This is a genomic window from Paenibacillus sp. J22R160 (genome assembly GCF_059692135.1).
Map to the genome: position 1 here is coordinate 1 of NZ_JCAUAU010000022.1, position 57,671 is coordinate 57,671.

Sequence of the window (57,671 nt, forward strand, 5' to 3'; positions counted from 1 at the left end):
GAAGTGCTCCGCTCGACTTGCATGTATTAGGCACGCCGCCAGCGTTCGTCCTGAGCCAGGATCAAACTCTCCATAATAGTTGAACAATTGCTTGTCCGATATCTGAAAGCTGAATAGCTCATTGACTTGCTAACGAGATTAAAAATAATCTCTATTTTTGAACGATTTCTCGTTCGTGCTTACTCACTCGTTGTTCAGTTTTCAAAGATCAATTTCTTTCGCTCTCTGCCGTGTTACCGAAGCAGCGAAAAGTAATATACCATACTATTTTTCATTGTGCAACTCTTTTTTTATTTCTTTTTTCGAGCTGCTTTTACACGCTTATTTCCCGGCTTTCTTGCGGCCGGAATGACAATATAACATGTCCAACAAGTGGAATGCAACTATTTTTTTTCGTTTTTTAAACAAAGAACACCTGCCGCTTGAGCAAGTGTAAAAGTCATCTATTATCCATCATATACGGTATAGCTGTTGACGATCGCCGCGGCGAATGTTACGCGATTGTTTCGGAAGAAATGGAATAGAATCCGAGCTTCCGGAGATTCATCATCATACTTGGGAAAATTGAAGAAATCGTCATCTACCCATCCCTCCCGTCGCAAGCTTTCAATGGATTCGGCAATAACACCTGGGATGACTGGTCTCATAATCGTTGACATATCCTCACTCCTTAACGTTAATATTCCATAGTGATAATCGGTGTACCTGCTGTCAGGCGCCATTTGCCTGTCGTTGATTCCTGATGCAGTGCAAGCTGCAGATTCACCGTTTGATTGCCGCTTTGAATTGAAGTTTGAAACTCATCAGAAGCGAGAGACAAGCTAATCGTCTTGGAATCGCTGTAACTCTCTACCGTTTTGCCTTGAAAAGCTTGCGCTACCGCTTGAACCAGATCGTCGGCACTATTTTTCCCGGACAGCACCTGCTCGTTAACATAACCTTGCACCATCACATTCCATTGTCCTTGGATGCCTAGTTTCTTTAATTGATCGCCTGCTTGCTCCTGCCAATTCATAAGCTCAGATTGATCTGCTTGATCGGACGCATCTAATTTCAGGACGGTGTAGCAGCCGTTTGAGCCAGCAGGACTTGCAACTGTTAAGGTGGCGACCGTGCCGGGAGCAATCTCCGTGCTCGCTGTGTACACTGCATGAGAATTGGACTCGCTCAATTGATCTTCTTGTGGAATTTTGAAGGCTTGAGAAAGCTTCATGCCGGTTTGAAGTATTTTGAGATCGCTGCCAGCGCACGTTCCGTAATAGCCCGTATATTTGAAAGTTATATGCTGCTCATTCATCATGTACGGTTTCACAGTGTTCAAGAGTTGAAGCGCTTCTTGCCCGCTGCGAGCATCTGCATGACGAACCCAACCAAAAATTATGCCGATAATAGAAACTGCAAGAATGGCGTTAATCCAACTTTTCTGCATATAAAAAGGCACCTCTTCACTAGAATCTACAACTCTAGTAAAAGGATGCCCAAATCTATCAAATGCTAAACCGAGCAAGCAGGTCTATTCCAACTCTTTTTCCCGGCGCAAAATCTCCTCCATAGACTTATTAAGCGCAGCCTGCGGGCCAGGGAAGTGCTTGTTATAGTAGGATAAATCCATAATGACCAGGAGTATAAGCATTCCCGCTACGGCATAGCCGGCCATTTGGTTCGGAGGGATGACCATGATGACGCAGATAAAGATAATCCAGAGGAGAGCGACAACTGAAATCATATTGCTGTATTTTCCGAGATTCCAAGGACCGAGATGCTTATCTTGAAATCTTCCTTCGGCTTTGGCCCGGAGCTTCAAGTAAATGGGAATGCCATAGGCAACATAAAGACCTACAACGCTAACCGCCGTTAGGAACGCTATCGTCGTATACGTGGCATCCGGGTTCACCATTTTGATGAGATAGTCGATGAAAGCAAGCAGGAAGGAGAGGATGATGGCCAGCCAGATGGCTTTGGCCGGGGTACGGTATTTTTTGGAAATTTGCGCCCATTGTGTGCTCAGCGGCATCCCTTTATCCCTCGAGAAGGCATACATCATGCGTGAAAAAGAGGTGATGGACGCAAGTCCGCAGAACCACATCGCAGCGGTGACTAGCCACAAAATGACGGAACCGAATGTACCGCCAAGTGCTTGGCTGATGACATAGATGAACGCATTGCTGGAACCAGCAGCAGCGCTAGCATCCTTGATGGACAAGGTGACAAAGGCAAGCATAATGAAACCTATGACAAAGGAATAAGCGACGGATGTGAAAATTCCCCAAGGCGCGCGCACACGCGGATTAATCGTTTCTTCAATGGTATGCGCCGAAGCGTCATAGCCCGTAAACGTCCACTGTGCCTGCAAAAGACCGATCAAAAAGGCAAACATATAAGGTTTATCGGAAAAGGTTTCGCCTACTTGGAACAAGTACGAGACCGGGTTAAGGCTGCCTTTGGTGAAAAAGGCCAGAGACAGGACCAGCACCGCCACTACAGCAATGTGGTACCAGGCGGAGAAGTCGTTCAGCTTCGCAACGATCCGAATACCGATGTGATTGAGGATCCCATGCGTAAGCAAAATGACCGAGAAGCAAATCAACACCGTTGTATTGCTCGATTCATAACCGAAGACGCTCGCAATCAGAGGATCAGCGAACAGCGCGACGGAATAATCGATGCCGGCGACGATGCCGATTTGACCGATGAGGTTGATCCAGGCGGTGTACCAGCCCCAGCGTTTGTTTTTCAGGATCGCAGCCCAATGGTACAAAGCGCCAGCCGTCGGAATAGCCGATGCCAGTTCGGCCATGACTGCCGCAACACACATCACAAAAAACGCAACAATCGGCCAGCCGAAGCCCATCATGCCCGCTCCGCCATAGGTTAATCCGTGACCATACAAAGACACTGCGCCAGTCAGAATGGAAATGATGGAGAATGAGATCGCGAAGTTGGAAAATCCGCCCATACTGCGCAGCAGCTCCTGGGCATAACCGAACTTGTTCAAATCACTTTTGTCTTTGTCCTGATGATTGGAAGATAAGCTCATCTTTACTCCTCCTCATCCATTCCATCGATTTGTACAGCCAAGTCTCATTTCCCCAAGAAGCTTTCATGCTTGCTTTCATCGAACTCCCGAATGCTCTTGTTCGCGATGCTAACGATCCACCCCGCAAACAAACACGTGATCACAACAATTACGATGCCAATCGCCAGTCCCATTCCGCCCCCACCTCCTTCACCGAATGACTTGCTTGTTCAGATTCAGATTTCAAGGTTAACGCCGCTCGTCTTTTGTTCGAGCATTTTATGGACAATGGTGCCGATATGCGCGCCGCCTTCCAGAGGAGGTGTGCCCCCTCGATGAATATTGGATATAACCGTGCGATCGCTCTCTACCGTGCCTTTCCGCGGTTTGTAACAGATGTAGGCACTTAATGATTTGGACGAAACAAGCCCAGGCCGTTCTCCGATCAAAAGCACAAGCACCTCAGGCTGCAAGATTTCGCCGATGTGATCCATTACGGCAACCCGTCCGCCTCGCACGAAAAACGGAATACCTGTGGATAACTTGTAAGCACTCAGCGAGTCAAGAAGCGAAGGATACACATCAGCCAGATTGGCATCTACGGCATTGGCGCTAAGCCCATCAGACACTACGATCTGTACCTGTGGATGCATCTTGCACTTTTGCTGAATAAGGGCGATTCCCTCTTCGGTAACAATACGTCCCATATCGGGGCGTTTTAAGTAGTTTTCCGTATTCTCATAGCGCGTTTCCACGGCAAATAACCCAAATTGGTCCAAAAGCGCCTGACTTGCTTCGCCATAGATGGAATCGACAGCTGCTGCATGGTCACGGCGGAATTTCAGCACCTCTTTGGTCAGCGCTCTCGTTCCCGTCCGCCATACGCCGATTCGCGAAGGTGTGCTCGATAGCAGCTCGTTCATCCCTTCCTCCCATTTGGGACTCGGCACATACGACTGCGACTGCGGCTCTATGTCTGCCGGAATTGGGAGATCAGGAAGAACGGATGGCGGGGACTCCTCCCCTTTGGATACAGGAATGGACAGCTTCTTCTCAAGCTCTGCCATCACCATATCAACCAGCGCATCGATGGGGACAGCCTTGTTCATCGTTACACCTCTTTCACATAAATAGACTCGGGTCTCCTGCAAGCGGCGTTAGCCGGCCGTTTTCCATAATGCCCATTCGAACCAGCCATTGTTCAAAAGCCGGAGCTGGCCGCAGTCTCATTAATTCCCGCAAAGTGGCGATATCGTGATAGCTGGTCGACTGATAGTTAAGCATGCAGTCGTCAGCCATGGCTACTCCGATCAAATAGTTGACGCCTGCGGCGGAAAGCAGTACAGCCAAATTGTCCATATCATTCTGATCCGCCTTCATATGGTTGGTATAGCAAACATCCACTCCCATCGGCAGCCCTTGCAGCTTGCCCATGAAATGGTCCTCCAACCCGGCGCGAATGACCTGTTTGCTATCATATAAATACTCGGGCCCGATGAAGCCAACCACCGTATTGACGATAAACGGCTTATATTTTCGGGCTAGCCCATAACAGCGCGACTCCAGCGTGACCTGATCGATGCCGTGATGAGCTTCCGCGGACAGCTCGGAGCCCTGACCGGTTTCAAAATACCATAGATTCGGTCCCGTCCCGGTGCCCTCCCGCGTTATAAGTTCATCCGCTTCATCCAGAAGAGAGACATCGATGCCAAAAGCTTTATTGCCGTCTTCCGTTCCCGCCAAGCTTTGGAACACCATATCCGCAGGAGCGCCCTGACGAATCGCGCGCATCTGGGTTTTGATATGCGCCAAGACGCAATTCTGCGTAGGGATCTGCCATTTGTCCATGACCTCCTTGGTCATCTGCAAAATATGCTTCACGCTATCTGCCGAATCAATCACGGGATTGATGCCGATCACCGCATCGCCGATCCCATAGCTTAAAGCTTCAAAAAGCGCCGCTTTAATGCCCTGAATATTATCCGTAGGGTGATTGGGCTGAGCCCTTCCGGCGAGTACGCCCTTTTGGCCGATGGTGATGTTGCAATGGCTCGTGACTTCCATCTTGGAGGCGGCCTGCACCAGATCCAGATTCGTCATCATTTTGGCGGCAGCGGCTACTATCTCGCTCGTTAAGCCTCGGGAAAGCCGACGGATTTCTTGATTCCCTGTTTCCTGCCGCAGCAAATACTCCCGCAGCTCAGCTACCGTCCAATTCCGCACCTCGGCATAGATCTTCTCATTTAAAGCATCCTCAATGACTCGTGAAACTTCATCAGTTTCCGGAGGCAGCAGCGGATGGTTGCGGATATCCGCCAGCGTCAAATCGGCAAGCACCTCTTTGGCGGCGATTCTTTCCTTCGCATCCTGCGCGGAGATGCCGGCGAGCTGGTCGCCTGACTTCTCCTCGTTCGCCTTGGCCATCACTTCCTTCAAATCTTTGAATTGAAAAGTTGTGCCGAGCAGCGTCGTTTTCAAATTCATAGACGGCTCTCCTCCCCTCTGCCTTTGCCTTGGAAGGCCAACGTCTTGACCACTACGGGAATCATGATACCGGAAATCGGCTCGCCTAAGTCGATATAATCCCCGTGCTCTACGCGGATCTGATCGATGCAAATGACTTTCGGGCGCTGAGCGCAGCGCTTCGAGAGAGATTGGCCGAGCGCCTTGGCGATGTCCGTTTCACAAATGACGACCATAGCTTCGCTATGAGGAAAATGATGACTAAAACTCGCGTACAACTGATCAGCTATGTATTGAAGGGTTGGGTAAGTTAAGTGGTGCGTCCCTGACAATGCGAGTCCAAACGGAGGTGAACGATCTAGAGCGAATAAGCTTGCGCCATTTCTCATGAGGGTGTCAAACTGGTCTGCAAGCCCACCGCCTTGGACTAGCAGCTGCGGCGAAAGCTCAAGCTTGAGCACGGGCAGATTGCGAATCGGCAGCAGCGATGCATCCAAATGCACCGTAGCGCCGCTGATCTCCGTGCTCTGCATCCCAGCTCCGATGACGGTCGCTCTGACCGTCTGATCCGCTTGGATCAGGCGAGCGGGATACTCAGCGGCCAGCTCTTTCCAGGCGTGAGCGAGCAGCGGGCCGATATCTTGGTGTACGGCAGCGTCCACCAAGTTACGAGGCGGCATGTTCTCCGCCATCAGTTGACCAATACCACCGGATACCATCCATTCTTCTATAGAAGGAATGGCGGCTAGCGGTGGTCCGATCATTAAAGCCGCTAGCTCCGCGCATGAATTGCGGCCGCTTAAATAGTCCATGATGCAGCGGCACATGGCCGTGCAAATCTCGCTCAGCTGCGGCAGGCTCAGCCTGTCGCCTGGCTGAACGGTGTAGCCGGCGCTCTGCAGCCAAGAGCGTATCGACGGCGACACCTCAAGGATCGTGCCGGTCGCATCGATCCGGATGAGCCTGCCGCCGACATGAAAGGCCACCGTGCCGAGCAGCTTGCCTCTATGAAAGATCGCCGCATTGGCCGTCCCTCCGCCGATATCCATGTTGGCGACCGCGCCTCGAAGCTGCAGGGAGCGTTGCTCTGCGCCGGCGCCTTTGCCGGCGAGCAGCCCTTCGAGGTCAGCGCCGGCTGTCGCGACGACGAAATCGCCCGCTCGTTCGGCGAGCAGGTGGAGGATGTGCTGCGCGTTGGTTTTGTTCGCCGTCTCGCCTGTAATGATGACAGCGCCGGATTTGATATCCGCTGGCCGGATGCCGGCCTGCTCGTACTCCTGAGCGACGATGGCCCAAATGCGCTCCGCATGGATCTCATCGCTCCTGAGGAGCGGAGTACTGTAAATCGGGCTTGCGTACAGCAGCTCCCGCTCCGCAATCTGGAAGCGAGGCAAGCTGAGCACGCCTGAGGAGCGCACGATTTTCAGCCGGGAAATCACCATCTTCGTCGTACTTGTTCCGATATCGAGTCCGACACTCGTGATCCATTGGTCAGCCATGTGTCCGCTCACCTACTAAGGCCTCTGCTCCGTCCCGCAGGATGTCATCTGCCAGCTTCGCAAGCGGAATGCGGCTTGCCATGCTCACTTCGCGCATTTTGGCATAAGCCTTCTCTTCGTTCAAAGTGTACTTCTGCATGACGATTCCTTTCGCTTTTTCGATACTTTTGCGTTCCTCTATGGATTGTTTCAGAAGTTTGATATCCTGCTTCAGCGAGTCCATCTTCTCCTTCTGGCTCAAAGCAATCTCGACAGCCGGCAGCAAATCCTCCTCCGACACCGGTTTGACCAGAAAAGCGGCCACCCCCGCCTCGCGCGCATCCTTCACCAACTCCTTCTGACTGTAAGCTGTCAGGAGCAGCACCGATGTATCCTGCTGCAGCTTGCGGATAATATGAGACGCCTTGATGCCGTTCATGACGGGCATTTTAATATCCATAATGGCCAAATCTGGCTTCACGCGAGCGATAAGCTCAATTGCTTCCTCGCCATTCTTGGCCTCGCCTGCGACGAAGTAGCCGCCCTCCTCCAGCATTTCACGGATATCCATGCGGATGATTGGATCATCATCGACGACGACGATGGCATTGTTCATGGCATTTCGTCCTCCTTTGGCTGCGTTCTTGCTATCGGAAATGTAAGCTGCACTTCGGTCCCGCGCTCATCCGTCATGATATCGAGAACCCCGCCTAAATTTTCTTCCACTAATGTCTCTGTGATTTTCAACCCAAGATGTCCTTTCCGCTCCGAATGATTCGCCGCTTTGAAGCCGATGCCGTTATCCGACACTTGAACTCTAACGAAGTTGTTATGGTGCTGCAGAGAAACTTCAATATGCCCGGTACGTCTCTCTCCAAAAGCATGCAGCACACAGTTCTGCACAAGCTCATTAACAACAAGCGCAAGCGTCGTGGCGGCATCAGACTGCAGAATGAGCTCATCCCCGGTAATCGTCGGGACGATGGTCTGATCTGGTTTGGACGAGGAAGAAATAATGTTCTTGATAATACGGTCCACGACCTCGTTAAAATGGATCGTATCCAGTCCTTCAAACGCGAGCATTTCATGAATAACAGCTATCGAATTAATACGGTTGATGCTGTCGCGATACACCCGCTCAACCTCTTCATGTTTCGTTCTTCGCATCTGCAGGCGGAGCAAGCTGGATACGGTTTGCAGATTATTTTTCACGCGATGATGGATCTCCTTGATGACGGCGGATTTGATGATGAGCTGCTTTTCTTTCTCTTTCATATCCGAAATATCGCGCAGCAAAATGATCCCGCCTACCTCCCGCTGATCCCGGTAGATGGACATGGCTTTGAGTTCAAAGGTCACGTGTCCCATTTGCAGCTCCTGCTGGATGAGGCCTGAGCGGCCAAGCACCGTCAATTTCCCATAAAATAACTGGGTTATCGGGGAGCCGTTAGCAGCCTCAGTCGTGTGACCGATTTCCTTCAGCATGTCGAGTGCGCGTGGATTGGTGTAGGTGACCCGCTCCTTGTCATCAAAAACAATAACTCCTTCATGCATTAACGACTGCATGCTGCCCTGCGACATTGCCACATTAAGCAGCGTTTCACTCAGCTGTTCCGTAGTCTCCATTAATCGAGTCACATTCTTCTCCTGCTCTAGCTTCTCGGAAATGTCCTTCTCCATGATGAGCGCGCCGATAACTTGGCCGCTTCTAGACCGAATCGGCACTACATTTTGCTGGATGGCAATCTGCTCCTGCGAAATGCCCCGTGAGCCGATCACGGATTGACCGGAAAGCAGGCAGAACATGACGGCGGGTTCATTTTGCACAAAAGCGTATTGCCCAACGACCGATGTTTTGTACAAGGAGGAGCCTTTGGAGGGACGCGCCTCTGCCACGACTAGCGCCGTACCTTTGTCAGGAAGCGGACAGTCTATGAAGACGTCGGATTCCGATACATCGGCAAATAGTTGGAGATGATCCGCCATCTCTTGGATGGTTTGGGCCTCTTCCTTGCTCAAAAGCGTATACTTGCTGCACAATTCCATAATGGACGCCATGGTGCATCCCTCTTCACTTTAGGATCAAGAGCCTACGATTTGCATAAGCTTATTCTTCAGCTTGGCAATACCTTCGTTTGATGCAGCGGATGTCAGAAAGATTTCGCCTTCCGGCAGCGCCTGCCTCAGAAGTTCAATGGCACGGTCTATATCTGCCTGCAAGTGATCGATTTTGGTCACAGCCCCTAAAGCTGGTACAGCAAAGCCTTGTTCAAATCCAGGAGGAAAATAGTTCCTGTCCCGCGTTGCATCCTGAACCAGCAAAACGGCTGCGGCCCCGTGCGAGGTCGCCATTAACGAGCGGTAATACAGCGGGTTCTCGCTGTACTCGCCGGGAGTGTCGATGACCCAGTCTCGGTAGATGAGGCTTTGGGTTTTGGATGCGGGCTGAGACTCCCCAAATAAGGCTTTGATCAGCGTTGATTTGCCTGCGCCGACGGCACCGATGATCATCACTTTTTTCATAGGCTTATGACCTCGTAATCGGAGCCGTCGAAAATTTCAACTTCTCCAGCAAAAACACATTCACGGCGGCAATCGCCATCTCCACAGCAGCGACTTCTCCTGTGAGCACCAGCGAACCTGTGAAACGGTCCAAGTAGCCGATGCCTACGTCGGCTGCTTTGGTCGCAATGTCCGCTGCGATGATAGCCGTCTCAGTTGGGGTGAGCGTAAGAATCCCAATCGCACTGCGCTCCTCGATGCCGAGCTTCGTATACAAAACCGGATCCGGATTGGCAATGACATGAGCCAGTGTCAGCTGCTTGCCAGGGACATATTCCTGAATTACTCTCTGTTTCTGCTCTTCCATGCTTCCTCCTCGGCTTCCTTCGCGACCTCGAAGCTATCTACAATACCGACGATCATCGCATCGATGGGCACCATTTTATCCTTGAATAAGGTTCTGGCCGGACTGCCCCGGGATACGATCACATGTTCGCCAACACCTGCTCCAATGCGGTCTGCGGCGATAATCGGAGTGCCCGCTTCGCTGCCATTGAAGTCCATCGGCTGGATCACGAGCAGCTTTAAGTTGTCCATACCTGTTTCCTTTTGCGTAGCCCATACACTGCCAATGACTTTACCGTAAAACATAGGACCTCACCCTTCGGCCATATATTCGATTGTGACGCCTCTATCCTTCAGCATGTCGTGCGCTAGCGCGGAGATGATCGTTTTCTTGCCAATTTGCAGTGAACGGAACGAACGATTTCGGAGCTCCCGTGTGACCCATTCTGCGGAGACCAGTTTTCCTTCGAAGATGAAGGTTGATGTTGGCGGGTCAGAAAGCTCAGATGACGCAGGTAGGGCAGCCTCAAGTTCAGCTTTGGGATCATCTCCAAATTCAACCTCAACCTCGCCCCCAACCTCAGCTTTGGAAGCTTCAGGAATTTCCGGAATGTCAGGGCGGATTTTGCTCACGGCTTTTTCGGCCAGCAGCTTACCGGGGGCGAATTCGACGCCGTACATTTGGAGCTCCATTTTGTAATAATCAAAAAGATTGCGATACGGGGTGGGCAGCGTCAGCGTTTGGAGCGTCCGGCGGTCCGCCTTTCTCAATCCTGAGATATCCTCACCGATGAGGACGAATTTATGTTGAACCAGGGTAGAGAAAATGATCTCCGAGACGATCGTCCCTTTCATACCAAGGGCAGCTCTAGCTGCATTATCCAGATCAATCTCTGGAATCACGATGCCATCGTACGCAAGCGGCACCTCAATGGGGGCTGGAGCGAACTCGTCAGAGGCAATTGTACGGCCTCGGCCTCCGCATTCAATCTTGTGCTTGCCGAGCCAGCAGGAGGCTTCGCCGTCCAGGAACATCAGATCATGGTCAATGCCGTGAATATTTAATGTTATAAAATGATCGGTAAAAGCCTCATGCGACGTGCTGTCGTAAAACAGGTAAAGCACCTTCGGCCTTTTGACCTGCTGGCTCAAAATCTCACGAACGATCGCTTCGACCATTTGCTTGATCTCCACCTAGCGCAGCCTCCTTTCGGCATTCGCGGCATTCGTCCTATTATCGTTCCTATGAATGATTTGAACCGTGTCACCTGAATGCAAGCAGGCCGCATTCGCCTCATCCCGATCCATATGAAAATCCAGCGAAAACTCCGGGCTCACCCTCACGATCACATCGGCAAAAATAAGTGGCCGCTCCCCCATCGCTTGCACCAGAATGCGGTCCCCGTGGTTTAGTCGCAAGGACTGGGCCTCATCCGGCGATGCATGAACGTGATTTTTGGCGATAATCAGCCCCTGGGGTAAGTCGACAGTTCCCTTTGTGCTCATGAGAGTAACCCCTGGTGTGCCTGTAAGATCGCCAGATAGGCGAATCGGTGGATGAACGCCGAGCTCGAATCCGTCTGTGCGCGAGATTTCAACTTGGGTCTCACCACGTGAGGGCCCTAAGATGCGGACATTAGAAAGGCTGCCGAGCGGACCTTTGAGTGTCACTGTTTCATGGGCAGCAAACTGCCCCTTCTGAGACAGCTCCCGCAAAGGCGTCAGCTTGTAACCCTTGCCGAACAGCGCTTCAATATGATGAGGTGCGAGGTGCACGTGCCGGTTGGAGACGCCAACAGGAATGAAGTTCAAAGGCGGATGGCCAGATGGTTTGGGCGCCACGCGCAGTAAAGGAATTCCACGCTCCTTCAGGAAATCGGAAGCTGCCGGGGTCAGCTTATCCCCCTCTGTAACCGGAAAAGGGTTCGCCAAACCTTTGGTCAGCTGTGCGCGCAGATACGTTTCCGTAATGAGCGCCATCTTTTACCCTTCAAGCTTAGGAAGAATGAACTCAATGTCTGAGTGCGGACGGGGGATCACATGCACCGAAACCAGCTCCCCCACCTTCTCCGCAGCTGCTGCGCCAGCATCCGTGGCTGCTTTGACGGCGCCAACATCTCCCCTGACCATCACGGTCACTAGCCCGCCGCCTACATGTACTTTCCCAACCAATCTGACATTTGCCGCCTTCACCATCGCATCTGCCGCTTCAATTGAACCTACCAAACCTTTCGTTTCCACTAAACCTAATGCGGCCAATTCTCCTGCCATTGCGATCTCCTCCTTGGATTAAGACACTTGCATATCGGTAAGGACCCTTCTGATGATCTGAGCAACTTCCTCGCGCGTAATACCGAGCTGATTCGTCTTGATTAGGCTGTCCGCCACTTGGCTGGCGACTTGGTTAGGGTCGAGTTCCGAAGGCATTTCTTTGATACCAAAAGCAACCCGCTTAATGTTCAGCAAATGCTGCGGCCCAATATTATCCGATGTAATGTTATTACCAAAAGTTCCACAGCCGAGTGTCATAGAGGGAAAAATCCCTGTTGTGGCACCGATTCCGCCGAATGTTGTTCCCGTGTTAACGACAATGCGTGATGCCGGCTTTTCTAGCCCGAATGCTTCGATGATTGATGTGTCCTCGGCGTGAATGCCGAGTGTATGACCAAGGCCTCCGAGTGTTAACAGCTGAATGCACCTCTGGCAGCCCTCCTGCCAGTCGTTCACCGTGTATAAGGCAAGCACAGGGCAAAGCTTCTCCATGGAAAAAGGGTAGTTGTGCCCGACCTCCGACTCTTCCGCAATTAATATTTGTGCGCTATCCGGGACGCTGATACCTGCTTTGCCCGCAATGGCCTGCGGTGATTGGCCAACGATCTGCGGATTCATCCCCTTAGTTGCCATCAGGATCGAGGCGATCTTCTGCTTTTCGTGAGTGTTGAGGAAATAGGCTCCACGTCGTTGTAATTCTTGGATGAAGTGCGGTTTGATGGCTTGATCCACAACAAGCGCTTGTTCTGAGGCGCAGATCGTGCCGTAGTCGAATGTTTTACTCTGCATGATGTGGCTCACCGCGCTTGGGATGTTAGCACTCTGGTGGATATACACCGGCACATTGCCAGGCCCGACACCATAGGCGGGTTTGCCGGAGCTGTAGGCGGCCTTCACCATGGCGGTTCCGCCTGTGGCCAAGATGAGATCCGTCAGCTTGTGCCGCATGAGCTCCCCGCTAGCCTCCAAAGAAGGATGCGAGAGGCAATGTATGAGCCCCGGCGGTGCTCCCGCACTCTCTGCCGCAACCCGCATGACGGCGGCTGACTCTTGCGAGCTGCGAAGCGCTGACGGGTGCGGGGAGATCACGATCGCGTTGCGTGCTTTCAGCGCGATCAGGCATTTGAACAGCACCGTAGAAGTCGGGTTCGTTGAGGGAATGATTGCCGCAATGGTTCCTACGGGCTGGGCGATTTCCCAGACCTGCTTTGCGTTGTCCTTGCGAATGATACCAACCGTTTGCATGTCCTTTATCGCTGCATAAATGTCCTTTGCGACGAACAGGTTCTTCGCCTTTTTATCGGCGACCTTCCCGAAGCCGGTCTCTTCGACAGCCATAGCGCCGAGCCGCTCAGCTTGCAGCTCTGCCGCTTCAGCCATTGCGGATACGATCGCATCGATTTGTGGCTGCGTCATTTTTTCCAGGAGCTTCTGAGCAGCCTTCGCCTCTTGAAGGTGGCCCCGGACCTCCTGGATCGCTTGCAAATCGCTGTCCAGCTTCATGTCGGCTGCTCTCCTCCTTCAGCGGTCAGCTCCGTGAAAAGTCGGACTAGCTCCGCTTTGCTAACCAGCTGAATATCTCGTCCGGCCAGAGGGAACTTTGGCATGTTTTGGGCGAGCTCTCTGAGCTGGGCGACCGTCATTTTGCTCCAGTTCGTTGTTGTTGCAGGTGGCGCTTCTGGTACAGATACTTTGGGCTGCTCCTCATGCTGGACACTCCGCAGCATCTTGTAGACCGAAGGATCAGGACGCGGGATCACCTGTATGCCGAGCAGCTTACCCACCCGCTTCGCTTCTTCTGCCCCTGCATCTACAGCCGCTTTGACCGCTGCCACATCGCCCCAGATATATACCGTTACGATGCCGGCATCCACCTTCTCGTACATCGTAACCTTCACATCCGCCGTTTTCGCTGCAGCGTCGGCGGCGGCAATCAATGCCGGTAAGCCGTAGGTTTCGATCATGCCCAGGGCTAGCTTCTGTTCAATCATTTCAAACACCTGCCTCTTACTAGCCTATTTTCTTCGGTTCTCTAGCGATGCTTCGAACGGCCTCCGTGAATGCTTCTGCAGCCGCCATACAAGCCGATTGACTGCCTGTCAGTAATCCTCCTGCAAAATTCGTCTCCGTCGGCGGGCCGTAGAATTTGCACATGCGCACATCCGCTGCCTTTAGTGCAGCATCCAGCGCATAAACGGCTTCCAGCGGAGGAGCAATTAAGTAAGCAAGCGGTTCTCCCTCCCCAATACCCGCTTCTTTGGAGAGATACGAACCCGTGCGGGAGATCACATGTGCATAGTACGCGTGTGTGGCGTCGGCATTCAGCGCGTAGAAGCACGCGCCGCTCTCCATCACTTGGATAGCGGCATCCAGCCCGCTTCGCACTTCGTCCGGCGAGTCGCCGCCGATGATGCCGATAAATTCACCGGACAGCGGCCCCGACGCATGTCCGGATCCTGCATAGAACGAGCGGGCATACACCACCTCTACCGCTGCGTTCTTCGTTGCTTCATCGATTGCGGTGTAACCTACATCGTCGATGGATGAAGTAAGTAAGCCGAGGCTGCGGATGCCCGGCTTCAGTTCTAGCTGCTGCGCGAGCCCGGCGTCGACGTTCGGGATGATCCGGACGGCGAGCGGTACGGCGCGTATCGGTTGTGCGTATACGTGAGGGGTCACTCCTTTCACCTCTTCACCTCAGTGATGAAAGCAAAAAGGTGCCTCGGTTCGGAGAACGCTCGACGTTCTTGGACCTGAGGCACCTTTGCCTGTTTTATGCTTTTGTTAATGGATATGCGGTGAGGGGTGGGGATATGCTTAATCGAGTAGCCTGACTTCCCTGTTTTACTCTCATGAATCATTTCCATATAGAGTTTGGCAGGAGCTAGTGCGGAATCTACTTTTGTCATATGAAGAATAACGGCTAGAATAAGAAATACCGTCCAATTCACATTAGAGTGTGAAAAGACGGTATTTATAGAAGTTATATTTTTATCAACGGAATATATCATACACTCATGATTCAATATTACCCATACAAAACATTCACTTCTTTTTCCCACTCTTCCCCTTCGCCTTCTCTAAATTCCGAGCTACCCTATACTTTACGATCCGGCTGATCAATTCATAAGGTATCGGCTTTCCAAGTGGAAATTGCAAAGTTCCTTTTGATGCATGATACTCTGCTACTTCATCTTGGAATTCATTAATTCCGTCCGGTGCCGGATAAAATCCAATATGATTTTTAAAAGCTGCAAAATGCACCAAATTTCCATGCTGCTCAAAAGTAGGCATGGCATAGCTAATCTTTTCCTTGGCGTCCGGCGCGGATTCCTTAATCACTTCTCTTAGCTTTTGGAGGATCTCCTGAATCTCTGGCGAAAAGGCTGAGATGTACTCATCAATGGATGTGTACGTAATTTTCTCTTTCATGGGTTCTCCTCTTGTGGGTCACTTGACCGCACCAATATATCTTTGCAAACTCTCCTCCATGCACCCGGTTATAAATTGTACGAATGGTTGAAGATTATTGCTTATACTTGCTAATTCTAGTGTCTCATAGTATTTCAAACGAGCTTCATTTGCTGCTTTTACTAGGGCTGGCGGAAATCCGAATTTCATTAAAATCTTGCACATAATATATCGCTTCTGAATGGTTAACAACCTCAAAGTGCTCCCGTAACTTTTTACCGCCTATGGTTAATCCTTCTTCAAGAACAAGTTTAGTTTCCAGAAGAGTAAGTGTGTTACCTTCAATTGCACTAGAGTTATACGTCCATTCGATTCGGTAAACCTCATCCAAATTCTTCAAAGCAGCCGCAGGCAGAGGTCTGAGTTCATCTAATTCTTTTTTCAAACGATCAGTGTTATCGAAGTTCATAATCCCCCATCCTGCACCTCTATTATTACCATTATATCACAGTCCGCGGTGCTTAAGACGTTACCTGGTTGAGCCATCGTTCCTGTAAATCAACACCTGTAGCTTATTCCAATCAAAAAAACGACCAATCCCAAAGGATTGGCCGCTTTTCTCCTTATTGCTCCATCAGCTTAATCTGTGGCTCCCAGCCCAACAATCTTTTCGCCTTCGCGTTGGAAATGAGAGATGTTCTTCCCTCTAACGGGGAACGAATTTCTTTCACACCGGGAAGGTACTTCGCCACTAAATCCAGAGTTAACCGATTCGACGAGCTATCATCCGCTGCAATGATTAACGCTTCGGCGCCAAGCCCATCGACCTCAATCGCTTTGAGACAAGCAGATGCTACGTCCCTTGCGTCGATGTAGGACCACAGGATGCGCAAACGCGCGTCCGTATCATCGAAATTAGCTTTTAGCTGCTCATAGCTCTCCGGAACAAGAATGTTGCCTAAGCGGAAACTGATCACCTGCATGCCGGTGCGTCGATGGAACGCCTGCGCAGTTACTTCGTTCACTACCTTGGACAAGCCGTAACTGTCTTCCGGCAATTGTGGATGCTCTTCATCAATCGGAATATACTGAGGCTCGAAAAACTCGCTGGCAAAACAAATGCCATACGACGACTCGCTCGATGCAAGCACGACTTTCTTGACGCCCAAGTTGGCCGCCGCCTCCAAGATATTGTAAGTACTCATCACATTGTTACGGAAACACACATCATTCGTATGCGTGTAGGCTTGTGGGATAGCGGCAAAATGCACAATACCCGCCACCTCTTTCCGACTGCCAGTACTGAATTGCGACAGCGCATTATGTACCTGCCCCAAATCATTGAGATCCGTAATAATCGTTCGGCAGATCGGCTCTGCTGGAGCCTTCACATCCAAATTAATGACATCATAATTATTATCCACAAAATGTTTTAAAATCCACTGACCCGCTTTACCGCTGCCGCCAGTTACAATGATCCGCTTTTTCTCCATGAATCCTAAATCCTCCTTAGGTCTAATTAGCCTCTATAAAAATCCCGAACCCAGCGATACGGCTTCAATTTCTCAAGTTGTTCCTCGGTTAGTCCCTGCCCGTCACCAACACGCATATTTGACTCCACATTGCGCACGGTGCGCATACCCGGAATGACCGTTGATACTGCAGGATGGCTTAACACGTACCTCAGTGCAATTTCTGGCATTTGCTCAACCGAAACATTCAGATCAGAAGTGATCTTCTGAACGCGGTCATACACTTGCTTCTTGCGGTCGCCTCGGAAGTAGCTATTGCGGAAATCACCTTCGCTAAACGTCGTGTCAGGTGTAATGCGTCCCGTTAAACCGCCTTCATCCAACGAAACTCTGACAATGACACCAACGTTGTGCTCTGCACAGGCAGGGAGCAGTTGATCTTCAGGACTTTGATCGAAAATGTTATAAATAACCTGCACCGTATCAACGAGCCCCGTTTCAATTAGCTTGAGGGCGTTGTTCGGTTGGTGGTCGTTGATCGAAATGCCAAAATGTTGGATTTTACCCTGCTCTTTCAGCTTGCGGATCCCTTCCAGCCAGTCTCCTTGACCCACCCACTCGTCCGACCAGACGTGGAACTGCTGCACATCGATCGTCTCTAGGCCCAGATTGCGCAGGCTTTGCTCCGTACTCGCAACGACATGCTCCGCCGTAAAAGCCTCCTCCACAGGAACACCTTCGCGTGCCGGCCATTGTCTATTTTTCGGCGGGATTTTGGTAGCCACATAAATCGGCTTATCATGGGCTTTCACCACTTGCCCGACAAGTCGTTCACTGTGGCCGTCGCCATAACCCAAAGCCGTATCAATAAAGTTCAAGCCTAGCTCAATAGAGCGATTCAGTGCTTGAATGGATTCCTCGTCGGAAGCGCCGATCCAAGCCGTTTTACCGATTCCCCATGCGCCGTACCCGATTTCCGATATCTGCAGTCCCGTTTTCCCAAGAGTTCTAACGTTCATCTTCCGTCCTCCATCCACTGATTTGCTTACACTTGCTATTATACAGGCAAAGGAAAAGCTGCATAAGAACTGAAAAAGTTGTCAGTTAGTAACTTTGGCGTAAGTATGGGGTCGGGTGAAAAGTGACGAAGATAAAAGACACCCTCACAGGTGTCTTTTATCTGAGCAGTTCACTTTGCAAACTTTATCATGGCTTTTTCCCATTAAATATATTTGTAGAATCTATGAACTGGTGCATATAGATCCTGGGCAGACATAGGAATTATTTACATTCCAATTATTTCCGTACATAGTGCTAGAATCAAAGGTAAAAGTTGATGTTATGCTTGCTACTGTAGTCGCAATAGGAACCCCACCACTACTAAGAAAATTAAGAGTATAACTTCCTACTGTTGTGGCTGGGTCATAAGTAGCCTTCGAAGAAGTATCTTTTGCATCAGCACTTCCATTAATAATCACAGGCCAAATAGCAGATGTACCTGCTACACTTACACCATGGATCTGCACTTCACCAGTCGTCATCCATAAATTAGTATTTAACTTCATTACCGTACTTGGCCATCCAGCATGTATAACGTTAACCTGAAAAGAGTAGGTATATGCCCCATAAGGACTTGCATTTAAAATCCGAACTTCACCCTTCTTAGATTTATTCTCCTTTTGAGCGAGCTTCAATTCTTCTATTACTTCTACAATGCTACCATCATCCATCTGAATAAGATTTTCAACTTGTCCAATCCCGTTGGATAAATTTAATTTTTCTAATGGGGCAAGTTTATCAAATACTTTTTTCATGTCTAGAGCATCTAGATTCTCTATGTATCTCTTTGTTGCTGAGGGATAAAGATTTCGTCATTAGCTAGTTTCATTTCCGTGATTGGAATTTCACTATTGACCTCAATCTCGCTTGAAGCTGCGTTTATCGGCGCAGAGAGAACCGTAAACATCGTTGCAAAACTAGCTAAAACTAATACTGCTTTTTTAATAATTAAATCAATTCCTCCTAGTAATTGGAATATTATTACATTGGAAATTATATACTAATATGGTTTAATTGTATATAATGCTTTTAAATGTTCAATTCCTAAAAATTATTTGAGGTGGTGTTTTTTTGAAGCTGCGTATCCCCTTAATTATACTAGTACTATGTATCTTTGCGGGTTTAGCTCAACTATTTAAAAGTATCTTTTTTATTTTTCCGAGTAATGATACTCTTTCATCAATTCAGTATGTATTTCTAATAGGAATAGCTATTTTTACTATTGAAAAGACAAAGTTAAGTGAAAGAAAAGCAAACTTTTTTGTATGCTTTACCCTCATTCTTGTGGGAACAATATTTGCTTACTTTACGATCTAATAAAATAACGCTCAATCTTTCAAATCAATAAACCCCACCTGTTAGGATGGGGTTTTATTTTTAAGCTACTCCTCTTGTTACCCGAATTGCTTAAGGTTAGGGCCATATTGGTTATCATTAGGCTCACTGTCAAGGCAGTAAAAAACGATAAGAATAATAGCACCGATAAATGGGATTAAACCAATTAAAATCCACCAAGCACTTCTCCCCGTATCATGGAGTCTCCGAAATGCAACGGCTAGGGATGGCAATAAGACGGCCAAAGAATAGATGCCTGTTAAAACATTTGTAATCCCCAACAAGGATTCCAATATGGCAAGGATAATTGAGATAATCAGATTGAAGAGTACAAACATCCAGTACTCCTTGCGCTGGGCTCTGCCTGAAAATCCTACGTAGTTTTTCAACACCTTTACATACCATTCCATGTGTGTTCCTCCTTTATTTTCATAAACTTGGAGTGATAAAAACCTTTCCTTTTTTTCATCTCCTTCGCATTCGTATGTAAACAATTGACCATGTAAAGTCTCTGCCCTCTCTTTGGAATGTTTACTATTCTCCCACTCCACCTCCCTGAACAAAGCCACCGTCGAATTTGTCTGTGGGTCACGGGTATTCACATCTCCAAAAAATGTTATGCCCTTATATGTATTTAGGTGGGGGTTGTCTTGATGATTAAAAAATGGGGATTAATGGGTGGAATTATGTGATGACCGATTGCGGTGGCGCTAGAGACTCTCGCACAAATAAAAAAATCCCTACATCACAATGACGTAGGGATTTACTGTTTTGAGCACATGCAAAATGAGTATCGTCCTTATCATTTGGCTGTTTGAACCGGCAGATTTACCGCATCCCGTTATTGTTTAGCTCCCCCAAGCAGCGAATTCAGCTGTTCCAGCAGATTGTCTCTGCCGGTGAGCGAAATCGTCCCGATTTTCTCACAAATTTTCTCGAGAAATTCAAGCTCCTTCAAGCGGAATAGAGTCTGATTCTCATCCATCAACTTAGCTGTATTAAGCAGACTGCGGGTAGATGCCGTTTCCTCACGACGGGTAATCAAGTTTGCTTGGGCTTTCTTCTCTGCCAGCAACACTGTATTAAGGATCTCTTTTATATCCCCGGGCAGAATAATATCCTTTACACCGGCAGCAAAGAATTTGACCCCGTAATCCTCACTTTTTTCGTTCAGACGCGACAGTACGAATGCCGCTATCTCTTGCTTCATCCGCAATAGATCATCGAGCTTCAATGTCCCGACGTATTCACGCAGAATAAGCTGTAAAAGAATATAAACCTGATCTTCAAAAGCTTTGATTTCAAGTGCGCGCAGCGGATTGATAATCTTGTACTGACAGACGAAATTTAAGCGCAGCGTTACCTTATCCTCCGTCATCATTTCTTGACCGGTCATATCCAGTTGTTGCTGCCGTAAATCCACGGTTTTTATCGTTGCGATCACTGGCCCCTTCCAGAAGTAGCATTTACCTGGGGCAAGTTCCTTCTGCATGACGTTGTTATAAAAAAGCACCCCTGTCTCGTGGCTGGCCACTTCAGAAACATAAAGATAACCTGCAACTTTCGCAAATATAGCTCTATCTATTTCTACACCAACCTCTGGTTGGCGAATATCGACTCGCGTGAAGTCATGCCGTTTCATCACATCCCAGAAGGCGTATTTACCGGCCGTCATAAGCGATACGAACTTTCCATCCTCGTAATGAAGAACGTACTCATGATCCTGAACATTAATAACAGTAATCTCCTCAAGCAACCGTTCATCCTGAAGAAATAAGTTCAGATCCTTCCCCTGCACGACAAATGGTTTAGTGACATTCATCAACACAATTTCATCATCTGAAAATGGAGCAAGTCGATAAACACCTGGTTGCAAGTGCTTCACATAACTGCCTCTCTTGAACAGTAATCCTCTTTCGTCAGCTTTAACGATAATTTTCTTAAACATATATATCTCCTCATTTCATGGAAACTTACGTTGTGTTGTGACCTTTTATGGGGAAATCCCCCTGATTCGGAAGCGGAGCCAGCTTAAGGTTGAAAAATCGGTGCCTGCGCACGAAACTTTCCGATGGCGATGTCGGCTTCCATTCCAGCCCGCGCTCACTCATCTTGCCATTACGTGGTCTTGTACTTTTTTTCTCATCCGGTATCCACAGGCTGCAAAGCTGCTTCATCAGTGCCTTCTCGAAGGAGGCTGAGGATTCCCGCTAACAGGTCTAATTGAGTTTTCATCGCTCGATGGGAAGTCGAGTATTCTTCCAGAATCGCGCACAATGCGATTGGCGAATCGAACCCCAAATGGTGGTTTCTCTCCGAAACGATCGTACAGGATACCGTCACATACAATGCACGGCACTGCGGGATATCACGATATCCCCGCCTCGTTACGATCGTCCGGATAAGAAACTGTGTAAGCCTTACAGGTTCTATCTTCGCTTATTTTCCAAATAAGGAACATGGCGAAAGTATTACGAAGACGCATAAATTTTTCCAATTGCCCTAAATATATCTCCATGAGCCGAAAGCAGAATACCAAAAAACCCTACATCAATGATGTAGAGTTATTTAGTGTAAAACCTTATTTCACTTCGCTAATTTGTTTCAGCATACGTACAACAACGGTAGCCACCTGTGCCCGTGTGCTGTTTTGAGCAGGTGCAAAATGAGTATCGTCCATACCGTTCAGTAATCCGAGAGCTGTAGCAGCTGCTACATATTGCTTAGCCCAATCGCTGATGCTGCTTGCGTCAGCATAGGTGACCGGTTGAGCTGTAGCAAGATCGCCCAGTTCCTTACCCGTAGCGTTCAGGTACGCGCCCACCATCATGACTGCCAGCTGTTCACGCGTAACATTATCATCCGGAGCGAAGGTGCTATCGCTTGTACCACCTGCGATCTTCGCAGCATAAGCAGCGTATACAGCATCCTTATACCACGAATCATCAGCTACATCTGAGAACGGCTTAGTGGCTGTTTGATCTGGCAGATTCATGGCTTTCTTGAGAATTGTAACAAACTGTGCGCGGGTCATGTTGCTGTTCGGCTGGAAAGAGTCAGCATCCATGCCATCAACGATTTGCTTGCTGATCAGCTGCTCGATATCCGCTTGTGCCCAATGGCCTTGAATATCGGCGAACGTGGTCAATGCTTGTGCTTGTGCATTTTTCTCTAGAACTGCGTACTTGGAGAAGTGTGGCAGCGATGCGGTGATCGTACCCTCCCCGTTCACTGTACCACCAATATGAGTCCAAGTATTTGTCGTCTCATCTAGCCAGTAGACGCCTAATTTGCTAGAGTCTTTTACTTTAGACGGATCGTAGTTGAATACAACCTCTACTGGGCTATTAAAAGCTGTGATCGTCTTATCCTTTTCAGTTAAAGTGAACTCTAGCAGCGGAGAGGCCGCAAGGAAGCTGTTCACCGCCTGAAATTCACTGTTTGTAATCTTGAGTTTTATTGTGTTACTCAAGTCGTTGACAGACAGAGCATTCACAGGGAATGTTAGCTGAACATCGTTTGTTTTGACAACAATTGGCTTCCCCTTGTCAGCAGCTATTTTAACAATGTCAGCATCGAAACTAACTGTCGTGATGTCGATTTGCTGCTTAGCTGTCGCGTCCATAAAAAGCTGTGGCTTCGCAGAATTAGAAAGATCAATCAGCATATCTATATGAGCTGGCTGAACATCATAAGTCATCTTGCCGTTAGCGTCACGCATAGGAAAGCTCTTGCCTCCCCCTCCGCCACCACCGCCACCGCCTCCGCCACCGCCAGGTACAGGCTCAGCATTATACGCTTTTTCAATCTTCAAGCTTGGTAAATCGATGGCATGTTGCACTGAGAAGTAAAGACTTCCGGCCCCAGTTCCTAACTGCGGAATACTAAAGTTTACTGAAGTCTCATTACCCGCAACTACTTGCCTTAAGAATGAATTAGCTGAGTTTGCATCGCGGTACACTCGAACGATATCACTAGGATTTAAACTCGAGACCGTAATTGTATCTGCGGTGCCGGACTTATTATTAGTAATCTGAATTTGATCGGGTGTCAACGAACGTCCGTAAGTCCGATCAATTAAGTTAATCGTTTGAGGCGTGCTCATCCCAGTCGAGGAAACGGCATAAATGGCAATCTTAGTTGCTCCTACCGGAATCTTTGTATTCAATGGAATACTTGTCTGATAGGCTCTGAATAATACTTTTTCTACGCTGATAATAGGTTTGAGTTTTTGTAGTTGATCGTTGATAAAATAGACATCGTAACTCAAAGCACTGGAGCTATCATTTGCATAAAAGTATAGGAAGCCCCCTATTTCTCCTTGATCTCCATCAGAATCTATTTGATCTATAGACCCGACAGGTGGTTGATAATCTGTCGGCAAGGTAGAAATAGGTTCATCCGCTATGTTATTAGCCAAATTATAAATCCCCAATGCGATCTCATCATTTTCCGAATTGATTGCTGATAGCATCAGGCCAGAAGCACCTACTGGAATTTGTGTATCTTGAATGGATACATTATACTGCATCTGCCCTTTGCTGACTTGCGCAAATGGGCTTCCAATTGGCGCCCATCTTGAATCCAAAAATTTGACAACATAATGATCAACGCTTGTTTCATCAAAGCTAGGAACCCAGTGTAATACCCCATTAACATTCTTAGCACGAGTATCTCGGTCCTCAAAGTAGTTACTATCAGGATCGTTGTCAATTTTATCCCATAATCCGAAATAATATCCGTTAGCCCCTTCACCCTGACTGTTTTTGCCGAAAATCCCAATCCTTTTGGCACCTGTCGGAATAGCGGTGCCATTCGGCAAATTAATTTCATAGGTCGGATAATACTGCCCTTGGGCTGGAGAAGTAAGATTACTTTGAGTTATTTCGGCAATGGATTGAAGTTTTACGTTGTTTCCATCAACAAAATAGAGATCATAGCTTGTTGAAACTCCATCAGAGAAATAGTCATACCAATTGATCGAGCCACCAAACATTCCATGGGACACATCATTGTCAAAACTTCCAGTGACACTAATGTTGGGAATCGAAATCGCTGGATTTGTTCCTGTTATAACTGGACTTCCTGTCGTATTGTCGAAAATCTGCATGCGGTACAAATTTGTACTTACTATCCCGGATAGACCCTTTGGTCGCATATCGATATAAACTGCTCCTGCCGGCACAATATCCTCAGCAATATCAACATGATAACTCATCCCAGGCGACACATGCTTTGAAACGCTATAAGGACTACCAAGCGGATTTCCTAACGCGTCGGCAAACGTCAATTGGTAGCCCGAATAGTTAGTTTCAATTGGTGTATACCAATTTACTAATGGTTGGATTTTCCCGCGAATTGGGTCCTGATCTTCCAGTGTGTACTGAAAGTAGGCGTATGGATCGATACCACCACCACCGCCGCCGGTTGGAGGAGGAGTTTCAAAATAATCCTTCAGCTCAAGCGTAGCGGCGGAAGAGCTTTCTCCAACAGCATTCTTTGCATAAACGCCTATATATTTAGCTCCCGCGGGTATGCTAGTTTGCGGAAGGCTGTAGCTATAGTACGAGCTATTAGCAGCATAAGGAACTTCCGCTATTTTATTTCTGATTTTATCCTTATTTTGATCTAAAAAATACACGGTATAACTGGTTATTATGGAGGTACCCGGTGTGCCGTACCAATAGATGTTCCCACTTATTTTTCCCTTAGTAGCGTCGTTATCATAAAAATTAACATTAGAAACTTGCAGCGACGGTAGATTAAATTCGGGTGCACGATCATGAAGGGCCTGCATAGAAGTGAATTTCTGTATGGTTTTCCCGTCTTCAGAAACCACAACAATTTGGTCGTTTGGAAGTGGCAGTACATTTTTCGCGATGAATGGCAGATGGTATTGCATCGTATACGCGTCCCGATCCCAAACCGAGTCCTGTGCAAAAACGTTGGCTCCTTTAGCCGCAATAATTGCAGCTCCAAAATAACTTTTCCATGCCGGAATCTGAACAAGTGAATTTTTATTCAAAAGATTGCTCGCGTAGTATAGATCATTTCCGCTCATCGTGATCGCGCCAAATACGTTGCTGTAGGCTTGAGAAACTGCTAGCTGCGAAAAGTCAGTTAAATTGAACTTAATAGCCGTACTTGTGGAATAAGGCGCTTTTTCTCCGAAGTATAAGGCATTGTCCCCTAGACTAAGGAGCATACGACCCGGATTAATGCTTTTAGCGTAATTTGCCTTAGTTCCGGTAGATGTATCAATGACCTGAATACCAGGGTAACCAAAACCGCTGCCCATATTTGACGCGGTATAGATCAGCTTTTGATTACCATATACAACTTGACCAACAGAGGTTCCGACCTCCCATGAATAAACGGCTCCATTGACACTTGTACCAGAAAGTGTATCTACTCTCATGATTTGTGTCGCTGAAGCGTTGCTAATATATAGCTCATCATGATCTATAAATATTGAATTAGGGTTAGATCCTATGGTTCGGGTTTCTTGAACAGTCATATCGCTTGTGCGAATCCTCATCAACTGATTGCTTTCTGAGGAAATGGCAAACAGGCTCCCACCATCACTGCTGTATACGAGATCAGTCACTGACTTATCGAATATCAGCTTTTGACCGTCAGATTGCCAAGATACCGGAGGATTGGAGGGCACCAGATTCACATTAATGATCTGTATAACATTTTGAATGTTAGGGTTCCAAGGATCAGATCCCGTATAGGAGTAAATTTGATTCTTACTATCCATTAAAATTTTTCGTGATGCCACAGGAAGTTTAGCAATTTGAGTAAATCCTTCTCGATCATACACATAGCTATGGTCTGGTGCGGCATTTCCGCCATTATACGAATGGCTGGTAAACACCGTGTTGCCTTGAACGTACATCGCATCATCTTGATAGGTACCTTGAATAGAGCTTAGATCTGTTTTCTTAAATCGGTAGCCCGCATAAAAAACCTGATTGCCATCAACAATTACTTTTCTGTCAGGAAAACCAAATCCGTAGTTTTTATCATAAGTAGTTCTTGAAAGTGACTGCAGAGTAGAACTGCTGTATGAGAAAAGATTGGAGCCGGTCGATCCCGACTCACCAACAAACAAAATATGGTTTGCTGTATCAACAGCTAGATCAGGCTCTCTAAATTCACCGTTAATCGCCCCAGTCAGCACAGTCTCTGTTTGCGTTGTTAAATTATATGCCGCTACACGACACCACTGGTCGAGCTCTGCATAAAACAGCTTATCACCGTCGATAGCCAGATCGTAAGGCTTTATGGACGTTGTAATCGAGCCAGTTACTTCCTTTCGCGCAATATCTACAATAGCAATAGCCGTTGTTCCTGACAAAGCGACATAAAGCTTGCCGCCAGATTGTACTAAATCTGAAGGTGCAGTAAGCGTGACTTGCTTCTCTATCTGCAGGTCACTCATTCGAATAAATAGGAGACTATTAGCCTCACTAGATACAGCATAGATATATCCTCGCGCTTCATCCATTATCCATTCCCGGATCGGTTTCTGCAGCGTAGTGCTTGACGGAGATGCTTCGGCGTATGCTTTACTTCTTATCCCAGGGAATAAGGCAGATGAAAGAACCATCAAGATAGCCAATAGGACTATAGATATTCTTTTATTTAATAAACTTTTGTACGTTCTAGAATGCATGAAAAATGATCCCCCTACTCTGAACTCTGATAACATTGTTCTAAAGTTATTTTAGTAAATTATGTACTACAAATTATTTAGTCTTATATTAAAAATTGCGAGACTACATCTCCCCTTCAAAATTAAATTTTGTACGAAGCCTCCCTGGATAAGCAGGTTTGACTGCTATGTCTTCGTTACATGAACCAAATATCCTCTAACTTTGTCAAATCTTAATAGTTCGTTCGCCTTAAATTGACATAAGTCAATGGGATTGAGACAAAAAAAAGAATCCCCACACCGCTGATGTAGGGATTCTCTATCTTCTAATGAATCAAATACCGCATAACCTGCTTCACAACATCACTCGCAGCCACTTCAATCGAATGCTTGCTGGTATCAATCTCGACTTCCATAAACTCTTTACCAATGATGTCTCGTGCTGCTTCTCGATCATTATCGCTAGGGGAATCATTCGCTACCAATGCAATAAGTCCCGCATCGTTCATCAATTTGGCCACTTCGATTACGCGCCGCGACGATTCGCCCTGGCTATTCTCCAGCAACATCGTATGGTAGCCTGTCGAAACCAACCGTTTCTCGACTTCCTTCGCTACAGCTAAATTATCTGCAGCCGAACCAGTTAACCAGACCGTTAACGGACTTTGTCCTTTTTGCTCAGCACGAACGTTTCTGGTAACTTCCGCATCTAACCGGACAACGCTATCGGAGCTTTGCAAGGCCTGCTCAATCACTCCGCAAGCGGATGTCATGTTAGTGACACGATCGATCAGAATGAATCCGCCAATGCTTTTATACTGTTCAAAAGAATCAAAAACGATATCATCGGATAATGAAAACTCGCATTTTGCCACTTCATTTTTGACAATTTGATCGGCTGGAACTGTATTTCCTGTATTAATATCGATCTTATGCGTAATGGCTGTCACGGTACCGGGCAGGACTTTCGTTCCTACTTTGACCAAATAATTCTTGCCTGGTGTCAGTACGGAATCATCCATCCAGAGAATTGTCGCGGTAAAGCGATCAGCTTCTTTGATTTGATCATCTTTCGTGAATACACAGCCGCGTGAAACGTCGACTTCCCGATCCAATTGTATGGTTACAGGTTGTCCAGCATAGGCCGATTCTCTATCTTGATCTGTCACTAAGATGCGTTTGATTTTCGCTTTCTCACGACTTGGCAGAATAGTCAACTCATCATCAACCGCAATTCGACCAGCCTCAATCTGGCCCTGGAAACCGCGGAACGTATGATCCGGTCGGCATACACGCTGGATTGGCATCATGAACGCTTTCGCGTCATTCGTTTCAAGAACATCCACATTTTCTAAGTAAGATAATAAAGGAAGGCCCTCATACCAAGGGGTATGTTGTGATTGTTTGGTAATGTTGTCCCCTTCTGTCGCAGAAACAGGAATAACTTCTATGCTTTGGAAATGAAATTCACCTGCTGTTTGGAAGAACTCATCTTTAATCTCTTCAAAAATCTTTTGTTCAAAATGAACTAAATCCATTTTATTCACAGCTAAGACTAGATGTTTAATGCCCATGAGTGCGCAAATTCGGGTATGGCGCTTAGTTTGGGTAATGATTCCTTTGGTAGCGTCCACAAGAATGACGGCAAGATCCGCAAAGGATGCGCCTACTGCCATGTTACGAGTATACTCTTCGTGCCCCGGTGTGTCCGCTACAATGAATGAACGGTGATCCGTCGTAAAATACCGATAGGCCACATCAATCGTTATCCCTTGTTCACGCTCGGCCAGTAACCCATCAAGCAGCAAGGAATAGTCAATTTTGCCGCCGCGACTGCCAAGTCTGCTGTCTAGCTCTAGTGCTCTCTCTTGGTCGGCGAATAGAAGCTTTGCTTCATAAAGCATATGTCCAATTAAGGTGGATTTTCCGTCGTCTACACTTCCGCATGTAATAAATTTAAGCAGACTTTTCATTTTAGAAATAACCCTCCCGTTTACGTCGTTCCATACTTCCAGCCGCTTCTTGGTCAATAACACGGGTTGTCCGTTCGGATGAAACTGCACCAAGCGTTTCTTCGATGATGGCATCCAGCGTATCCGCTTCCGACTCGGCTCCGCCAGTAAGAGGATAGCAACCTAATGTGCGGAATCGCATCTTCTTCATTTCAATTTTCTCATGAGGTTCGAGTTTCAAGCGATCATCATCCACCATGATGAGATGGCCATCGCGTTCAAGAACGGGTCTTTCCTGTGCAAAATAGAGAGGCACAATATCAATGTTTTCTCTGCGAATATATTGCCAGATATCTTTTTCCGTCCAGTTGGATATTGGGAAGACACGAATGCTTTCGCCTTTATTAATTCTTGTGTTAAAGAGCTTCCACATTTCCGGCCGTTGATTCTTCGGATCCCAAGCATGATTCTTATTCCGGAATGAGAAAATCCGCTCCTTCGCGCGCGACTTCTCCTCGTCACGTCTACCGCCGCCGAACGCAGCCGTAAACCCGTACTTGTCCAATCCCTCTTTCAGGGCTTGGGTTTTCATAATATCGGTGTACGCGGAACCGTGATCAAATGGGTTAATCCCTTGTTCAATCCCCTCTTGATTGGAGTGAACGATCATCTTGATCCCGAACTCTTTCGCTTTGCGGTCGCGGAATTCAATCATCTCTTTAAACTTCCACGTTGTATCAATGTGCATGAAAGGAAATGGCGGCTTCTCTGGGTAAAAAGCTTTCAATGCCAAATGCAGCATCACGGAACTATCCTTCCCGATCGAATACAGCATCACAGGGTTTTCGCATTCCGCGGCTACTTCTCGGATAATATAAATCGCTTCAGCTTCGAGTTGATCCAGATGCGTCATTTCTTGTATGGAATCAAGCATCAGTTTTTGCATGGAAAGGTGCCTCCTTTTAATTCTTACTAAATCCATCGGGTATTTCTTATATACTATCAGATCCTAGCTTTTATGCAAAGTGGAAGAAAGTGAAAATCTCTATTTTTCTATCATTTTTCTCGAATCATGTCGGAAGAGGTCATTTGTGAATGGGAATAACCCCAGATGCATAAAGCCTCTAGGGTTTATTTGGAATTCGTCGACCGTATTAGTTGTTTTGTGTAGGCGTGTGATGTTGTTGATTTTGCCCAGTGTGGTGATGCTGCCCCGTGTGATGTTGCTGTCCGGTATGGTGAGGATGCTGAGCATGGTGTTGAAGGTGGTGCATGGGATGATGATGCATATAAGCATGATAGGGATGTGGAACATAGGCAACGTAATGATGCATCGGATGGTAAGGAACATGATGCATGGGATGATAGACATGGTGTGGGTGATGAGCATAAGGATGGTGCGGATGATAACCTTGATGAGGTTGAACGTAATGAGCCTGGGCTTGAGCTTTGGTATGATGCGGCTGAGCTGGAGAATGAACTACTGGTGCTACGATAGGTTGCTGATAGATAGGGAGGTTATCTCCCGTCCATTTTGGAGCTTGTTGCACGGGCTGAACAGGTTGAATTGGTAGCACGGGCTGAGCTTGTTGAACTGGTTGTACTTGTGGAACCGGTTGTACTGGTTGAGCTGGTTGAACTGGTTGAACCGGTTGAGCTTTTTGTACGGGTTGGAGTTTCTCCGTTCTTGTTGCAGCATGATAGATCGGTAAGCTATCCTCCGTTGATCGGCTGTCTTTTGTCATTTTCTTGCTCCTTTCAGGGTAGGCATATGTCAATACGTCATCCTATGCATCGTTTCACAATTAGGGTATATGTCTATAGAAATTGGGCTCATTCATCATGATTTGTTAAAAATCCAGCTTTGCGGACATGAATCCAATCTCCTATTTTCGCAATAATGGGTTTCTCCCGTAAAGGATGCTGAAATTCTGAGAAGTAGGTGAAATCAGGATGAACATAACGATCCGTCAGATAGGCGGATTTCGTACTGCCAGGCATTCTGTATTTATTTAGCACGTTAATAACTTCCTCCCCAGAAGCAATTCCAAGGCCATGACCATGCCCATAAAAGAGATCATTGTCCAACAAGACAACGTTCTCCCCTTTCCACCAGGGCAGCAGCTGTTCAACGTCGGGATTTTCAAAATAAAGCACATCCCCCATCACAGCCTCCTCGTTATGGGTCCGGTCGATGAGGTTCAATTTGCTATTGGAATCCCAATCAAATAATAATAGATCCTCAAATAATCGGTCGAATTGACCAGGATCTATCGATTGTAATAGTGCATCATACAAAACAACGACGACAGCCATTGAACATTCGAAACCGTAAGAACCACCGTTGTTGAATATATCCCTTATCGCATCTTGTGGAGCAACTCCACGATTCAGCTGGAACCTGCCTTCATCCGTTAAGTGCCAATAGGCCGGGTTGCATAGCGTTCTTTCGAATCCGGCAAAATAGACACCAGCTCTACTCAGCTCCTTCGCGGATTCCATAATCTGCGTTCGCATGTGCAGCTCAAACAGCAGAGAATGAATGGAGTCATACGGATACTCGTACGGGTTGGTCTGCTTCTTTAGAAAAACGGCTAGTTCTGACTCTGTTAGCGTACCTTCTCCAAAGGTTATATAGCTGGTACCTTCGATTAAGATCATGAGCTTCTCCTCATAATGAAGTAAGTGTGATTCACCTATTTTTATATGTGGGGATTGGGGGTTGTGTGAATGTGAAAAAGAGCGACTTCGGGGTTAGCCGAAGTCGCTCTTGGTTTCGTTCGTAACGGAAGGAATAACTTGCCGCGGTGCTGCACTTATAGTTCCTTGGAGTGTCTTACTTATCCCACTGTTCTTTGGCACCTATATAAAAACTAAGTTTTTCTGGTATATCTTCTGATTTGCCATCTGCCCTCCTATTGTTGCGGAGCTAGTAGAGACACTATGAATCATTTCCACATTAGTAGGAAATTCTTTTTGCGAACCCTTATCATCAACATAAAAAAATCTCATAGGACCCGTTACGTTTTTACTTGAAGTCTTTATCTTTCCAGATAAAGGGACTTCAAGAATTATATTATTTCCTTCGTATTTCAAAGCTGTGGAATCTGTTTGGGCGAATGTTACTTCTACCCACCCTGTATAATCATTTGATAATAAAAATTTACTAGTTGGATTATCGGAGTTGTTACAAATAAATAATGCCCCGACTACAAGACATACAAGCACTGCAACAACAAATGTAATTCCTACAATCTTCTTCATATCTATCCCTACTTTATAATTAATCAGGATGATTATATAGATTATTCCATTTATTTTAAAATGGAATTAATGGTATTATATGTACTAAAACTAGAAGTATCACAAAGAAGTTTTGATGAGAGGAGTTATTAAAAATGAAAAGTTTTTTAATCCACGCGTTAATTGTTGGCGTAAGCTACTTTTCCGGAGTTGTTTTTTACAAAGTAGCCATGTATCAACTTGCCATACCTGAAAAAAGCGAGATCGATCTACTTTACCCATGGATGACTATCTTTTTTATTTTCTTTGCTCTTCCGATTTACTATGTAATAAACTTATTTCTCCGATTTTTCAAGTTTCGATCAATCGTAACAAGTACAATTTTAAAGACTGTTGTGTTAGTAGTCTTTAGCCTGTTTACCGCCATAATGGTGCCTTTTATCTTTGGTGGTTTTGGGTATCTAGGAAGGCAAGAATTTTTCTTTTCAGAATTTGCAATTATACTTTATTCATTTTTTCTAGGAACATCTGCACTATTTTCAATTTGTACATCAGTAGCGGAGACGCATCTGAATAAACAGATGTGATTTATAAAAAGAAAGCTCAAATCTCTCTTTTGGAGCACTCAAGAGCTCTTTATTTCTCTTCAATAAAAATTAAGGCAAAGCAAAATTCAGGGCCTTTTAATTTTGACAGGTCGTAAAGGGGTGAGAGATCTTCAACTTTATTTCTGCTTAAAGTAAGACTTGTTAATGACGTTAATCTTTGCAATGGCTTGAGATCATCTACTTCATTCCCTGATAGGCTTAATCCACCTAAGCGGTGCAAATTAGCTAATGGACTTAAATCATTGATTTGATTATTGTCCAATCCTAAGTAGGTTAAATTCTTTAAATCACTCACGAATCCGATTTCTGGAAGATGCATATTGCTTAGTGTCAGAAATCGCAGCATCTTTAGGAACTTTAAGATTCTCGAGCTTGTGTAGAGAAGAAATATCTTTAATCCTATTATTACCTATAAAAATAGAGCGCAGATTCACCAGATCAGCGAGAGGCGTGACTTCCCGAATACGATTGAAATAGGCACCAAGCGACTCTAATTGAGTGAGACCACTTAATGGTGTGAGGTCTTCGACCTCATTAGAATAAATTTGTAGGTTGGTTAGCTTTTTCAGGTTTTTTAACGGCTCTAGATTTTTAATTTTATTATCATAAAGATTCAAATCTGTTACTTCTGTTAAGTTGCTAAGTGGATTTAAATCCGTTATTTCATTGTAATCCAGAGTAATCCTTTTCAGTTTAACCAAACCTGCAAGTGGAGAAAGATCAGCAATCTTGTTCTGTTCAATACTTAATCGTGTTAAATTCGTTGCATATTCAATCCCCTTGAGACTTCGGATTCCCAGCCAACTTGCCGATCCTAGTTCAGTAAGAGATTGCATGTCCTCCCCTGTTATACCGCCTTCCGGCTTATGCAATTGCTTGCGTATGTAAGTTTCAAAGGCCGGGTCGGCGAAAGTTACAGTGGCGGATTCAGCATTTGTGGTTTTGAAAGTTGTAAATGGCGTCATGACTGAAGTAGATATTACTGATATTAAGATTATTTTGAAAATGAAACCTCGATTAAATAGCAATTTCAGTCCTCCTTATAAAATTTAATAGGTCATAGATACCTTGAGAGTCTCTTGCTTGTTTGAGTGGACTCTTCGTTGTAATCAACAGTCAGGTCGTCTACTCCTAATCTCTGGTTCATAATAAACAATATAATGACTCGGTAAATGGTCTTTTAAACTTTTAAACAAAATACGTTCTCCCGTAGTCGCACTTTTGGGAATCGTTTCGGGAACCGTTTAAGACATAATCTGTATCTTTTAGCACTTAATACCTACGCACTCTATTATAGTACTAATTGAACCAAAAGGAATATACAGAAAATGACTAAAACCTTAATTTCGATCTGTCTGCAGTCTTTGTTCGATTTTCAGCTTGTTCTCGAGTATCCCCTTTTCCAGCCTTAAATGAAGCAGCTCTGTATCCAAATCTTGCCCGATAGTATGCACCGCGGTGACAATATCCTCTGCCGTGAGGATGTGAATAGAATCTGCTTTATGAGAGATATATTCTAAAATGATGTCAATGAATTCTTTGCAGAGACTGATTCTTTGGGTTAGGATGGTTTCTTCTTGAAGGGTTTCTTGGTATTTGGTTTGGACTTCTTGCATGTGATCGCCTCCGATAGATTAATAATTAAATGTTCCAGTGTTTAATCACTTTCATTTCTGTGAACCCTAATAGATGTAATCGAATAGATAAAATTACTTATAAGTGTAATTATTAATATTTTACACTAATGTAGGTCTGTTAGCTATATTATTTAAAACCTACTCTATTAATGAGGTGGTTATTTTGGGTAACTTACGCAAATTAATTGGCAAGCGTATCAGAATGATAAGAAAACAAAAAGGACTTTCACAAGAGAAACTCGGAGAACTGGCTCAATTAAAGAATTCATATATTGGGGATGTCGAAAGAGGAGCTCGAAACATCTCTATTGATTCATTGGAAAAGATTATTGCTGCTCTTGATGCTGATCTCGGTGCTTTCTTTGATTTTGACGAGATTGATGTTTCATCCGACGATATTGATAAAAAGGCAGTATTAGAAGTTCACAAACAATTTCTTGAAGATAGAAAAATTGATGAGATTAAGCTTATACATAAAATAACGAGAGATATTCTGCTTGAGAAAAAATAAAAAGAACGACATCGGAGATTTCCGTGGTCGCTCTTTTTAAAATACAAATCATGCACTATTGCTGAGAGTAGTAACCTCAAATTGCCATAAACTTATAACTTAATGTTGACCTAATTTCCGTAACACATCTACCATAAAGTTATGTACCCCCTTGGAGTCTTCTTCCATGTGGTTTGGTCTAAATGGGAACCCGCCCACACTTGGAATAATACTATCCTCAGAATACCTATATACTTGCTCTACCTCACCCGGATAAAGGATATAAGCGCCAACTGAATGTCTGATAGCATCTTTATAAGAATGCATTTTCACAAGATCATCCCGTTTACTAATAGTACTATGAGCGTTATCTTCATCCGAATCTTCTGGCCGAGCGCCAATATGTTCCACTCTATATTTCGCATCAAAATGAACAAAATATAAATTATCACTATATTTAACTTGTACTGTGTAATCTGGCTGTAAATTTATAGAGTACGAGCCTATCACATGCTCCTTTGTATTTTTGAATTTCCTATTATAGTATAGGGTCACTTGAAGTTTTTGATTATTAATAATTTTCTGGTAGTTAATTTTACTTTGGATCCCTTTTTTTAAATTTACACTAAGTCTTCCATTATCAATATTATATAGGTCTGTTCGGTATGCTACAGGAGAACCCATAATTATTTCTATTATTTTCTTTAATCTAAAAAAACACCATATTTCATATAAATCATATATTGGTCTAATATCACTAAGGTTTCCGGCATAATCAAATGGGTTCCAATCGATTTGCAAGCCCATATCTAAACTTTGTTTTGTATGAAATACATCTCTATAACCTGCTTTTTTCTGTAAAACTTGCGAGTTTCCTGGAATAAAATTTAAAGAACCTACTCCTAACCACAATGGATGGAACAACCATTCTTCTACTAAGGCTAACCATTCTTTTATTTCTGAACTGATAGATAACCATAAAGACTTACTCTCTGATTCATATAAACAATTACTGGTAGCATTTTTCTTTAATTCCAAGCACAACTCATAAACACTCTCAATGAAACACTTCACAAATCTATTCTCGGGAATATCTCTAGATTCTAACTTTTTTGTCTGATATAACTCCATAGGTGTATATCCATTAAATACATGGCTATATATACCACCTACACTAAAATCAAGCGTGGTTGCCTGACTAGCATTTCGCATAATATTCGGTCTCTTTATATACTCAGTTCTTACAATCTCATCCTCTTGAATTAATCCCGTCTTCATGTTACGAAAAAACGTTTCCATAGCTAGTGGTAATTTCTCAGGATGAAATGCCCTTCTAAGATGAAAGTATTTTGATAAATCATTTGAATCATTTATTTCATTCTCTTTTGTGTATAGTCCTGTTCCTGCACCTGCTTGTAAAATTAATTCATTTAACTCATCACTTATTTCATCAATAAGTAAGTTGAAATCTTCAAAATACTGGATCTTTGAACTAGTTACCTCTACAAATAATTGCTCATGCTCACTTAGAGATAAATCCACTACACCAACCTGACTCTTAAAGTTTAAATAAGTTGGAATAATAGTTCGAACATTCTTACCTTCATGTTCATATTTCCATTGTTTCTTGTTTCCACGTTTTAAAATACTTGAAATCTTTGAATTTATAAAAGGAAAATGCAGGCTTGGTGGTTCATCAATGTAATAAGGTAGAGTAATTGTAACGTAGTACTCAGTATTCTCACGTAACTGGAGATTTTGAAAGCCAACATTATTTGTATCATATTTAATAGGGGGATTAGCACTTTGATAAACTCCCTGTTCAGCAAATGCTTCCTTAATTAATTCATCATTAAGTTGTAAAGCATCCCCTTCGATTCCTCGTTCATATTGTAGCTCCAAGATAGATTCACTATTAGGCCAATTGATAATAATACGATTTAAACTTGCCATTTGTGCCCACTCCTAGGTGATAAACGAAGTATATCCCATTGCATCCAATATAACGCTCATACGTCGGACCTTATCTTTAGACTTCGGGAAGTTTATTGGTGCAGCTAAAACTTTTATTTGAGTATTTCCCCACATATAGCTTGCATCCTCACCTGAAAAATATTGATTTAATGCCTTTAAACATTCAGCTAGTTGCCGTTTATTCCCATGAATTTTAGGTAAGACCTTCTGAATTACAGCCTGGTCCATGAATTCTTCCCACTTTAAGCTAGGATACACTCTTAATGATGTCCCCAAATAATCAAGCACTTCACTAACTACACGATAGCCAAAATCGAATCCTACTGGTTTAAGTAGCTGATAAATGCTATCTAGAATGCTTTTTACATGATTAATTATTTCTACTCGGTCCTCCAGCAATTGTCTGCTTAAGAAGTCAATTGAAGAATATGAATTTGCTAATCTTTTTCTCTGAATCGCTTCAGCAAATTCCGATAACACTTGAGGTGAATTAAAATTATCTAAATCGTCATTCTCTCTTAATGCAAAATAAGAGCTTGGATTTTGTGACGTTAGCTCTATCACATGCGCCCTATCCAATACTTTAGGCGAAAACATATAAGTCGTCTCATCAACATTGACTGTACCGACGATAAATAGATTGGTTGGTAAGGTAATGCAACCACCGATACCCTGGAGATGCTTTGCTGCTTCAAGTTCAATCGGAAATTTTCCTTCATTCTCTAATGTACTTACTATTACACTCAATTCTCCTTGGTTCACTAATGGAATCCCACCAACTTTTGATGTACTTCTATTAGCTTCCATTAGAGAAAGAATTGGACTAAAATAACGTTCCACATGAGATAAATTCATCTCATCAAGAATAAGGAAAAAAGGCAGGTTTATAAAATCTGGATGTTGCGCACGAAGAATTAGAAGAAGAGTCGACGTTAGTTCGTATTTTGACCTCCCTTGTCCTCCAAAGGGGTTAATATAACCTAACAAGTGTTTTTCATCAGTCCAGTCTGCCCCTACGGGAACAAGTTCATACCTTTGATTTGAACGATCTTGTTGAATGCGAATTTCTAATTGTAATGAGCTTTCAGAAGACTCTATAAGAGTCTTGAGCTCGTTATTAGTTGTCTCAATACGTGCACACATCACTATTTGAATCGGATACTTCTTTCCACCTATTCTCGCTTCAAATTTATTTCCCTGTTTACAAAAACTTTGAACTTTTTCTTCATCAACATCTACTATTCTACCTTGTCTATTTACATTTAATTGCAGAGCAAGATAATTATTATCATCGAAATCTAATGCCTCAGCTACTCTTAAAGCAAGTCTTGTCTTACCTGTACCCGATCCTCCAGAAATAATTACAAATGGTTTTGACATTAATGAGCATAAATATGTATTTAGTAAGTTCATCTTAGCAGCCTCTATTTGTATATTAGTGAATTCTTTTGACATATCATATCAACATAATCGTTGTGGTCCATATCAATAAATTGTTTAGCAGTCCCATTAAAAACAATACATGAATCTAACATATTTTCCAATTCATACCGCTGTCCAACCCTTAGTTCATTACTTCTTGTACCTTGATTAACCAATAGTTCTGACTCATAAATTCGATTCCACAGTATGTTCACAATTTGTCTTTTATTCTTAACAGTTGTGACATTCAAGTTAAACTCCAAAACATTTCCAATCTGATCCTTAGTAACAATGTCTGCTGCATTTTGAAACAACTCTAAGACTAGTTTAAATGGGTGAACAACTTGTCCATTAATCATTTGATTAAAATTTAATAAGTAGTTAGCTAAATACTTTGACGAAGTAATTTTACTTTCATTATAGTCTCGTGCAAGTGTCGACATTTCATACTTTTCACCATTTGTATCACGGTATATCGCTAATTCTCTTGAAATAGTATAAGCACTGTGCCAATCTTTTACAGAGGAATCATACGTCCCTCTACCTCCATCTACATAGAGATCAAGTTGCTCTCCGAAACCATATCTTATAGTTTGCTTGTCATATAGTTCAAAAGATTTAACATACGCTTTTATTAGCTCTTTAAACCTGGCTTTACGCCATATGTCGAAATAAAGTTTTATATTATCTCTCAATTAAGGCAATCCCCTTTTTCTATGAGCGTTTACTTTCATTATACATTAATTAACTATAACTAAAAATAAAAAACAGACCAATTACGGTCTGCTAATTTTAGTGCTTATAATACGCGAGCTCCTCATTCTCAATATTCCACATTGTTGTTAATTCGTATACTGAATGCGCTAATATTTCAGCAAATTGAGGCGGAACTGCATTACCAATCATTTTATATTGATCCCCGATACTACCAATAAATTCGTAATCATTATCAAAAGTTTGTAGTCTTGCCGCTTCTCTTACTGTTATTGAACGAGCTTGAGCAGGGTCAGGATGTATATGTCTTAATCCATCCTTATATAAATGCGCTGGGATTGTGTTGCTTTGCTCATCCCATCTTAATACATAATATTTATGAACATTTGATACTTTTCCAGTCCGATCAGTATATAATTTTTTAAGGGCCTCAGTTGAGACATATTGATATTTTTTTGAAACAATATCTTCTGCTAATTCTTTAAAAATGGAAATATCGCGATTATTATGAAATCGAGGTATATGATTTAGCACTTTGGCCGAGCCTTCATGGGAACTACGCGGTGTCATTTCCTCAGCCTTCAAGGGATAAATAGGAGGCAAACTACCTATCGCATCTTTAACTGTTAATTTATTAGTTACTTTATATTTAGGTAAAATATCATTATAAAACTTTCCCAAGATATTTTGAGCTTGTTCAAACGGAAATGCATCTCTACGCAAACCCACTAGAATTACACGTTTACGGCTCTGAGGGACTCCGTACTCGGTTAAATCAATAACAGCATTGTCTCTAATATTGTTTATTATTTCATATCCAGCTTTATCAAAAGCACTAGCAATAAGCTCTGTAATAGGAACACCATCAGGGTTAGCTGTAAGCATACCGACCACATTTTCAAAAACAAAAAGTTTAGGCTGATACCTATTTACTACTTCTAAATAACTCTCAAATAAAAAATTACGATAATCATTTTTCATTCCATCTTTGTCACGAATTCTACCAGCTAAGGAGTAAGCCTGACATGGTGGACCACCAATAATTAAATCAACATTGCCAACTTCACTTACTAGTTTGTCCAACCCTTCACTTTCCCCATACTCGGCATCATTTGTCCAACCATTAAACAACTCTTGTGACCTCTGAATATCAAACCGCAACACTCGCCGCGCAGCATCCGTGTAGCCCCACTTTTCCGATAATCGTTTTCTCAAATTTTCTGTTGGCGCCTTTTCCCATTCTACACAAGCAACGGAGTTATAATGCCCTGCTGACTTAAATCCTTCAAGCAAGCCACCACAACCAGCAAATAAATCAATAATTTGTAACACCCGATCCGGATTGGACATAGTCTACCTCCCTATGTATGTAATCCAATAGTTTCACTGCAATATGATAACCTAAAAGTGGAGGCACTGCGTTTCCAACCTGACGATTCTGTTGAGTTCTGTTTCCATAGAAAACAAAATGATCTGGGAAAGACTGAAGTCGGGCATTTTCCCGAACTGTCGGAATCCTATTATATTTATAATGAAAATGATTACGGTGACCAGTATCGATTGTCTTAGAAGGCCTTTTACTATGATACCTTGTCCATGCCTCATTAAATCGGCGATGTTCTCCAACACCTGGTGGTAAATCCTTATGATTACCTCCTTCTGGTACCATAGAAATAACATTGATCACTTGTTCCGTATGTTTTGTTCCAACATGATTATAAAGCAAATCAGCGTGTTGTCTCATATATTTTTGATAAGGGCTTTCTGGAAACTTCATATATTCAGTAACTTCAACTCCAAGATCTTGCTCTAGACTTGGCAAGTCACTTATTGCTTGTTCACAAGTAACATAAGTATTTTCGTTATGAGTTGGTAACGGGAACTCGAACATCTCTTCCCCTTCTTTGAGACCTACGAAAAATACTCTTTTTCTCATCTGAGGAACACCATAATCCGAAGCCGTAAGTATCTTCCAATTAACAGTATATCCACAGCTTTCAAAGTCATTTATAATTTGATCCTTAGCCTTCCCTTTGAACAAACCAACCAATCCAGGTACATTCTCAAGTACAAATGCTTTGGGTTCAAATTGCTTCACTGCCTCTAGCATGCCTAGATATAACTTATTTCGTTCGTCATCATCATTGCGGACCCCTGTCAAACTAAATCCCTGACATGGTGGGCCACCAATTATCAAATCCACTTGGTCATAGCCTGTTATTTTTTTCATTTCAGTGATAGTTTCCTTTTTAGAAAGATCACCTTTAAATGCCTGAGCATCAGGATGGGACATTTGAAAAGTTTTTAGTGCCATCTCATCATTATCTACACCTAATATTATCTTATATCCTGCATTTACGAAGCCATATGATAAACCACCACAACCACAGAAAAGGTCGATAGCAGTTGGTTGATATTTGTTATTATTCATTAGTTCACACCTTTTCCTAGTACTATTAAGTTATTTTATTAAAAATATTACAAATCGTCAAACGTACGTTCGCAGAAAATCGCATCTATTTCAACTTGTAAAATATTCGACAATAAGTTACATATTCCTCTTCAAGTTGTTTTCTAATTAAATCCATTCTGAAGAAATATTGATATAGAAGTACACTAAATTATTAAACACACAATACAGATTCTATGTATTGTGTGTTTTTTTAGCTTAATCCCTGGATCGGACAACCTTGAAAAAACTAAATGTATAAACTACTATGTAGTAAGTAATATTTTACAATTGTAAATATTCTTAGTACAGCAGGGGGCAGAAAAATTTTTTTTGCAAAAGTACTCCATGCACAAGATACTCGAGATGAATATTGATTCTACCTAAATGAGAGATTAAATATTAGTAATACTATAGCACCAGATGATATTAGAACTCACGTTAATGCAAACTCTTCGTCCTATAGCTTATTTCATTTTCCAATGAGTAGCCCGCACTATTCAAAAATAAATACTTTAATATGTATTTACGGAGACGATAGAAGTACAGCAGCACTTATCCCAAGTGATGAAATGCTCAAATCTATTTTGTTGATTTTGAAACAAGCATATTAATAATTAATGTGGCTTGTCTTTTTAATACTTTCCCACAAAAGTAGGTTTGCAATATGAGTTCATATTTATCTCAGGATTAATTGAATTTAACTATAAACTTTTCTACATTTCAAACTAATTAATTTAAATAGTTATTAAAGGCTTGTTAGAAGTTCATCATAAAAAACATTAACCTTTTTTAGAATTCCTTTAAATTAATAACTTCCCCATTCAAACCATCTAAATCTAATTTATAAATGAGTCCACTAATATGCTTAGGCAACTTCCCATCCATAAAACTTTCTGGTACGATTTTTGGAAAGCTTTCATCTATTTCATATTTCATTACTTGGAGCAGACGATATGATTTTGTACGGACTTCACCACCAATTGGGTATTTTAGTTTTTCAAGTGCACGTTCGATTTCCGATTCTGCTACACCCAATTCCACTAATTTTGCAACCATACCTTGTATCGAAAAACCATATACAGCAGGCTCGAAACGATAAAATAGCAAATAGTTAGCTTTTAACTGATATTGACTATTAATTGTAATTTCTGAGCCATAGCGTGCTAAAGTCGATTTCACTTCATAGATTTCACCATTACAATTAAAATCAACAGAACCATTAAATGGCCCTACCCAAGAAACCTCTTTTTGTTGTTTCAACAAATAATAATAACTTAACATTTCTGCTAGTACGCTATAGGCTAATTTTTCAATATTGGCATTCCCCATCAGTTCTTTCATCGCATGCCACCAAGAAATCGGACTCTGTTGGATTTCTTGATACGATTCTGCATCAAGTACCTTTTCTAAAAATCCCGCACAAATAATCGCAAAATCATCGTATAACTTCGGATGATCAGACAAGAGCATTAATAAATGGCGTTCTTCACCACCAAGTACATATTCTTTCGTAAAATATGATATACCGGCTAACTGCTCATTTACATGCTTATCTGCTGGGATTTCAATAGCGACACCTTGCATACCATTAACTTTTACAATCCAATAATAATGCTCTTTCAATGTAATGGAACGTCGTGTTGCAGATGTTCGAAAATAAGCAAAGCCTTCTCTAATTTTTTGTATTATTTCCATGTACTTTATTCTTCTCCAATTTTGCTATAGGTCATCTAGAAAATACTTATACAAGCCTGTTACGTATGTTTCTATGCCACCTTCTACTAAAATAGGTTCAATCATATTTAACCGTGCTGTGTTTAATTTCAACACACGACGAAATAATTGGGGCACTTTGCTACTAGCATGTTCTTTTAGCTGGCGCATCATTTCGCGTGTTAATTCCACACGATAACCGCCACTACCTGAACGGTCCAACAGCTGAAGCATTTCATCTGCCGAATTACTTTTCAATGTATCGAAGGTTTCTTCCTCTGTTCCTTGCCATGAAAGATGGATATACCACCAAATACTTTTCAACCAAATACGGCGTGTTCCTTTATAAAAACGTTGATCATTCAACCCAAAACGTTCGTATACTAAGTCAGGAAATACTTCCAACGATAAATAACGCCAAATCTCATCTTGAGCTGCTAGTCTCTCGTTAAAGACATAGTCTTCTTTTAGCACACGATACAATATCAATCCCATAAGCAAATCAAATGCATAAGAATTAATTTTCTTCATTTCATCCGTTAAAAATATTTTCTTTTCATTAATCATGATTTCACGAAGTTGATTGAAAGGTGATTTAACTTGTCGTGGTGCACAGTTTTCTGGTTCTGTCTCAATTTGTTGAAACTTAAATTTCGCTTGGGCTTTTGTATAAACTACATTTTCCCACATTACAATTCACCCGTCTTTATTCGTGTTTCTAAATCCTTGCGTAGAGACATCGCTAGTTTTTCTGACGTATCGAAATCCCAATTTAGTGTTGTTTTAAAATAATGCATTACTTGCCCGATTGAACCTTCTTCGCAGTTTCTCCCGTCCTGAATATCTTGCCAGTCCGGACATTCCATTAAGTTTTGCAAAATAAGCTGCAGGGCGCTTGCTAAAAACTCTACATACAATGCTTGATCAAGCTTCGTTTTCGGTTTTTGAATCGATCGGAAGGCATCATGTGCTTTATTTAAATAAATCGCGATATATTCTTTATCAAACGGTTCGACCAATGGCTCCGAATAATTGAAATCTACAAACCATAAAGGTTTATCCGGTTCATTTACAATCACAATCGGGAACGTCGAGCCAGAACCATCTAGAATGACAACCCATTCTTCTAACTTACCTAAAATTGTACCTGGTAGCTGTGCCTGTCCCCGCATACTATTACGGCTCGCCTTTTTCAAATAAACAACAAGCGAAATATGAACTTCACCAAACAAATTATTATTTAGGAAATAATAATCAATCGGGATAATCACGTCATTTGGCGTTGTACTTGTAATGGTTGCAAAAGGGATTACACCTCGTTGAGAAGACTGCTTTGACAACCATTGCAATGCAAACCCTAACTCTGCATCAGCATTGACCAATTGAGTAGGACCAAACAAACTAGAAGGACTACCTAAAATTACATTGCCTGAAAGCCCAAAACCTTTTTCGACATAGTCCCAGCTATCATCGTCATTAGTCAATATTGTTTTATACTCATAGTCCTCGGTTTGATTAAGGACTTGCTTTGAACCACTCTCATCTCTATAAAAGAACTGCAAATCTAATGTGACAATTAACAATTCTTCCATAACCTCATCATAAAGTCGATTCATACTAACCCTATTAGTCATTGTCCACACTTCCTTCTGGCAGCATTGACATTTCGACTTGCACATGAGGATCCGTACAAGTAAATATTAAAGTGCCTGAACATTCAACAAGCATATCATTTTTCTCAATACGTACAGCATGCAACACTTTTTTGTCACTTTTTTGAGCCGCGGATCTACCAAATAGACCAACTGTATTTGGAAAAAAAATGCCCGTAATTTTCGCTGGGAATGGTGTCCCTACACTATCAGCTGATTCCCAATCTGTTGCTGAGATTTTTCCACCCTCAGAAGCAATAAATAACTCTATTGTAAAAACAGCGACATTTTTCGCTAGTTTCAGCTGAAAATGAACTTCTAATTCACCAGTATCTAAATATTTTTGTGATAAAATAGTAAAACTATTACCACGACTACCTATACTAGTAGGAAGCTTCGTACCTCCTGCCCTATTGCGACTAGAAGCGCGACGACCAAATCCAGTCGGTGGTAATAGCATCTTTCCGACATTACGTGCTAGTTTGTTCATACCTTGCTTTTCATTCACTTCTTCTTTATTTTCATAAGACCCTTTAATTTTCCGACGAACTTGTGTGCGAATTTTCTCAACAATGTCAAGTGGCTTGCTTTTTATAATAAAGTCTGTCCAAGAGGTATGATCGGCCATCTCACTTTTTCGTAAATAAGCCTCTAAATCGACGACATCATTATCTGGATTCACTAGTTTCGTATCAGAATTTGGCACAAAAATAGCTACTAAATATTCGTGCTCTTCTGTTGCACCAAGTCCTTTACACCATTCACCATCTGTTTCATAATTTACGATCATTCCTGGTCTTCTCGCATAAGCCATCAACGGTGCATTTTGCTCACCTAACGGATTTTTTTCATTCACACATGTAAACGGACTAGGACCATTCAGTGGTGCTAGCATATCTAGCTCCTTTTTCGTGAACTTTTTATATGCTACTCGTCCTGCGTTGTTTACTTTATCATGTTCAAAATAATTACGAATTTGAATATCATTAACAAAATAACGATTAGATTTACCACCAAGTACAGCTGCGTTGTACATCATTTGTAGTTCATGGAATAATGGTAGAAAATCATCCTTTTCCAGTCTCTCTCCATTGACATGTCCGTCTAAATATTTTCCATATGCATATCTTCTATTAGCTAAGCGCGGGGCATACCAACGTTGCATTGCCACACGAATATAATCTGCTGCATTCGACTCCCACGGTTTGTTTTCATCTGGATTGACTTCGTGCTTTATGAGTAATTTCTGTTCATCAATAAATGGAATAATGATTTTTGTCCCTAGACGCTTTCCCTCAAACGGCTCGATAGATAAAGATTGTAAAATATCACGTATCATTGCTCCATCTGTAATTGGAATTGTATCATAACTATCTGGTGTTACATTTTGGCCCCACCAAGCAATCCCGCTTGGGACTTTTCCAGAAGTTTTTGGAACAACTGTATCTTGTAACTTCTCGTTTTCTACTAAGGTCACAGCTAAACGATGCTCGTACTGACCATCATCATTTAAAATATGTGAATAATAAACAACCAAACCAATACCTACACGGAAATAGACAGTCTTCCCTAAACCCCAAGACCCGCCAGCACCTGGTGTTTCTTGTGCCATACTAATCCCATAGATTAGTTTGAAAATATTTCCGTTTGGCGAATGTTTAAAATCTAATGAACCCGTTAGTCCAGTTGTATTGCCATCTTCAATATAAATCGCCTTTTGAGGCGATGCGCCAAACTTTTCGTTTAATCGATCTGTAATTCCATCTAAATGCATAGCAAAGTTTGGGACATTGACATCCTTAATGCCAATGTCCACATACACAGAATCGTGCCCTTCTACACGAATACCCGCATCTAAACTATTTTGAACTGCTTCACGTACAAGTAAATCTAGAATTGGTAAATCATTATTTTGAATAAGTTTTAATAATGAATTGCCGGATTGGGACATTTTCCCGAACTCTGCAATCTCGATTTGCATTACTCTTTTCCTTCTTCCGTTTCAGACTCACCCATTGGATTTTCAATACGGATCGACAATTTTGTCGCTAAATTTTTGCCCGAACGATACCCCGGCACAAATAAACTAACACCAATTAGATCCTCTGAAGCATTTAAGTCATAACGTCTATTAGCTTCTTTTGTATTCGGACTTTGTTCATTTTCTAATTCCGATTTTTGATAAATGCGATATAAAAGTAGCTGCGGTGTTAAACCAAGACCTGCAGCTTTACGTAACTCATTAACAACACTTTTATTTAGCTTTTTTTGATCAATTTCTTCTAATTGATCCTCGATACGCTCACGCTCTGCTTTCCCAGCTTGCGTTAACTTAAATTCCACTGGAACGGAGTCATACATCTCTTTCGTCATATCTGCATATAAATCTGATGGTGTGCGTAACACACCAATATTAATTCTTTCGCCAGTTGCCGAACCGCGACGACTACGTGAAACCAGTCCTACCCCACGATCACCAACTATCCATTGTTTATGTTTATTAGCGTCATCATCTAACTTACCGCTACCAGATAACACCACATTCCAATTCGTAAAGTTGGCTTCCGCCTCATTCTTTTGATACCATTCAAAGAAGGCTTCCATATTTGAGAATTCGCGCTGTTTACTAAACGTGAATTTACGGAAAAAGTCATCTCTAATTTGTTGGAACGACACATCTTCCCAATAAAGACCACGACTATTACGTGTTTCGTTTGGTGTGCCTAAACTATTCAAAAAGTGCTCCGTTATTTCGATATTTTGCTTTAGAATGGCTGAATCATCATCAAATAAAATCGTTTGACTGGATGCCCCAGAAAAGTCTAAATCGATCTCCTCTGCACTTTGCATACGATTTTTCGCTGTAATACGTAGCCATGTTAGTTTTGGTGAATTTTTAATTTTAGGTCCATATTCGTTGGCATCCATTCCTTCATAAATATATGTTTTAATATCATCGCGTAATTCTTCCTCAAGGGTCGCCATAAATCTAAACTTTTCCTCTGTATCCGTTGTTATCCATATACGCGGTAACATTTCATAATTTTTGCGGTAACCAAAGAAACGTCCCATTTGGAGCAATGTATCTGCCTGAGAAGTAGTACGAAGAAAATATGTGCTCACTAACCCTTCAATTGTTAAACCACGCGATAACGTACTGCCACCAATAACAATAAATGCTGGGGCAGGGGCTGGGTAACTCGGTGATTTAGGATCTGGATAAGCTAAACGGACATGCTCTAAATCTGTGATCCCATTGTTTGCACAGTTATCGATACATAAATGAAGACCGTCATGATATTCCAACCGTTTTGTATCTTCTAACACATTGATATGAGAAGGATTGCTTCGGATTAAGCGTTTAAGCTCCTCTTCAATCTTTTCAAATGGAGGGTAATCTTTCACATCATCTTTATTTGGGTATACCTCAAATTCCATTTCAAAGTCTTCTTTTGTAAACTTTTTCTGCTCTTGTTCATATAGCACTCGACACGCCTCGATAATTTGCACTTTTGATGTACTACGGAAATAATTGTTGATTAAATCAGCAAAAATTTGATGATGTATTTGCTTTTGACTCGTATGTACAAGCATACTAATCGGCTTCTTATACTTGCGATAACGCATAATTGAAGTCGCTAATAAAAACCACTGGAGTGCCTCTATAAACGTTTGTGGTAAGTTTGATTCCTCTTCTTTGTGTATACTATTGACTAAATCACGGTCGCTTTCTGTAATTTCACGCAACATTGGTAGCCCGCGATAATATTCATTATTGTTTAATCCAAAAATTTGTTTTGCACCAAAATATTCTTTTGCTGGGTTTAATACCGCGACAAAATCGCGTGGATATAGCGACTCTTCTGAGGCTTCATTTAAAAAGTTAGCATAGGGTGTAGCTGTGTAACTGATGTAATTCATACTTAACGGTTTCGAACCATCATTTGCTTGAACTCCCACTAGCTCAACAATTGCTTTATTTAATGCTGTACGGTCTGCCAATGGATCAGTTATATCATTCGTATTGATTCCACCTTGATCCGATTCATCATCTATGATTAAAATACGCATTTGCGAAAGCTTTTTGCCATCTTCTTTTAACCAAAGGATTAAATCATTTAAACGGGTTTTATGTTTCAGGCATACATTTAAGTAACGTTCACGTGATCCTTTATTCAATAAAAGACTACTTACTTTATGCGAAGAACCTGATTTTAATGAAAGCTGACTTAAACGTTCCCAAGAAAGATTGCCTGATGTTTTTAAATCACTCATTAGACGATCTTCAGTTTGTTTACGCAAATTTTCTATTGTACCGGATAAAACAATGAATAAATTAAAATCCCAATCAGCAGCCATTGCCATCAATGCTGCCATACTTGCTGTTTTACCGGACTGCACATGACCAATAGTTAAACCTTTAATTGGGCTATCAGTTTCTAATCGGAGCTTTCTTAAAATGCTGATTGTTGTATTTTCAATATCTTTTACCGATTCATCAGTCCAACCTTGTCGGATTAGCTTGTTCTTATATAATTGCCAGCTACTCGACGCGCTACCTGGAATCGTTAAATCATTATCTTCGCGACGACTTAAAATGCGATTATTGGCAATTTTCTCGTCAATCATTTGCTCACGCTCTGCTGCTTCACGCAAAAACTTTACAATTGCTAACCAGATTGGTGCATTTAAATCTTCAGGAATCATGCCATCTTCTTGTAATAGTTCGAGCTTATTTTGTAGTCCTACTTCATCCTGTTTGCCGTAATATTTAATAAAATCCCAGTCGCGTCCTTTATTACGCAACTTTTCTATTGCAATTCGATGTTCATCGTATTTTGGGGAAGATAAGTCGTTAATTGTGTGTATCAGCATTATAATCTACCTCTCTTTCATTCTTCCAAAAATTACTCTTTATAGTTTATTAATAATTAAGAGTATAAGGCCGAATTAATTTCGTCACCAACTCGGAGTAAACCTCTTGATTTATTCCAACCTAAAAAATACCCTCCTATATTTTACAACAAAGTAGGACTTTTGGCACCAGCAGTTTCAAGTCTAGTAGTCTATTTATGTATACAATTTCTTCAACAAATAAGGGCTAGTATCTTGCGTTTTAAACATAACAGTTACAGTTACAAGTATAAGATTAGCCATAAATATTAACATTAAAGTCGTAATTTTAAGATTTGAGGCACCCGAATAGTCCTTATTAAATTAGTGGCTCTTATTTAATCATAAATCCGTATGTCCAAAGAGGGTCACTCCCAAATAAACGCTTAGCATAATGATTTTGATATTTTAGATGTTCACCAAAAATCTATTACTCCTTGATTATTGCAATTAGTTTGACATATTCAATGTCTAACGTAAAATGGCATTGAAATTATGTGCTTTTGCAAACATTTCCTAACCATTGGACTGATTATGTCCAATACCTCACTGAGCTTTCTAGGGGAATAAACTTAGTGCTGAAACTTTTGAAGTAACTTTGCGTCTATAAGATATCCAGATTAAGGTAAGGGGGTTTCATCATTATGAGAATCACATGTTTTTATGATGATTATTTCGATATGGGATATATTTACTTGAGACAACATAAAGAAGAATATGATGCTTATATATCTAATAAAAATGAAATTGGAGAATATCTGAGTCCAGAAGAAATCAAGATTCCCTATATTACAGAAGATGCTTCAATCCCCTTCTTTCTCGATCAAATGACAATTCCTCAGCAAACGTTTAGATCTGATTATGAAATAAAGTACGAAACTGAATATGGAAACGACTTTGATAAGGAAGGTTATATCACAGGCATTGAATTGGGGCTTCCGAAAGAAAGGTTTCTTGAGCTTATTCAAAAAGAAGCTTTTAAAGTTATCCGAACTGAGTGGAGAAACGAAAATTTCCATTTGATAACTTTTGATCATCTGGAAGTAGTGTTCGATCCAGAAAATGTCATCTACAAATTATCGGACAAAGAGGATGCTTTCGTTATCGTTAAGCTCGAGAACCCGGAAAATTTAGGGATCCAATACTATCACAGTACTCAAAACCCGCCAATTGCATTAATCAAAGCTTTACTCTCAGCTAAAGATGATAAATATCCAGTTCAATACATGTTGCAACCACAGTTTCACCTAAAAAAAAGTAAATTACTATCAGTCATTGATGACGATTTAACTTGTGAAATAGATGGTTTGTCGATGTGGAACTCTATTCCCGAGAAAAAACGAGAGAATCTCATAAACAACTATTTTTGTCAAAACTGTTCAGAAGTAGTTACAATCGTTGATTGCACAATACACAAAGAACCAGATGGTCTTCTTTTGAGAGGCAAATGTAGTTCATGCAAGCAACGAGTCTCACGATTTGTTGAGAAAGATACCTTACTACGATAATTAAAAAGCCCAACTCCATATAAATTATGGGTTGGGCTTTTTTATATCTTGATGAAAAAAATTACTGTTGTATACCTGCTGTTCATCAGAAAAAACCTGTATTAATAAGGCTTTTCGGCAACTGTTTCATTCCGTACAAGCAGCGCAACGGACTCCACATGCACCGTATGCGGAAACATATCCACCGGCGTCACCTCCGCGACGCCGTAGCCCCTATCAACCAGCACGCGCAAGTCGCGAGCCAGTGTCGATGCGCTGCACGACACATAGACGACGCGACGCGGCTGCAGCTCCAAGATCGTCGCGAGCAGGGCGGCGTCGCAGCCCTTGCGGGGCGGGTCCACCACGATCACGTCCGGGCGAATGCCCTGACGTGTCCACTCGGGGAGGACCACTTCCGCTGGGCCCGCTTCGAAATGCACGTTCGTCATGCCGTTGAGCTCGGCATTCTTCCGTGCATCCGCGATCGCCTCTTCGACGATCTCAACGCCATAGACCTGTCCCGCGCGCTGCGCCAGGAACAGGGAGATCGTACCGATGCCGCAATAGGCATCGACAACCACTTCATCGCCGGTCAACCCGGCGTACTCGAGTGCCTTCCCGTACAAGACTTCCGTCTGGACGGGGTTCACTTGAAAGAAGGATCGCGCGGAAATGGCAAATTTCACATCGCCGATATAGTCATAGATAACCTCGCTGCCCCACAGGACGCGAGTCTCATCCCCAAAAATAACATTCGTCTGCTTCACATTAATGTTATGGCAAATGCTCTTCACCGCAGGCAGAGCCTCGCGAATGCCTGCCACCCACTCGTCCACACGCGGAATCGTGCTGCCGTTGGTCACCAAGACGACCATGATCTCGCCCGTGCGGAAGCCGACTTTGACGACGACATGGCGCAGCAGTCCGGCATTCGTCTCTTCCCTATAAGCACGGATACCAAGACGCGCACCGATCTCCTTCACCCGAGCAACGACCTCGTCGTTCGCCTCATGTTGGATCAGGCACTCCTCCATATCAATGATGCGATGGCTACCCTGCGCATAAAATCCGCCAATGAGGCCGCCACGCTCTTCCCCAAAAGGAACCTGCGCCTTATTCCGGTACCGCCATGGTTCGGACATCCCAAGCGTGGGATGGACAATTATGCCCTCAGAGGTTTCCCCCGCCACATCCAGCTTCCCAATCCGCTGCAAATTATCCACAACCTGCTGCCGCTTCACGCGAAGCTGCGCCTCATAACTAAGGTGCTGCAGCTGACAGCCGCCGCATTCTTCATAAATGCCACAAACCGGCATAACCCGCTCCGCACTCTCTTCCACCAATTGAAGGAGCCGTGCATGCCCATACTGCTTCTTCACATGCTCCACCCGCACCAGAGCACGCTCACCAGGCAGCGCACCAGCGACAAAAAGGGTAAAGCCATTCACACGGCCTACCCCTTCCCCATCATGGCTGATCCCAATGATCTCAGCCTCGTATTGCTGCCCGATCTGCACCGGCAGATCCGCCATCCAGGCCGGCGCCGCTTTAGGCGCAGAATTCCTTGCTCTTTGATCCGTAGAATTCCCTGCTCTTCGATCCGTTGAATTCCTTGCTCTTTGATCCGTAGAATTCCCTGCTCTTCTGTCCGCAATTTTCCCTGCACGGTTGGACTTCGCAGTCCTTTTATCTTTTACGCTCATAATTCCCTCACTCTTGTTTCTACCATTATTTCGTGCCGCCGTTATTCCCTATGAGGTGGAAAAGGTTGCCCCCTCTTGCTCCTCATCACCATGACGCTCCTTCAAATGAAACGGCGTCGTCAACGTCTCAATCAGCGTCTTCTTATAAATCGACTGACCCGACTCATCGACGATGATCTGGAGGTGACTTTTCAAATTCGTCATGACACACGGCAGCGTGCCGCCGAATTCGCCATCTAAGTTCAACTGGACGTAGTCCGGGGAATTAATTTCGATATGATTCGTCTGAAAATAAATCAGATTCGGGTCACTTAAGTGCTCCCCGCGCAGCGCGAGTGTGACCACTCTAATAAACTCAGCAAGATTGCATTTGCGTAGGATCAAAACGTCAAACAATCCGTCATTCATTCTGGCTTCCGGAACGAGCTTCTCGAAGCCGCCGACGGAGTTTGTGTTGCCGACAAGGAACATCATGACTTCATCGTGAAACTCGAGATCGCCTGCTTTGACGTACAGCTCGATAGGCTTGAGCCTAGGCAGTTTTTCGAGTCCCTTCATATAATAGGCCAACTGACCGATCATGGTTTTGAGTTTGCTAGGGACTTCATACGTTAGCTCGGTCATCGAGCCTCCGCCGGCAATATTAATGAAGTAGCGGTTGTTAATTTTGCCTACATCAATGTCGGTCGTGTACTGCTGAATGATCAGGTCGCAGGCCTGCTCCAGATTCTTAGGAATGCCAAGCGCGCGGGCAAAATCATTGGTCGTCCCCAGCGGCAAAATACCCAGCGGCGGCCGTCTATCTTTCTCGGCCATACCGTTCACGACTTCGCACAGCGTGCCGTCTCCGCCTGCAGCGATAATGAGATCGAAGCCACGGTTCACGGCCTCAGCCGCGGCAAGTGTAGCGTCCCCTTCACCGATTGTCGCGTGAGCGGATGTTTCGAAGCCGCCTCGCTCTAGGCGCTGAAGGATTTCTGGCAGGCGTTTCTTCATTTCTTCCCGGCCGGAAGTCGGGTTATAGATCAGTCTTGCTCTTTTGACCATTATATCTCATCACCTGTTCACCGTCTCGAATTTGCGGAAGCGATCTGCTTCTCCATCCATTTGGAAATTAGCGGACTTGGCAGCAGCGCCCGTCCATTATATTTATATGCAAATCCCTTCAAACGGGAAGGGATTACTTGATTCGTGAAATAGCCCTCGCTCAGAAAAAGCGGCGCCACAATAACAGCATGTTCAGGCTTCTTAAGCGCCCACTCTGCCATCTTGGCATGCACTTGATCCGGCAACAGCATGGCAACATCCGCCTCGTCATAGCCGCCTAGAGCCTTCAAACGCTCTGCGAGCTGCTCTAAGCCTTGAAGCCACTTCTGATGAAAGCCCTCTTCTTGACTTCCATGCCCAATCAACAGAAGGATTTCCTGCGTTGGCGATTCGGACAGTTCTTTGATTTTCGCATCAATAATTTCTGCAATAACAGGATCGTCATCAATTGGCGATGTAAAATGAATCCGTGCCTTGATATCAAAAGGCTCCATGTCCGTCTCCAGCAGCGGCTGTTCGATGACACCTAAGGCGTAGCTGATTTCATCAATATGCGTACTTCCAGAAGACACAAACAGGGGAACGACGATGATATCCGTCACACCTTGCGCCTCTAAGCTGGTAATACCGTCTTGAATCAACCGACCTTCCACCAGCTCCAGATATGAGGCATAAATAGGAACGTCTGCCGGCAAATGAACCGCAGTTACAGCTTCGTCAACGAGGTCAACCCAGCCTTTATCCCTAGATCCATGGCTTATAACCAGGACACCAACCTTACTCATTATGTTCTCCCCACCCGTTCTATCCATGGCTACAATCCTATGCTAACGAATGTGTTCCCACATGTCAATTGAGCCTTCAATAAACAGCAAAAATCCCGCATTACACTTGGTAATGCAGGATCTTGAATTCTTTTATAGTACGAATGATTAACGTCCTAAACGATCTAATGTCAGTACATAGCCGTCATTGCCGTAGTTCAAGCAGCGCTTAACTCTGGAAATCGTAGCTGTAGATGCGCCAGTTTCCGCTTCGATCTGATTGTATGTGCAGCCTTTACGCAGCATACGGGCAACCTCTAAACGCTGGGAAAGCGATTGAATCTCGTTCACGGTGCATAGGTCATCAAAAAAGACGTAGCACTCCTCTATATCCTTAAGGGTCAGTATGGCCTCAAAAAGTTGGTCTATTGCTTTATCATTTAATTTTTTTAATTGCATACGTTATCAACTCCTGGTAGAAAAGCATGTTAGCTTATTATAGTAAGCTCCAGAGTAACATTCGACACGCCCGCTTTAAATCCTCCCTTTAGGATTGCGAAACGTTAAAATTTCTATGCGTTAATGAGCTGAATTGTGACAAATATCTAGGACCCGTGACATTCGTCCATACCAACGATAGGCAAGTGACATATCCTGTAGGAGACAAATCTGATAAAAAAGGATCGTGAATCCCAGTGAATAACCCTAGACAAATCATTGGTAATGGCGGTAATCGTCCTAATGTGCATACAAGAAGCATCACAAACTTACCCCCGCAAATTGGTGATGATCGCGCATTCGGCCAGTATCCAGGCTTAGGCGGTAATCCGTTCTCGGATTTCGCTCAAGGCGGAGGGCTCCCTACTCCTTTCCAAGGAGGCGGTGATTTCTTCGGCGGTAATACCGGCGGTGGCGGCGGATTTTTTGGCGGCGGTGGCGGCAATGGTGGTAATGGTGGTAATGGTGGACTGTTTGGCGGCGGCGGTGGCAACGCCGGTGGTGGTGGCGGCTTCTTCGGAGGCGGAGGAGGCAATGCCGGTGCCACGGGAGGTGGCGGTGGCGGTAACTTCCTCAGCAACCTTCTCGGAGGAGGCGGTGGTGGTGCCGCAGCCGGGGGCAGTTCCAACCCGCTTAGCGGCCTCAACATGAAGCAAATCTCCGGCTTCGTTGAGCGGATGGGCGGCATCGACGGCATCCTCGGCACGATGGGCAAGGTTCAGAAATTCATGTCCAGCTTTCAGCAAATGGCCCCCATGGTGAAAACGATTTTTGGCGCTATGGGCAAAGGGAAAGTAGCCTCGGGAGACTCTGTTGAAGTGTTCAAACCGAAGCGCAAACGCCGTAAGAAATCCGGGTCTGCCCGCAGACGCAAAGGCGGATCCAAATCCGGAACAGCTAAGCGTAAACGCAAATAGGCTTATTGTAAGGGAACTCCATTCCCTTATTTAGGGGAATTTCGAAGTTTCATATGGCGAAGAGAACTACAGGCTCTTATTTCACCTCCTTCGTCCAAAAACCTGCCCAGAACGGCTAAATAGCGGACCACAGTTCCGCTCTCCCGCTAAAAGTGCTGTTTTGGGCAAAATAGCGCCCTGTAGTTCCCTTTCACCCACCTGCCTACGAGACACTGTGAACAAAAAAAAGGCTCCCCGTCTTTTCAGACGAAGGAGCCTTTTTCATTTCTACTTTTTCAATGCTCTTAGAATGAGGGCAGATGCTTCCGCGCGCGTTGTTAATCCTTGCGGCTTCAGTGTGCCATCCTCATATCCGTTCATGAACCCTTTGGAGGTTAACGTAGCTACTGCCGCTTGTGCCCAATCAGAAATTGCAGCGTTATCGGAGAAGCTTGTATTCCCTGCCACTGTGTTCAAATGAGCGGCACGAACCATAATTACTGCCATTTGCTCACGGGTAATGAAATCATCCGGAGCAAAGGTTGTATCCGTGAGTCCTGTAACAATACCTTGCGCTGCAGCTGTGGCGATCGCGTTCTTCGCCCAGTGGTTCGCTGTATCAGCGAACTTATTGCTGCTGCCTTGCTCGTTCAATTTCAGGAATTTCACTACGATAGAAACGAATTCAGCACGTGTGATGCGGTTTTCCGGTTTAAATGTGCCATCTTCGTAACCGTTAATGGATCCCGCTTTCACTAATTCAAGAATGTTATTTTCTGCCCAGTGTCCTTTAATGTCAGTCAAGGTAATGGTACCAGAATCAGGTTTTGTTTCTTGTTTCGGGCTAGAGATAACAGCAAATTTCGTAAAGTGAGTGACAGAACCGGTTACGGTACCGTTCGCTTTATCAACTACAATGTTATCTAATTGGACCCAAGCTTTCGTTGATTCATTAAACCAATATAAACTTACGCCTGATTGTTCTAGATCCACTTTGCTTTTATTGAAAGGCAATGTAATTTCGATAGCTTTACTAAATGTACCTTCTTTATCTTTCTTAATTTCATACACATCACTAATCAGTTTAGATGATGGATCTACCGGCAGCGAAGCTACATCGGATATTTTAGCCACTGTAACCTTAATGTCGCTTGGTATCGCACCTTTTGGAATGACAACCTTAGCGCCTTCCAAAATTACTGTACCACCGTCCACAGGGATCGTTACTTCCGAAGGAATCGCTGGCGCACCTCCACCACCACTTGGCTCTTCATCCGCTGCATCTCTAGAGGTGAATTTCCAAATATCTGATTGTCTCGAACCGCCATATTTGTCTTCTGCGAGAGCGTACCATTGATAGTTCCTATTTTTATAAAGATTTGGCCAAATGACAGATGCCGTCTCTCCACTCTTCACGTTTTCTACGCTTCCAATCGTTTTGTTCGTATACACATTCACACCGATATAATCTGTAGCAACGCGTTTGGTCACCGCATCCAAATTCAGATCCA

The 57,671-nt window shown here is 43.7% G+C and carries 53 protein-coding genes, 1 rRNA gene and 1 pseudogene (1 of these 55 running past the window's edge); 5 read left to right on the forward strand and 50 right to left on the reverse strand.

All coding sequences use genetic code 11. From position 1 onward, the window contains the following. The 30 genes and pseudogenes from AC58UW_RS27935 to cysD all read right to left on the reverse strand — a co-directional run. Positions 1–77, reverse strand: a 16S ribosomal RNA gene (locus AC58UW_RS27935); the annotation flags it as partial. Between the two features lie 369 nt (positions 78–446). Further along, positions 447–659, reverse strand: a complete 213-nt coding sequence (locus AC58UW_RS27940) for a hypothetical protein (RefSeq protein WP_497423836.1) — start codon at positions 657–659, stop codon at positions 447–449. A gap of 17 nt (positions 660–676) precedes the next feature. After that, positions 677–1,429 carry a YwmB family TATA-box binding protein gene (locus tag AC58UW_RS27945; RefSeq protein WP_497423837.1) on the reverse strand — a complete coding sequence of 251 codons (753 nt, stop codon included), beginning with the start codon at positions 1,427–1,429 and terminating at the stop codon, positions 677–679. An 84-nt stretch (positions 1,430–1,513) separates the two neighbouring features. After that, positions 1,514–3,037: an amino acid permease gene (locus AC58UW_RS27950; RefSeq protein ID WP_497423838.1), complete on the reverse strand. Its 1,524-nt coding sequence runs from the start codon at positions 3,035–3,037 to the stop codon at positions 1,514–1,516. Positions 3,038–3,081: 44 nt separating this feature from the next. Next, positions 3,082–3,210 (reverse strand): hypothetical protein, encoded by a 129-nt coding sequence (locus AC58UW_RS27955; protein ID WP_477499179.1) that lies wholly within the window; start codon positions 3,208–3,210, stop codon positions 3,082–3,084. A gap of 42 nt (positions 3,211–3,252) precedes the next feature. After that, positions 3,253–4,125 (reverse strand): ethanolamine ammonia-lyase subunit EutC, encoded by an 873-nt coding sequence (gene eutC / locus AC58UW_RS27960; protein WP_497423839.1) that lies wholly within the window; start codon positions 4,123–4,125, stop codon positions 3,253–3,255. Between the two features lie 13 nt (positions 4,126–4,138). After that, positions 4,139–5,500, reverse strand: a complete 1,362-nt coding sequence (locus AC58UW_RS27965) for an ethanolamine ammonia-lyase subunit EutB (protein ID WP_497423840.1) — start codon at positions 5,498–5,500, stop codon at positions 4,139–4,141. Beyond that, positions 5,497–6,978 carry an ethanolamine ammonia-lyase reactivating factor EutA gene (locus AC58UW_RS27970; protein WP_497423841.1) on the reverse strand — a complete coding sequence of 494 codons (1,482 nt, stop codon included), beginning with the start codon at positions 6,976–6,978 and terminating at the stop codon, positions 5,497–5,499. Before AC58UW_RS27970 ends, AC58UW_RS27965 begins: the two co-directional genes overlap by 4 nt. Continuing rightward, positions 6,971–7,573 (reverse strand): ANTAR domain-containing response regulator, encoded by a 603-nt coding sequence (locus AC58UW_RS27975; RefSeq protein WP_497423842.1) that lies wholly within the window; start codon positions 7,571–7,573, stop codon positions 6,971–6,973. The genes AC58UW_RS27970 and AC58UW_RS27975 overlap by 8 nt, the downstream gene beginning before the upstream one ends. Continuing rightward, entirely contained in the window at positions 7,570–9,015 is a 1,446-nt protein-coding gene (locus AC58UW_RS27980) for a GAF domain-containing sensor histidine kinase (RefSeq protein ID WP_497423843.1), read from the reverse strand. The genes AC58UW_RS27975 and AC58UW_RS27980 overlap by 4 nt, the downstream gene beginning before the upstream one ends. A gap of 24 nt (positions 9,016–9,039) precedes the next feature. After that, positions 9,040–9,480 (reverse strand): EutP/PduV family microcompartment system protein, encoded by a 441-nt coding sequence (locus AC58UW_RS27985; protein WP_497423844.1) that lies wholly within the window; start codon positions 9,478–9,480, stop codon positions 9,040–9,042. A gap of 4 nt (positions 9,481–9,484) precedes the next feature. Further along, complete coding sequence (locus AC58UW_RS27990) at positions 9,485–9,826, reverse strand: BMC domain-containing protein (protein WP_497376424.1); 342 nt, start codon at positions 9,824–9,826, stop codon at positions 9,485–9,487. Further along, positions 9,802–10,110, reverse strand: coding sequence for a EutN/CcmL family microcompartment protein (locus tag AC58UW_RS27995; protein WP_497423845.1), 309 nt, complete (start codon positions 10,108–10,110; stop codon positions 9,802–9,804). The genes AC58UW_RS27990 and AC58UW_RS27995 overlap by 25 nt, the downstream gene beginning before the upstream one ends. 6 nt (positions 10,111–10,116) lie before the next feature. After that, a complete protein-coding gene (locus AC58UW_RS28000) occupies positions 10,117–10,998 on the reverse strand; it encodes a hypothetical protein (RefSeq protein WP_497423846.1) in 882 nt (293 codons plus the stop codon). Further along, a complete protein-coding gene (gene pduL, locus AC58UW_RS28005) occupies positions 10,999–11,784 on the reverse strand; it encodes a phosphate propanoyltransferase (RefSeq protein WP_497423847.1) in 786 nt (261 codons plus the stop codon). It lies immediately after the preceding gene. 3 nt (positions 11,785–11,787) lie between these two features. Next, the gene (locus AC58UW_RS28010) at positions 11,788–12,075 is read right to left on the reverse strand and encodes a BMC domain-containing protein (protein ID WP_127455654.1); all 288 of its coding nucleotides are present in this window, start codon (positions 12,073–12,075) and stop codon (positions 11,788–11,790) included. An 18-nt stretch (positions 12,076–12,093) separates the two neighbouring features. Beyond that, entirely contained in the window at positions 12,094–13,578 is a 1,485-nt protein-coding gene (locus AC58UW_RS28015) for an acetaldehyde dehydrogenase (acetylating) (RefSeq protein ID WP_497423848.1), read from the reverse strand. Beyond that, positions 13,575–14,066, reverse strand: a complete 492-nt coding sequence (locus AC58UW_RS28020; RefSeq protein ID WP_497423849.1) for a BMC domain-containing protein — start codon at positions 14,064–14,066, stop codon at positions 13,575–13,577. Before AC58UW_RS28020 ends, AC58UW_RS28015 begins: the two co-directional genes overlap by 4 nt. A gap of 19 nt (positions 14,067–14,085) precedes the next feature. Further along, entirely contained in the window at positions 14,086–14,754 is a 669-nt protein-coding gene (gene eutL, locus AC58UW_RS28025) for an ethanolamine utilization microcompartment protein EutL (protein ID WP_497423850.1), read from the reverse strand. Positions 14,755–15,120: 366 nt separating this feature from the next. Then, on the reverse strand, positions 15,121–15,507 hold the full coding sequence (locus tag AC58UW_RS28030; RefSeq protein WP_497423851.1) for an iron chaperone: 387 nt from the start codon (positions 15,505–15,507) through the stop codon (positions 15,121–15,123). Between the two features lie 18 nt (positions 15,508–15,525). Continuing rightward, positions 15,526–15,955, reverse strand: a pseudogene (locus AC58UW_RS28035) (hypothetical protein). Positions 15,956–16,109: 154 nt separating this feature from the next. Continuing rightward, positions 16,110–16,979 carry an NAD-dependent epimerase/dehydratase family protein gene (locus tag AC58UW_RS28040; RefSeq protein ID WP_497423852.1) on the reverse strand — a complete coding sequence of 290 codons (870 nt, stop codon included), beginning with the start codon at positions 16,977–16,979 and terminating at the stop codon, positions 16,110–16,112. A 26-nt stretch (positions 16,980–17,005) separates the two neighbouring features. Beyond that, positions 17,006–17,977, reverse strand: coding sequence for an aldo/keto reductase (locus AC58UW_RS28045; RefSeq protein ID WP_497423853.1), 972 nt, complete (start codon positions 17,975–17,977; stop codon positions 17,006–17,008). Positions 17,978–18,199: 222 nt separating this feature from the next. After that, positions 18,200–18,772: a hypothetical protein gene (locus AC58UW_RS28050; protein ID WP_497423854.1), complete on the reverse strand. Its 573-nt coding sequence runs from the start codon at positions 18,770–18,772 to the stop codon at positions 18,200–18,202. A 639-nt stretch (positions 18,773–19,411) separates the two neighbouring features. Beyond that, entirely contained in the window at positions 19,412–19,762 is a 351-nt protein-coding gene (locus AC58UW_RS28055) for a DUF805 domain-containing protein (protein WP_497423855.1), read from the reverse strand. 431 nt (positions 19,763–20,193) lie between these two features. Further along, positions 20,194–21,300 (reverse strand): slipin family protein, encoded by a 1,107-nt coding sequence (locus tag AC58UW_RS28060; protein WP_497423856.1) that lies wholly within the window; start codon positions 21,298–21,300, stop codon positions 20,194–20,196. 25 nt (positions 21,301–21,325) lie between these two features. Next, complete coding sequence (locus AC58UW_RS28065) at positions 21,326–21,529, reverse strand: hypothetical protein (RefSeq protein WP_497423857.1); 204 nt, start codon at positions 21,527–21,529, stop codon at positions 21,326–21,328. 404 nt (positions 21,530–21,933) lie between these two features. Continuing rightward, on the reverse strand, positions 21,934–27,033 hold the full coding sequence (locus tag AC58UW_RS28070; RefSeq protein ID WP_497423858.1) for an S-layer homology domain-containing protein: 5,100 nt from the start codon (positions 27,031–27,033) through the stop codon (positions 21,934–21,936). A gap of 305 nt (positions 27,034–27,338) precedes the next feature. Continuing rightward, positions 27,339–28,985: a GTP-binding protein gene (locus AC58UW_RS28075; protein WP_497423859.1), complete on the reverse strand. Its 1,647-nt coding sequence runs from the start codon at positions 28,983–28,985 to the stop codon at positions 27,339–27,341. A gap of 1 nt (position 28,986) precedes the next feature. Next, a complete protein-coding gene (gene cysD, locus AC58UW_RS28080; RefSeq protein WP_497423860.1) occupies positions 28,987–29,910 on the reverse strand; it encodes a sulfate adenylyltransferase subunit CysD in 924 nt (307 codons plus the stop codon). Between the two features lie 360 nt (positions 29,911–30,270). On the opposite strand from cysD, the gene AC58UW_RS28085 reads away from it, so the two are divergent. Beyond that, positions 30,271–30,462: a hypothetical protein gene (locus tag AC58UW_RS28085; RefSeq protein WP_497423861.1), complete on the forward strand. Its 192-nt coding sequence runs from the start codon at positions 30,271–30,273 to the stop codon at positions 30,460–30,462. Positions 30,463–30,797: 335 nt separating this feature from the next. Here AC58UW_RS28085 and tgl read toward each other — a convergent pair whose 3' ends face one another. Continuing rightward, the gene (tgl, locus tag AC58UW_RS28090) at positions 30,798–31,625 is read right to left on the reverse strand and encodes a spore coat transglutaminase TGL (RefSeq protein WP_497423862.1); all 828 of its coding nucleotides are present in this window, start codon (positions 31,623–31,625) and stop codon (positions 30,798–30,800) included. A gap of 201 nt (positions 31,626–31,826) precedes the next feature. Then, positions 31,827–32,228 (reverse strand): DUF6843 domain-containing protein, encoded by a 402-nt coding sequence (locus AC58UW_RS28095; protein WP_497423863.1) that lies wholly within the window; start codon positions 32,226–32,228, stop codon positions 31,827–31,829. Positions 32,229–32,362: 134 nt separating this feature from the next. Here AC58UW_RS28095 and AC58UW_RS28100 point away from each other — a divergent pair, with 134 nt between their 5' ends. Then, a complete protein-coding gene (locus tag AC58UW_RS28100; RefSeq protein ID WP_497423864.1) occupies positions 32,363–32,794 on the forward strand; it encodes a hypothetical protein in 432 nt (143 codons plus the stop codon). Between the two features lie 49 nt (positions 32,795–32,843). On the opposite strand, the gene AC58UW_RS28105 is transcribed toward AC58UW_RS28100, so the two are convergent. From AC58UW_RS28105 to AC58UW_RS28115, 3 genes are all read right to left on the reverse strand, one after another. Then, entirely contained in the window at positions 32,844–33,110 is a 267-nt protein-coding gene (locus tag AC58UW_RS28105; protein WP_497423865.1) for a leucine-rich repeat domain-containing protein, read from the reverse strand. After that, on the reverse strand, positions 33,103–33,843 hold the full coding sequence (locus AC58UW_RS28110; RefSeq protein WP_497423866.1) for a leucine-rich repeat domain-containing protein: 741 nt from the start codon (positions 33,841–33,843) through the stop codon (positions 33,103–33,105). The genes AC58UW_RS28105 and AC58UW_RS28110 overlap by 8 nt, the downstream gene beginning before the upstream one ends. Positions 33,844–34,155: 312 nt before the next feature. Next, entirely contained in the window at positions 34,156–34,431 is a 276-nt protein-coding gene (locus tag AC58UW_RS28115) for a hypothetical protein (RefSeq protein ID WP_497423867.1), read from the reverse strand. A gap of 184 nt (positions 34,432–34,615) precedes the next feature. Here AC58UW_RS28115 and AC58UW_RS28120 point away from each other — a divergent pair, with 184 nt between their 5' ends. Next, complete coding sequence (locus tag AC58UW_RS28120) at positions 34,616–34,963, forward strand: helix-turn-helix domain-containing protein (protein WP_497423868.1); 348 nt, start codon at positions 34,616–34,618, stop codon at positions 34,961–34,963. Positions 34,964–35,062: 99 nt separating this feature from the next. On the opposite strand, the gene AC58UW_RS28125 is transcribed toward AC58UW_RS28120, so the two are convergent. The 10 genes from AC58UW_RS28125 to AC58UW_RS28170 all read right to left on the reverse strand — a co-directional run bounded on the left by AC58UW_RS28125 (position 35,063) and on the right by AC58UW_RS28170 (position 49,744). After that, positions 35,063–36,895: a DUF2357 domain-containing protein gene (locus AC58UW_RS28125; RefSeq protein ID WP_497423869.1), complete on the reverse strand. Its 1,833-nt coding sequence runs from the start codon at positions 36,893–36,895 to the stop codon at positions 35,063–35,065. 12 nt (positions 36,896–36,907) lie between these two features. Next, on the reverse strand, positions 36,908–38,371 hold the full coding sequence (locus AC58UW_RS28130; RefSeq protein ID WP_497423870.1) for an McrB family protein: 1,464 nt from the start codon (positions 38,369–38,371) through the stop codon (positions 36,908–36,910). Continuing rightward, entirely contained in the window at positions 38,341–39,033 is a 693-nt protein-coding gene (locus AC58UW_RS28135; protein ID WP_497423871.1) for a hypothetical protein, read from the reverse strand. Before AC58UW_RS28135 ends, AC58UW_RS28130 begins: the two co-directional genes overlap by 31 nt. Positions 39,034–39,130: 97 nt before the next feature. Then, positions 39,131–40,402: a DNA cytosine methyltransferase gene (locus tag AC58UW_RS28140; protein ID WP_497423872.1), complete on the reverse strand. Its 1,272-nt coding sequence runs from the start codon at positions 40,400–40,402 to the stop codon at positions 39,131–39,133. After that, the gene (locus tag AC58UW_RS28145; protein WP_497423873.1) at positions 40,368–41,483 is read right to left on the reverse strand and encodes a DNA cytosine methyltransferase; all 1,116 of its coding nucleotides are present in this window, start codon (positions 41,481–41,483) and stop codon (positions 40,368–40,370) included. The genes AC58UW_RS28140 and AC58UW_RS28145 overlap by 35 nt, the downstream gene beginning before the upstream one ends. 810 nt (positions 41,484–42,293) lie before the next feature. Further along, positions 42,294–43,199, reverse strand: coding sequence for a PD-(D/E)XK motif protein (locus AC58UW_RS28150; protein WP_497423874.1), 906 nt, complete (start codon positions 43,197–43,199; stop codon positions 42,294–42,296). A 24-nt stretch (positions 43,200–43,223) separates the two neighbouring features. Beyond that, positions 43,224–43,907 carry a DUF6339 family protein gene (locus AC58UW_RS28155; RefSeq protein ID WP_497423875.1) on the reverse strand — a complete coding sequence of 228 codons (684 nt, stop codon included), beginning with the start codon at positions 43,905–43,907 and terminating at the stop codon, positions 43,224–43,226. Beyond that, positions 43,907–44,851 (reverse strand): hypothetical protein, encoded by a 945-nt coding sequence (locus AC58UW_RS28160; RefSeq protein ID WP_497423876.1) that lies wholly within the window; start codon positions 44,849–44,851, stop codon positions 43,907–43,909. The genes AC58UW_RS28155 and AC58UW_RS28160 overlap by 1 nt, the downstream gene beginning before the upstream one ends. Further along, positions 44,844–46,850 (reverse strand): hypothetical protein, encoded by a 2,007-nt coding sequence (locus tag AC58UW_RS28165; protein WP_497423877.1) that lies wholly within the window; start codon positions 46,848–46,850, stop codon positions 44,844–44,846. Before AC58UW_RS28165 ends, AC58UW_RS28160 begins: the two co-directional genes overlap by 8 nt. Next, positions 46,850–49,744: a Z1 domain-containing protein gene (locus AC58UW_RS28170; RefSeq protein ID WP_497423878.1), complete on the reverse strand. Its 2,895-nt coding sequence runs from the start codon at positions 49,742–49,744 to the stop codon at positions 46,850–46,852. Before AC58UW_RS28170 ends, AC58UW_RS28165 begins: the two co-directional genes overlap by 1 nt. 713 nt (positions 49,745–50,457) lie before the next feature. Between AC58UW_RS28170 and AC58UW_RS28175 the strand changes: the two genes are divergently transcribed. Beyond that, positions 50,458–51,270, forward strand: a complete 813-nt coding sequence (locus tag AC58UW_RS28175) for a hypothetical protein (RefSeq protein WP_497423879.1) — start codon at positions 50,458–50,460, stop codon at positions 51,268–51,270. A gap of 101 nt (positions 51,271–51,371) precedes the next feature. Here AC58UW_RS28175 and rlmD read toward each other — a convergent pair whose 3' ends face one another. From rlmD to AC58UW_RS28195, 4 genes are all read right to left on the reverse strand, one after another. Further along, positions 51,372–52,784 (reverse strand): 23S rRNA (uracil(1939)-C(5))-methyltransferase RlmD, encoded by a 1,413-nt coding sequence (gene rlmD, locus AC58UW_RS28180; RefSeq protein ID WP_497423880.1) that lies wholly within the window; start codon positions 52,782–52,784, stop codon positions 51,372–51,374. A gap of 219 nt (positions 52,785–53,003) precedes the next feature. Further along, positions 53,004–54,002 carry a diacylglycerol kinase gene (locus tag AC58UW_RS28185; RefSeq protein ID WP_497423881.1) on the reverse strand — a complete coding sequence of 333 codons (999 nt, stop codon included), beginning with the start codon at positions 54,000–54,002 and terminating at the stop codon, positions 53,004–53,006. A 17-nt stretch (positions 54,003–54,019) separates the two neighbouring features. Beyond that, the gene (locus tag AC58UW_RS28190) at positions 54,020–54,787 is read right to left on the reverse strand and encodes a sirohydrochlorin chelatase (protein WP_497423882.1); all 768 of its coding nucleotides are present in this window, start codon (positions 54,785–54,787) and stop codon (positions 54,020–54,022) included. Between the two features lie 147 nt (positions 54,788–54,934). Further along, a complete protein-coding gene (locus tag AC58UW_RS28195; RefSeq protein ID WP_079414635.1) occupies positions 54,935–55,225 on the reverse strand; it encodes a YerC/YecD family TrpR-related protein in 291 nt (96 codons plus the stop codon). 236 nt (positions 55,226–55,461) lie between these two features. On the opposite strand from AC58UW_RS28195, the gene AC58UW_RS28200 reads away from it, so the two are divergent. Continuing rightward, the gene (locus tag AC58UW_RS28200) at positions 55,462–56,181 is read left to right on the forward strand and encodes an aminotransferase (RefSeq protein ID WP_497423883.1); all 720 of its coding nucleotides are present in this window, start codon (positions 55,462–55,464) and stop codon (positions 56,179–56,181) included. A 267-nt stretch (positions 56,182–56,448) separates the two neighbouring features. On the opposite strand, the gene AC58UW_RS28205 is transcribed toward AC58UW_RS28200, so the two are convergent. Then, positions 56,449–57,671: the final stretch of an S-layer homology domain-containing protein gene (locus AC58UW_RS28205; protein ID WP_497423884.1), read on the reverse strand. The gene runs 4,195 nt beyond the window's last position; the window shows 1,223 of its 5,418 coding nt (coding positions 4,196–5,418); its start codon lies off the right edge, out of view; it ends in the stop codon at positions 56,449–56,451.

Coding starts and splice junctions, on each gene's coding strand:
- AC58UW_RS27940 (WP_497423836.1), bottom strand. CDS start 659: ATGTCAACGATTATGAGACCAGTCATCCCAGGTGTTATTGCCGAATCC.
- AC58UW_RS27945 (WP_497423837.1), bottom strand. CDS start 1,429: ATGCAGAAAAGTTGGATTAACGCCATTCTTGCAGTTTCTATTATCGGC.
- AC58UW_RS27950 (WP_497423838.1), bottom strand. CDS start 3,037: ATGAGCTTATCTTCCAATCATCAGGACAAAGACAAAAGTGATTTGAAC.
- AC58UW_RS27955 (WP_477499179.1), bottom strand. CDS start 3,210: ATGGGACTGGCGATTGGCATCGTAATTGTTGTGATCACGTGTTTGTTT.
- eutC (WP_497423839.1), bottom strand. CDS start 4,125: ATGAACAAGGCTGTCCCCATCGATGCGCTGGTTGATATGGTGATGGCA.
- AC58UW_RS27965 (WP_497423840.1), bottom strand. CDS start 5,500: ATGAATTTGAAAACGACGCTGCTCGGCACAACTTTTCAATTCAAAGAT.
- AC58UW_RS27970 (WP_497423841.1), bottom strand. CDS start 6,978: ATGGCTGACCAATGGATCACGAGTGTCGGACTCGATATCGGAACAAGT.
- AC58UW_RS27975 (WP_497423842.1), bottom strand. CDS start 7,573: ATGAACAATGCCATCGTCGTCGTCGATGATGATCCAATCATCCGCATG.
- AC58UW_RS27980 (WP_497423843.1), bottom strand. CDS start 9,015: ATGGCGTCCATTATGGAATTGTGCAGCAAGTATACGCTTTTGAGCAAG.
- AC58UW_RS27985 (WP_497423844.1), bottom strand. CDS start 9,480: ATGAAAAAAGTGATGATCATCGGTGCCGTCGGCGCAGGCAAATCAACG.
- AC58UW_RS27990 (WP_497376424.1), bottom strand. CDS start 9,826: ATGGAAGAGCAGAAACAGAGAGTAATTCAGGAATATGTCCCTGGCAAG.
- AC58UW_RS27995 (WP_497423845.1), bottom strand. CDS start 10,110: ATGTTTTACGGTAAAGTCATTGGCAGTGTATGGGCTACGCAAAAGGAA.
- pduL (WP_497423847.1), bottom strand. CDS start 11,784: ATGGCGCTCATTACGGAAACGTATCTGCGCGCACAGCTGACCAAAGGT.
- AC58UW_RS28010 (WP_127455654.1), bottom strand. CDS start 12,075: ATGGCAGGAGAATTGGCCGCATTAGGTTTAGTGGAAACGAAAGGTTTG.
- AC58UW_RS28015 (WP_497423848.1), bottom strand. CDS start 13,578: ATGAAGCTGGACAGCGATTTGCAAGCGATCCAGGAGGTCCGGGGCCAC.
- AC58UW_RS28020 (WP_497423849.1), bottom strand. CDS start 14,066: ATGATTGAACAGAAGCTAGCCCTGGGCATGATCGAAACCTACGGCTTA.
- AC58UW_RS28030 (WP_497423851.1), bottom strand. CDS start 15,507: ATGAAAGAGAAAATTACGTACACATCCATTGATGAGTACATCTCAGCC.
- AC58UW_RS28040 (WP_497423852.1), bottom strand. CDS start 16,979: ATGGAGAAAAAGCGGATCATTGTAACTGGCGGCAGCGGTAAAGCGGGT.
- AC58UW_RS28045 (WP_497423853.1), bottom strand. CDS start 17,977: ATGAACGTTAGAACTCTTGGGAAAACGGGACTGCAGATATCGGAAATC.
- AC58UW_RS28050 (WP_497423854.1), bottom strand. CDS start 18,772: ATGAAAAAAGTATTTGATAAACTTGCCCCATTAGAAAAATTAAATTTA.
- AC58UW_RS28055 (WP_497423855.1), bottom strand. CDS start 19,762: ATGGAATGGTATGTAAAGGTGTTGAAAAACTACGTAGGATTTTCAGGC.
- AC58UW_RS28060 (WP_497423856.1), bottom strand. CDS start 21,300: ATGTTTAAGAAAATTATCGTTAAAGCTGACGAAAGAGGATTACTGTTC.
- AC58UW_RS28065 (WP_497423857.1), bottom strand. CDS start 21,529: ATGAAGCAGCTTTGCAGCCTGTGGATACCGGATGAGAAAAAAAGTACA.
- AC58UW_RS28070 (WP_497423858.1), bottom strand. CDS start 27,033: ATGCATTCTAGAACGTACAAAAGTTTATTAAATAAAAGAATATCTATA.
- AC58UW_RS28075 (WP_497423859.1), bottom strand. CDS start 28,985: ATGAAAAGTCTGCTTAAATTTATTACATGCGGAAGTGTAGACGACGGA.
- cysD (WP_497423860.1), bottom strand. CDS start 29,910: ATGCAAAAACTGATGCTTGATTCCATACAAGAAATGACGCATCTGGAT.
- tgl (WP_497423862.1), bottom strand. CDS start 31,625: ATGATCTTAATCGAAGGTACCAGCTATATAACCTTTGGAGAAGGTACG.
- AC58UW_RS28095 (WP_497423863.1), bottom strand. CDS start 32,228: ATGAAGAAGATTGTAGGAATTACATTTGTTGTTGCAGTGCTTGTATGT.
- AC58UW_RS28100 (WP_497423864.1), top strand. CDS start 32,363: ATGAAAAGTTTTTTAATCCACGCGTTAATTGTTGGCGTAAGCTACTTT.
- AC58UW_RS28115 (WP_497423867.1), bottom strand. CDS start 34,431: ATGCAAGAAGTCCAAACCAAATACCAAGAAACCCTTCAAGAAGAAACC.
- AC58UW_RS28125 (WP_497423869.1), bottom strand. CDS start 36,895: ATGGCAAGTTTAAATCGTATTATTATCAATTGGCCTAATAGTGAATCT.
- AC58UW_RS28130 (WP_497423870.1), bottom strand. CDS start 38,371: ATGTCAAAAGAATTCACTAATATACAAATAGAGGCTGCTAAGATGAAC.
- AC58UW_RS28140 (WP_497423872.1), bottom strand. CDS start 40,402: ATGTCCAATCCGGATCGGGTGTTACAAATTATTGATTTATTTGCTGGT.
- AC58UW_RS28145 (WP_497423873.1), bottom strand. CDS start 41,483: ATGAATAATAACAAATATCAACCAACTGCTATCGACCTTTTCTGTGGT.
- AC58UW_RS28150 (WP_497423874.1), bottom strand. CDS start 43,199: ATGGAAATAATACAAAAAATTAGAGAAGGCTTTGCTTATTTTCGAACA.
- AC58UW_RS28155 (WP_497423875.1), bottom strand. CDS start 43,907: ATGTGGGAAAATGTAGTTTATACAAAAGCCCAAGCGAAATTTAAGTTT.
- AC58UW_RS28160 (WP_497423876.1), bottom strand. CDS start 44,851: ATGACTAATAGGGTTAGTATGAATCGACTTTATGATGAGGTTATGGAA.
- AC58UW_RS28165 (WP_497423877.1), bottom strand. CDS start 46,850: ATGCAAATCGAGATTGCAGAGTTCGGGAAAATGTCCCAATCCGGCAAT.
- AC58UW_RS28170 (WP_497423878.1), bottom strand. CDS start 49,744: ATGCTGATACACACAATTAACGACTTATCTTCCCCAAAATACGATGAA.
- rlmD (WP_497423880.1), bottom strand. CDS start 52,784: ATGGCGGATCTGCCGGTGCAGATCGGGCAGCAATACGAGGCTGAGATC.
- AC58UW_RS28185 (WP_497423881.1), bottom strand. CDS start 54,002: ATGGTCAAAAGAGCAAGACTGATCTATAACCCGACTTCCGGCCGGGAA.
- AC58UW_RS28190 (WP_497423882.1), bottom strand. CDS start 54,787: ATGAGTAAGGTTGGTGTCCTGGTTATAAGCCATGGATCTAGGGATAAA.
- AC58UW_RS28195 (WP_079414635.1), bottom strand. CDS start 55,225: ATGCAATTAAAAAAATTAAATGATAAAGCAATAGACCAACTTTTTGAG.